Source organism: Streptomyces sp. NPDC052910 (assembly GCF_055585605.1).
The window spans coordinates 55215-110876 of the sequence record NZ_JBVJJR010000003.1 but is presented as its reverse complement, the minus strand read 5'-3'; the positions used below and the strand labels follow the sequence as shown (position 1 = coordinate 110876).

General features: G+C 73.9%; 51 protein-coding genes, 2 pseudogenes and 1 riboswitch (2 of these 54 running past the window's edge). Of the genes and pseudogenes, 25 read left to right on the top strand and 28 right to left on the bottom strand.

The genetic code is table 11. From position 1 onward, the window contains the following. The 3 genes from ACZ6X9_RS11510 to ACZ6X9_RS11500 form a co-directional block, all read left to right on the top strand. Nucleotides 1-258, top strand: partial view of a TetR/AcrR family transcriptional regulator gene (locus ACZ6X9_RS11510; protein WP_469777786.1) — the end only. It extends 282 nt beyond the left edge of the window; only the last 258 of its 540 coding nucleotides appear in the window; its start codon lies beyond the left edge, outside the window; it ends in the stop codon at nt 256-258. A 324-nt stretch (nt 259-582) separates the two neighbouring features. Next, a complete protein-coding gene (gene dapD, locus ACZ6X9_RS11505) occupies nt 583-1572 on the top strand; it encodes a 2,3,4,5-tetrahydropyridine-2,6-dicarboxylate N-succinyltransferase (RefSeq protein WP_469777785.1) in 990 nt (329 codons plus the stop codon). 416 nt (nt 1573-1988) lie between these two features. After that, complete coding sequence (locus tag ACZ6X9_RS11500; protein WP_469777784.1) at nt 1989-2741, top strand: hypothetical protein; 753 nt, start codon at nt 1989-1991, stop codon at nt 2739-2741. A 259-nt stretch (nt 2742-3000) separates the two neighbouring features. Here ACZ6X9_RS11500 and ACZ6X9_RS11495 read toward each other — a convergent pair whose 3' ends face one another. From ACZ6X9_RS11495 to ACZ6X9_RS11485, 3 genes are all read right to left on the bottom strand, one after another. Further along, entirely contained in the window at nt 3001-3447 is a 447-nt protein-coding gene (locus ACZ6X9_RS11495) for an RICIN domain-containing protein (RefSeq protein WP_469777783.1), read from the bottom strand. Between the two features lie 488 nt (nt 3448-3935). After that, on the bottom strand, nt 3936-4910 hold the full coding sequence (dapA, locus tag ACZ6X9_RS11490; RefSeq protein ID WP_469777782.1) for a 4-hydroxy-tetrahydrodipicolinate synthase: 975 nt from the start codon (nt 4908-4910) through the stop codon (nt 3936-3938). 227 nt (nt 4911-5137) lie between these two features. Then, nucleotides 5138-7048 carry an endonuclease/exonuclease/phosphatase family protein gene (locus tag ACZ6X9_RS11485; RefSeq protein WP_469778629.1) on the bottom strand — a complete coding sequence of 637 codons (1911 nt, stop codon included), beginning with the start codon at nt 7046-7048 and terminating at the stop codon, nt 5138-5140. A gap of 360 nt (nt 7049-7408) precedes the next feature. Between ACZ6X9_RS11485 and ACZ6X9_RS11480 the strand changes: the two genes are divergently transcribed. Then, the gene (locus tag ACZ6X9_RS11480) at nt 7409-8905 is read left to right on the top strand and encodes a hypothetical protein (protein ID WP_469777781.1); all 1497 of its coding nucleotides are present in this window, start codon (nt 7409-7411) and stop codon (nt 8903-8905) included. 153 nt (nt 8906-9058) lie between these two features. Here ACZ6X9_RS11480 and ACZ6X9_RS11475 read toward each other — a convergent pair whose 3' ends face one another. After that, the gene (locus ACZ6X9_RS11475) at nt 9059-9442 is read right to left on the bottom strand and encodes a VOC family protein (RefSeq protein ID WP_469777780.1); all 384 of its coding nucleotides are present in this window, start codon (nt 9440-9442) and stop codon (nt 9059-9061) included. A gap of 232 nt (nt 9443-9674) precedes the next feature. Here ACZ6X9_RS11475 and ACZ6X9_RS11470 point away from each other — a divergent pair, with 232 nt between their 5' ends. After that, nucleotides 9675-10379 carry a DUF4097 family beta strand repeat-containing protein gene (locus ACZ6X9_RS11470; protein ID WP_469777779.1) on the top strand — a complete coding sequence of 235 codons (705 nt, stop codon included), beginning with the start codon at nt 9675-9677 and terminating at the stop codon, nt 10377-10379. A gap of 166 nt (nt 10380-10545) precedes the next feature. Here ACZ6X9_RS11470 and ACZ6X9_RS11465 read toward each other — a convergent pair whose 3' ends face one another. Together ACZ6X9_RS11465 and ACZ6X9_RS11460 are read right to left on the bottom strand one after the other, a co-directional pair. After that, on the bottom strand, nt 10546-11280 hold the full coding sequence (locus ACZ6X9_RS11465; protein WP_469777778.1) for a VOC family protein: 735 nt from the start codon (nt 11278-11280) through the stop codon (nt 10546-10548). Nucleotides 11281-11689: 409 nt separating this feature from the next. Beyond that, nucleotides 11690-12115, bottom strand: a complete 426-nt coding sequence (locus ACZ6X9_RS11460; RefSeq protein WP_469777777.1) for a pyridoxamine 5'-phosphate oxidase family protein — start codon at nt 12113-12115, stop codon at nt 11690-11692. Nucleotides 12116-12336: 221 nt separating this feature from the next. Here ACZ6X9_RS11460 and ACZ6X9_RS11455 point away from each other — a divergent pair, with 221 nt between their 5' ends. Then, nucleotides 12337-12846 carry a DUF6624 domain-containing protein gene (locus ACZ6X9_RS11455; RefSeq protein ID WP_469777776.1) on the top strand — a complete coding sequence of 170 codons (510 nt, stop codon included), beginning with the start codon at nt 12337-12339 and terminating at the stop codon, nt 12844-12846. Between the two features lie 26 nt (nt 12847-12872). Here ACZ6X9_RS11455 and ACZ6X9_RS11450 read toward each other — a convergent pair whose 3' ends face one another. Both ACZ6X9_RS11450 and ACZ6X9_RS11445 read right to left on the bottom strand, forming a co-directional pair. Further along, complete coding sequence (locus ACZ6X9_RS11450; protein WP_469777775.1) at nt 12873-14144, bottom strand: M48 family metalloprotease; 1272 nt, start codon at nt 14142-14144, stop codon at nt 12873-12875. A gap of 2 nt (nt 14145-14146) precedes the next feature. After that, nucleotides 14147-14698, bottom strand: coding sequence for a hypothetical protein (locus tag ACZ6X9_RS11445; RefSeq protein ID WP_469777774.1), 552 nt, complete (start codon nt 14696-14698; stop codon nt 14147-14149). 890 nt (nt 14699-15588) lie between these two features. Between ACZ6X9_RS11445 and ACZ6X9_RS11440 the strand changes: the two genes are divergently transcribed. Next, entirely contained in the window at nt 15589-16338 is a 750-nt protein-coding gene (locus ACZ6X9_RS11440) for a hypothetical protein (protein WP_469777773.1), read from the top strand. Between the two features lie 15 nt (nt 16339-16353). On the opposite strand, the pseudogene ACZ6X9_RS11435 reads toward ACZ6X9_RS11440, so the two are convergent. Continuing rightward, nucleotides 16354-16497 (bottom strand): annotated as a pseudogene (locus ACZ6X9_RS11435) (IS5/IS1182 family transposase); the annotation flags it as partial. Between the two features lie 201 nt (nt 16498-16698). Here ACZ6X9_RS11435 and ACZ6X9_RS11430 point away from each other — a divergent pair. Then, nucleotides 16699-17343 (top strand): annotated as a pseudogene (locus ACZ6X9_RS11430) (IS5 family transposase); the annotation flags it as partial. 223 nt (nt 17344-17566) lie between these two features. Here ACZ6X9_RS11430 and ACZ6X9_RS11425 read toward each other — a convergent pair. From ACZ6X9_RS11425 to ACZ6X9_RS11415, 3 genes are all read right to left on the bottom strand, one after another. Next, nucleotides 17567-18145, bottom strand: coding sequence for a sugar O-acetyltransferase (locus ACZ6X9_RS11425; RefSeq protein ID WP_469777772.1), 579 nt, complete (start codon nt 18143-18145; stop codon nt 17567-17569). Nucleotides 18146-18349: 204 nt separating this feature from the next. Next, nucleotides 18350-18508 (bottom strand): hypothetical protein, encoded by a 159-nt coding sequence (locus tag ACZ6X9_RS11420; protein ID WP_469777771.1) that lies wholly within the window; start codon nt 18506-18508, stop codon nt 18350-18352. Then, entirely contained in the window at nt 18505-18795 is a 291-nt protein-coding gene (locus tag ACZ6X9_RS11415) for a hypothetical protein (RefSeq protein WP_469777770.1), read from the bottom strand. Before ACZ6X9_RS11415 ends, ACZ6X9_RS11420 begins: the two co-directional genes overlap by 4 nt. A 116-nt stretch (nt 18796-18911) precedes the next feature. Here ACZ6X9_RS11415 and ACZ6X9_RS11410 point away from each other — a divergent pair, with 116 nt between their 5' ends. Together ACZ6X9_RS11410 and ACZ6X9_RS11405 are read left to right on the top strand one after the other, a co-directional pair. Continuing rightward, nucleotides 18912-19748, top strand: a complete 837-nt coding sequence (locus ACZ6X9_RS11410; protein WP_469777769.1) for a helix-turn-helix domain-containing protein — start codon at nt 18912-18914, stop codon at nt 19746-19748. After that, complete coding sequence (locus ACZ6X9_RS11405; RefSeq protein ID WP_469777768.1) at nt 19736-19969, top strand: DUF397 domain-containing protein; 234 nt, start codon at nt 19736-19738, stop codon at nt 19967-19969. Before ACZ6X9_RS11410 ends, ACZ6X9_RS11405 begins: the two co-directional genes overlap by 13 nt. Here ACZ6X9_RS11405 and ACZ6X9_RS11400 read toward each other — a convergent pair. The 3 genes from ACZ6X9_RS11400 to ACZ6X9_RS11390 all read right to left on the bottom strand — a co-directional run bounded on the left by ACZ6X9_RS11400 (nt 19951) and on the right by ACZ6X9_RS11390 (nt 23824). Then, entirely contained in the window at nt 19951-21429 is a 1479-nt protein-coding gene (locus ACZ6X9_RS11400; RefSeq protein ID WP_469777767.1) for a hypothetical protein, read from the bottom strand. The genes ACZ6X9_RS11405 and ACZ6X9_RS11400 overlap by 19 nt on opposite strands. 77 nt (nt 21430-21506) lie before the next feature. Then, a complete protein-coding gene (locus ACZ6X9_RS11395; RefSeq protein ID WP_469777766.1) occupies nt 21507-22652 on the bottom strand; it encodes a glycosyltransferase family 4 protein in 1146 nt (381 codons plus the stop codon). 23 nt (nt 22653-22675) lie between these two features. Continuing rightward, the gene (locus ACZ6X9_RS11390; protein ID WP_469777765.1) at nt 22676-23824 is read right to left on the bottom strand and encodes a hypothetical protein; all 1149 of its coding nucleotides are present in this window, start codon (nt 23822-23824) and stop codon (nt 22676-22678) included. A 76-nt stretch (nt 23825-23900) separates the two neighbouring features. Between ACZ6X9_RS11390 and ACZ6X9_RS11385 the strand changes: the two genes are divergently transcribed. The 4 genes from ACZ6X9_RS11385 to ACZ6X9_RS11370 all read left to right on the top strand — a co-directional run bounded on the left by ACZ6X9_RS11385 (nt 23901) and on the right by ACZ6X9_RS11370 (nt 27574). After that, nucleotides 23901-24047, top strand: a complete 147-nt coding sequence (locus tag ACZ6X9_RS11385; RefSeq protein ID WP_469777764.1) for a hypothetical protein — start codon at nt 23901-23903, stop codon at nt 24045-24047. A gap of 762 nt (nt 24048-24809) precedes the next feature. Beyond that, on the top strand, nt 24810-25019 hold the full coding sequence (locus ACZ6X9_RS11380) for a hypothetical protein (RefSeq protein ID WP_469777763.1): 210 nt from the start codon (nt 24810-24812) through the stop codon (nt 25017-25019). 131 nt (nt 25020-25150) lie between these two features. Beyond that, nucleotides 25151-25765: a restriction endonuclease gene (locus ACZ6X9_RS11375; RefSeq protein ID WP_469777762.1), complete on the top strand. Its 615-nt coding sequence runs from the start codon at nt 25151-25153 to the stop codon at nt 25763-25765. 702 nt (nt 25766-26467) lie between these two features. Beyond that, the gene (locus ACZ6X9_RS11370; RefSeq protein WP_469777761.1) at nt 26468-27574 is read left to right on the top strand and encodes an MsnO8 family LLM class oxidoreductase; all 1107 of its coding nucleotides are present in this window, start codon (nt 26468-26470) and stop codon (nt 27572-27574) included. A gap of 133 nt (nt 27575-27707) precedes the next feature. Here ACZ6X9_RS11370 and ACZ6X9_RS11365 read toward each other — a convergent pair whose 3' ends face one another. Continuing rightward, the gene (locus ACZ6X9_RS11365; RefSeq protein WP_469777760.1) at nt 27708-28031 is read right to left on the bottom strand and encodes a hypothetical protein; all 324 of its coding nucleotides are present in this window, start codon (nt 28029-28031) and stop codon (nt 27708-27710) included. Nucleotides 28032-28195: 164 nt separating this feature from the next. On the opposite strand from ACZ6X9_RS11365, the gene ACZ6X9_RS11360 reads away from it, so the two are divergent. Then, nucleotides 28196-28657, top strand: a complete 462-nt coding sequence (locus ACZ6X9_RS11360; RefSeq protein ID WP_469777759.1) for an SgcJ/EcaC family oxidoreductase — start codon at nt 28196-28198, stop codon at nt 28655-28657. Between the two features lie 54 nt (nt 28658-28711). On the opposite strand, the gene ACZ6X9_RS11355 is transcribed toward ACZ6X9_RS11360, so the two are convergent. Beyond that, complete coding sequence (locus ACZ6X9_RS11355; RefSeq protein WP_469777758.1) at nt 28712-29989, bottom strand: TerD family protein; 1278 nt, start codon at nt 29987-29989, stop codon at nt 28712-28714. Between the two features lie 240 nt (nt 29990-30229). On the opposite strand from ACZ6X9_RS11355, the gene ACZ6X9_RS11350 reads away from it, so the two are divergent. Beyond that, the gene (locus ACZ6X9_RS11350; protein ID WP_469777757.1) at nt 30230-31381 is read left to right on the top strand and encodes a serine hydrolase domain-containing protein; all 1152 of its coding nucleotides are present in this window, start codon (nt 30230-30232) and stop codon (nt 31379-31381) included. An 85-nt stretch (nt 31382-31466) separates the two neighbouring features. Here ACZ6X9_RS11350 and ACZ6X9_RS11345 read toward each other — a convergent pair whose 3' ends face one another. After that, entirely contained in the window at nt 31467-32120 is a 654-nt protein-coding gene (locus ACZ6X9_RS11345; RefSeq protein ID WP_469778628.1) for a response regulator transcription factor, read from the bottom strand. Nucleotides 32121-32326: 206 nt separating this feature from the next. Next, the gene (locus ACZ6X9_RS11340; protein ID WP_469777756.1) at nt 32327-33901 is read right to left on the bottom strand and encodes a sensor histidine kinase; all 1575 of its coding nucleotides are present in this window, start codon (nt 33899-33901) and stop codon (nt 32327-32329) included. 231 nt (nt 33902-34132) lie between these two features. Between ACZ6X9_RS11340 and ACZ6X9_RS11335 the strand changes: the two genes are divergently transcribed. The 3 genes from ACZ6X9_RS11335 to ACZ6X9_RS11325 all read left to right on the top strand — a co-directional run bounded on the left by ACZ6X9_RS11335 (nt 34133) and on the right by ACZ6X9_RS11325 (nt 37838). Then, complete coding sequence (locus ACZ6X9_RS11335; RefSeq protein WP_469777755.1) at nt 34133-35182, top strand: methyltransferase; 1050 nt, start codon at nt 34133-34135, stop codon at nt 35180-35182. 346 nt (nt 35183-35528) lie between these two features. Then, a complete protein-coding gene (locus tag ACZ6X9_RS11330; RefSeq protein ID WP_469777754.1) occupies nt 35529-36632 on the top strand; it encodes an amidohydrolase family protein in 1104 nt (367 codons plus the stop codon). A gap of 207 nt (nt 36633-36839) precedes the next feature. After that, nucleotides 36840-37838 carry an SCO1860 family LAETG-anchored protein gene (locus tag ACZ6X9_RS11325; protein WP_469777753.1) on the top strand — a complete coding sequence of 333 codons (999 nt, stop codon included), beginning with the start codon at nt 36840-36842 and terminating at the stop codon, nt 37836-37838. A 146-nt stretch (nt 37839-37984) separates the two neighbouring features. Here the strand turns inward: ACZ6X9_RS11325 and cobC are convergent, their stop codons facing one another. Next, nucleotides 37985-39037 carry an Rv2231c family pyridoxal phosphate-dependent protein CobC gene (gene cobC / locus ACZ6X9_RS11320; protein WP_469777752.1) on the bottom strand — a complete coding sequence of 351 codons (1053 nt, stop codon included), beginning with the start codon at nt 39035-39037 and terminating at the stop codon, nt 37985-37987. Nucleotides 39038-39407: 370 nt separating this feature from the next. On the opposite strand from cobC, the gene ACZ6X9_RS11315 reads away from it, so the two are divergent. From ACZ6X9_RS11315 to ACZ6X9_RS11300, 4 genes are all read left to right on the top strand, one after another. Next, on the top strand, nt 39408-39932 hold the full coding sequence (locus ACZ6X9_RS11315; RefSeq protein ID WP_469777751.1) for a (2Fe-2S)-binding protein: 525 nt from the start codon (nt 39408-39410) through the stop codon (nt 39930-39932). Then, on the top strand, nt 39925-40983 hold the full coding sequence (locus ACZ6X9_RS11310) for an FAD binding domain-containing protein (protein ID WP_469777750.1): 1059 nt from the start codon (nt 39925-39927) through the stop codon (nt 40981-40983). The genes ACZ6X9_RS11315 and ACZ6X9_RS11310 overlap by 8 nt, the downstream gene beginning before the upstream one ends. A 256-nt stretch (nt 40984-41239) precedes the next feature. After that, on the top strand, nt 41240-43426 hold the full coding sequence (locus ACZ6X9_RS11305; protein ID WP_469777749.1) for a xanthine dehydrogenase family protein molybdopterin-binding subunit: 2187 nt from the start codon (nt 41240-41242) through the stop codon (nt 43424-43426). 61 nt (nt 43427-43487) lie between these two features. Continuing rightward, nucleotides 43488-44606: an XdhC family protein gene (locus tag ACZ6X9_RS11300; protein ID WP_469777748.1), complete on the top strand. Its 1119-nt coding sequence runs from the start codon at nt 43488-43490 to the stop codon at nt 44604-44606. Nucleotides 44607-44728: 122 nt separating this feature from the next. Here the strand turns inward: ACZ6X9_RS11300 and ACZ6X9_RS11295 are convergent, their stop codons facing one another. From ACZ6X9_RS11295 to ACZ6X9_RS11260, 8 genes are all read right to left on the bottom strand, one after another. Further along, nucleotides 44729-45100: a cobalamin biosynthesis protein gene (locus ACZ6X9_RS11295; protein WP_469777747.1), complete on the bottom strand. Its 372-nt coding sequence runs from the start codon at nt 45098-45100 to the stop codon at nt 44729-44731. After that, nucleotides 45093-46451 (bottom strand): cobyrinate a,c-diamide synthase, encoded by a 1359-nt coding sequence (locus ACZ6X9_RS11290; protein WP_469777746.1) that lies wholly within the window; start codon nt 46449-46451, stop codon nt 45093-45095. The genes ACZ6X9_RS11295 and ACZ6X9_RS11290 overlap by 8 nt, the downstream gene beginning before the upstream one ends. After that, nucleotides 46445-47053 (bottom strand): cob(I)yrinic acid a,c-diamide adenosyltransferase, encoded by a 609-nt coding sequence (cobO, locus tag ACZ6X9_RS11285; protein WP_469777745.1) that lies wholly within the window; start codon nt 47051-47053, stop codon nt 46445-46447. Before cobO ends, ACZ6X9_RS11290 begins: the two co-directional genes overlap by 7 nt. Further along, nucleotides 47053-49170: a putative cobaltochelatase gene (locus ACZ6X9_RS11280; RefSeq protein WP_469777744.1), complete on the bottom strand. Its 2118-nt coding sequence runs from the start codon at nt 49168-49170 to the stop codon at nt 47053-47055. Before ACZ6X9_RS11280 ends, cobO begins: the two co-directional genes overlap by 1 nt. After that, entirely contained in the window at nt 49167-50942 is a 1776-nt protein-coding gene (locus ACZ6X9_RS11275; RefSeq protein WP_469777743.1) for a cobyric acid synthase, read from the bottom strand. The genes ACZ6X9_RS11280 and ACZ6X9_RS11275 overlap by 4 nt, the downstream gene beginning before the upstream one ends. Beyond that, the gene (locus ACZ6X9_RS11270) at nt 50935-51933 is read right to left on the bottom strand and encodes a cobalamin biosynthesis protein (protein WP_469777742.1); all 999 of its coding nucleotides are present in this window, start codon (nt 51931-51933) and stop codon (nt 50935-50937) included. Before ACZ6X9_RS11270 ends, ACZ6X9_RS11275 begins: the two co-directional genes overlap by 8 nt. Before the next feature lie 129 nt (nt 51934-52062). Then, a riboswitch (cobalamin riboswitch) is annotated at nt 52063-52155 on the bottom strand. Between the two features lie 114 nt (nt 52156-52269). Continuing rightward, on the bottom strand, nt 52270-52482 hold the full coding sequence (locus ACZ6X9_RS11265; protein WP_469777741.1) for a hypothetical protein: 213 nt from the start codon (nt 52480-52482) through the stop codon (nt 52270-52272). A gap of 11 nt (nt 52483-52493) precedes the next feature. After that, nucleotides 52494-53738: an inorganic phosphate transporter gene (locus ACZ6X9_RS11260; RefSeq protein ID WP_469777740.1), complete on the bottom strand. Its 1245-nt coding sequence runs from the start codon at nt 53736-53738 to the stop codon at nt 52494-52496. A gap of 112 nt (nt 53739-53850) precedes the next feature. Here ACZ6X9_RS11260 and ACZ6X9_RS11255 point away from each other — a divergent pair, with 112 nt between their 5' ends. Then, the gene (locus ACZ6X9_RS11255) at nt 53851-54624 is read left to right on the top strand and encodes a class II aldolase/adducin family protein (protein ID WP_469777739.1); all 774 of its coding nucleotides are present in this window, start codon (nt 53851-53853) and stop codon (nt 54622-54624) included. A 665-nt stretch (nt 54625-55289) separates the two neighbouring features. Beyond that, nucleotides 55290-55662 carry the 5' end (the start) of an alpha/beta hydrolase family protein gene (locus ACZ6X9_RS11250; RefSeq protein WP_469777738.1) on the top strand. Its footprint extends 764 nt past the window's final position, so 373 of the gene's 1137 nt are visible here — the first part of the coding sequence; it begins with the start codon at nt 55290-55292; the stop codon falls past the right edge of the window.

Below are 55662 nucleotides of genomic sequence, written 5' to 3'. Positions count from 1 at the left end.
GCCTTGACCGGTGACCGCTCCCGCCTGGAACTGGAGTACGAGCTCTACGCCGCCGCCCTGCGCCGCCCGGCCCTCCGTCCGGTGGCCGCCGAGTGCGTCACCGAAATGGCCACCGTCCTCGGCCGCCGCACCCCCGACACCGCCACGGCCCGCGCCCTCACCGCCCTCCTCGACGGCCTTCTGCTCCAGTACCTGGTGAGCGGGTGGCCCTTCGAGCGGGCGGAGGTACGGGACGCGGTGGCGCGGCTGGTGGGGTGAGCGGCCCGGCGGGTCCCGGACCCGCCGGGGGCGGCGCACGGTGGCCGAGCCGGCGCCGAGGAACGACCGGAGCGAACCGGTGCACATGTCGCACTGCGCGTCGCACGTCGCCCTGCGCGTCGCACGTCGCACGTCGCACGTCGCACGGTGAGCATCAGCCGTCTCGCATCCCGAGCGCGGACGCGTCACAGGGTACGGATGCCGTTGCCGCCGGGTCCGGCGCGCGTCCGTCTCCGTCGGTGGTTCGGTTCCGGCGCGTCCGCCTCGGCGGGGTGATGGAGTCCGGTTCGCCTTGAGCGGGCCCCTCCGGTTAGGTTTTCGGACATGACCGATGCTGCTGTCCCCTCCACCACCGGTGCCGTCGCCGCCGGCCTCGCCACGATCGCCGCCGACGGCACCGTTCTCGACACCTGGTTCCCGGCCCCCGCGCTGGCCGACGCGCCCGGCCCCGCCGGGACCGAGGAGCTGACCGCCGAGCGCGCCGCCGAGCTGCTGGGCGAGGCCGCCCTGAAGGCGGTCGGTCCGGACGCCCGCCGTGACGTCACCGTCGTGGCGGTCCGCACGGTCATCGCCTCGCTCGACGACAAGCCGCTCGACGCGCACGACGTCTACCTCCGGCTGCACCTGCTGTCGTCCCGGCTGATCCGGCCGCACGGCGCGAACCTGGACGGCATGTTCGGCCTGCTGGCCAACGTCGCCTGGACCTCGCTCGGCCCGGTCGCCGTCGACCGGATCGAGACCGTGCGGCTGAACGCCCGCGCCGAGGGCCTGCACCTCCAGGTCACCAGCATCGACAAGTTCCCGCGCATGACCGACTACGTCGTCCCGTCCGGCGTCCGCATCGGCGACGCCGACCGTGTGCGCCTCGGCGCCCACCTGGGCAAGGGCACGACCGTCATGCACGAGGGCTTCGTCAACTTCAACGCCGGCACGCTGGGCACCTCCATGGTCGAGGGGCGCATCAGCGCGGGTGTCGTCGTCGGCGACGGCAGCGACATCGGCGGCGGCGCGTCCACCATGGGCACGCTCTCCGGCGGCGGCAAGCAGATCATCTCCGTCGGCGCGAACTGCCTGCTCGGCGCCGAGTCGGGCATCGGCATCGCGCTCGGCGACGAGTGCGTGGTCGAGGCCGGTCTGTACGTGACGGCCGGAACCCGGGTCACCCTGCCGGACGGGGAGATCGTCAAGGCGCTGGAGCTCTCCGGGGCCAACAACATCCTCTTCCGCCGCAACTCCACCACGGGCGCCGTCGAGGCCCGCCCGTACAAGAGCACGTGGGGCGGGCTCAACGAGGCGCTGCACAGCCACAACTGACGCGTGTCGCGTACGAGCGGCCGTACGGCGGGTCCCCGTTCCGGGTGGACTCCGGCGTGCGGCCGCTCTGGCGTGTCCGGGACGGGCTGCGCCACCATGGGAGCCGGTCCGGTCCACCCGGGCCACCCGGTCCGTCCGGCCTGTCCGGTCCGTCCGGGCCGTCCGGTCCACGGGAAGTCCCGCTGAGCCACGGGAGGCGCCATGCAGCTCGGCAAACGTCTGGCCGTCGGATTCGCCGAGGAGACGGAGAGGAGCCCTGCCGTCGAGGAGACATCGGCGGCCTGGTCGGTTGTGACGGCCCCGGCGGCTCCGGCGGCTCCGGCGGCTGCGTCGGTCGTGGAGGCGGACGAGGTGTGTGGGGCCGTAGCCGCTCACCGCTCCGAGCCCTTGCACCGGGAAGCCGTCCCGGCCGGACGATGAGGCTGCGGCTGCCGCGGGAACGCCCCGACCGGCCGCCCACCGGTTACAAGATCGCCTACCCGGTGGTCTCCCGGGACGGCACCCGCGCCGGTTTCACCGGTGTCTCCCTGGGCGGCGGGGCGCCGTACGGCGTCCTGGACGACGCCCGGTGCGTCTACGGCCGCCGCCACAGCGCCCCCGCCCGGCGGTGCGACTGCGGTTTCCACTGTCTGCACTCGGCCGCCGAGGCGCTGGACCTCACCTGCGCGGGGGAGCACCGCCGGGCGGTCGTCCTGGAAGTGGCCGTGCTGGGCGCCTACATCCGCTACGAGCGCGGGATGCGCTACGCGCGCCAGCGTGTGCGCCGGGTGCGGGTCGGGCCGTGCGCCTGCGGGCGCACGGCCACGCGGCTCGCCGACGCGGAGTGGGGGCTGCCCGGGTGGCGGGTGTTCGCGGCGGACTGCGGCGGCTGTGTGCCGATGCGCGGCGGTGTGACGCTCGCGCAGTTCGGGCGGCTGGCGGGGGAGGGCGTCGTGGTCGTCTCCGAGCCGGAGCACGCGGAGGACGCGACGGGTGCCGAGGGCGCGGAGGACGCGACGGGTGCCGTGGACGCGGTGGGAACGGCGGTACGGGACGGGGGCGGTGCGTCCGTGCACGAACTCATCGCCGAGGCGGCGTTGCTCCAGGCTCGCCTCGACTGGTTCCAGGGAGAGGTGCGGGGCGGCTCGGCGCGGCGCGACGGAGGAACCGACGGCGGCCCGCTTCCCTGAGTCCGCTTTCTCCCCTGAGCGGGGCTTATTGCCGTGCGATGCGGGTTTTATCCGGGAAGTCCTCCGAAAACCTGCCGAGAAATGCCTAGAGCATGCCGTTTCATCGGGTGGAAAGGCAAAGCCCTCCTCCACTGGGGGGGTTGGAGGAGGGCCGGTAAGCGGTCTTCGACGCCGCGTCCGAGCGGTCTTCGGCGCCGCGTCATTTCGCCGGGGGCGCGTCACGCGCCCGCGGGGTACGCGGGCCCGGCGTCGTCGGTGATCAGCTCCAGCGCTGGTGCTTGATGCCGCCGTCGAAGTTGGTGTAGACGGAACCGTCGGGGCGCGAGCCGAGGGTCAGCCCGGTCGCCTTGTCCACCAGCTTCCAGCCCATGGAGTCCTTGGACTCGCGCCACTTCTGGTTGTTGCCGCCGTTGCACACGTGCGCGGAGACGGCGCCGTCCTTGTTGCTGTCGAGGCAGAACTTGTGGTCCCGCGTCTTCAGAAGGAACGTTCCGTCGGACTGCTTGGTCTCCTCCCACTTCGCGGTGGGCGCGTTGCAGTCGCCCGTGCCGACCCAGAAGCCGTTGGCGACCAGGCACTTGTGGTTGCCCACGTTCTTCCAACTGACGGTCTGGGTGGCGGCGGACGCCTGGCCCGAGGCGCTGAACATCAGGGCCGGCGCGAGGACCGCGGAGGCCGCGAACGTGCCTATCAGGCGCTTGTTCATGGTGGTTGTTCCTTTCGATGGCCGATGACGACCGCGGCAGCGGTGGCCGCCTTGACGGCGGACGGGCGGACGGCGGTCGCACGATTCCGCCGGCGAGCACGTGGTCAAGGGGCGCGGCCGGATCCGTACGCGTCGTAGTCGTACGTCGGCGGGCGAGGAGCCGTCGGAGCCGTCGAAGCCGTCGGAGCCGTTTCGGGCATTCCTCCCCGGCCTCCTCGCCTGTTCCCCCGCTTCACGTTTCCGTGAAGTCCGTTCTCGTACCCGTCCGATGGCTCTGCTGCCGTGGTCCCGGTACTGGTGTCGCACCTTATCCCTACGTGATCATGGTGGCAAAGGGCTTTCCGGGATGCCGGAAAGGGCCGATTTCCGTGGGCGTCCCGGCATTCGGCGGGCGATATCGCGGGGGCGGGCGGAGGACGGGAGGGAACGGCGGGGGAGCGGATTCCCGAACGGAAAGCGACGCGGACCGGCCCCGGGGGCGGGCGGTTTCAGCGCGCGGGTGTCTCCACCCCTTCCCCGGCCGGTGTCTCCGTCCCCTCCCCGGCCGGTACCTCCGTCCCTTCCCCGGCCGGTACCTCCATCCCTTCCGCATAGGCCGCGCGGAGCCGCCGGACCTGTGCGGCGGAAGCCGCCCGCAAGGGCGCCCGGACCGGTCCGCCCGGCAGGCCGACCACGCCGAGCAGCGCCTTCGCCGTCACCGTGCCCGGCAGGCCGTCCGCCATCATCGCCTCGATCAGCGGCAGGGCGCGGGCGTGCAGCCGCGTCGCCTCCCCGACGTCGCCCGCCTCGAACGCGTCCAGCGCCGCGGCCAACAGCGGCCCGGCCACGTTCGCGACGGTGCTGACGTAACCGACCGCGCCGACCGAGCGCAGCGGCAGGTTGAGTTCCTCGCTGCCGGAGTAGTAGGCGAGTCCGGTGGCGGCGATGACCCTGGCGCTGCCGAGGAGGTCGTACGCGCAGTCCTTGACGCCTTCGACGCGGGGGTGTTCGGCCAGCCGCAGCATGGTGTCCACCTCGATGCGGGTGCCGGTGCGGCCGGGGATGTCGTAAAGCATCACGGGGATCCCGACCGCGTCCGCGACCGTCAGGAAGTGCTCCTCGACGGCGTCCTGCGGGGGCCGGCTGTAGTACGGCGTGACGACCAGGACCCCGTCCGCCCCCGCCGCCTCGGCGGCGCGGGCGAGGGTGACGGTGTGGCGGGTGTCGTTGGAGCCGACGCCCGCCGTGATGCGGGCGCGGCCGGCCACGGCCTCGGTGACGGCCCGGACGAGCGCGGTCTTCTCCTCGTCGGTGGTGGTCGGCGACTCGCCGGTGGTGCCGCTGAGGACCAGCCCGTCGCAGCGGCCCGCTCCGACGAGGTGGTCCGCCAGGCGTTGGGCGCCGTCGAGATCGAGCCGGCCGTCGGGAGTGAAAGGGGTCACCATCGCACAGACCGTACGGCCGAAGGGGCTGGTGGGCGGCATCGCGTCACGCTCCGGGATCGGGGAACTCGCCCCGATTCTGGGCCACTTCGACCGTAAGGGTCCATGGAAAGTTGCTACCGCGACGATTCAGCGGTGCTTAAACGCCAGCGGGTGCTTAAACGCCAGCGGCGCTCACACGCCTGCGGCGCTCACACGCCAGAGGTGCTCAAGCGCCAGCGGCGCTCAAGCGCCACGGCTGCCGAAGCGCCACGGTGCTCAGGCGGACGTCACGGCGTCCAGCGCAGCACCTGCGGGTCGTGGTCGCTCGCCTGGTCGGCGAACTCCGCGTTGACGTGGACGATGTCGTAGTCCGTCCGGCCGCCGCGCTTCCCGCCGGTCCCGCGCTTGCCGCCCTCCTTGACCTTCCCGCTCATGGCCGGGCTGGTCAGGATGTGGTCGAGCACCTGCGAGTTGCCCTGGAAGACATAGCCGTAGCGTTCCTTCGCCGGGAGCAGGTTCACCTGGTCGGTGAGCACCCCGCCGGAGGTGAGGGTCCGGAGCGCGGGGGAGAACTGGTAGTCGTTGAGGTCGCCCGCCACGATGACGTCGGCCTTCCGGTCCGCGGCGAGGATCCGCTTGACGAAGGCGTTCACCACCGCGGCCTGCTTGCCGCGCTGCACCTCGGAGGTGCGGGCGGGCGGCTGGAAGCGGCTGTCGAGGCCCTGGTCGCCGCCCTTGGAGTTGAAGTGGTTCGCGATCACGAAGACCCGCTCGCCGCGGAAGGTGAACTGGCCCGCCAGCGGCTTGCGGCTGTTCTCCCACGCCGGGTTCGCCGGGTCGACGCGGCCGGGGGAGGCGGTCAGGGTGGCCTGCCCGTGGTCGCGGGTGACGCCCACCGGGGTGGTGGAGTCGCCGCCCGCGATGTCCGTGAAACTCACGCGGGCGGGGTTGAAGAGGAAAGCGGTGCGTATGTTGCCGCCGGGCTGGCCGCCGTCCTTGCCGTCCACGGGATCGATCTGCCGCCACTCGTACCGCGGCCCGCCCGCGTTCACCACGGCGTCGGTGAGCTTCTTCAGCGTCGCGCCCGCGCCGACCGTGCCGTCGTTCTTGACGCCGCTGTCGTCCTGGACCTCCTCCAGGGCGACGATGTCGGGCGAGGCCAGGTTGGTGACCAGGGCGGAGGCCAGCCGGTCGAACTTCGCCTGCGGGTTCTGCGGTGCGAGGTTCTCGACGTTGTACGTGGCGACGGCGAGCTCGCCGTCGCGCTGCCGGCGGGTGGTCTCGCGCTTGAGCCCCCGGTCGGTGAGCGTGCCGAGCTCGGTGGCCTGGAGCGTGTAGCCGCCGTAGTTGTCGTAGTCCAGCGGGCCGGCGGTGGTGCCGGTGAGCTCGTCGCCCACGTTCGCGACCGGGAACGGGTGCTGTGCGAACGGGATCAGCGAGGAGACCTTCACGCGGGCCGCGTTGGGGTCGGCGTACGCGCCGTAGAGGACGCCGCCGCGCGCGGTGCGGTGGTGGCGGGGGTCGGCGGTGACCCAGAGGTCCTTGTGGCTGCTGGTGGCGCCGGTGACCGGCGCGTCCTTGACCGCGACCCGCATGCCCTCCAGTGACTCGAACCGGTCGAGCGCGTACCGGCGCGGGTCGAGCCGCAGCTTCTCGATCGAGCCCTCGCGGGACGTCGGTGCGTAACGGTCCGGCAGAGTACGGGCGTTGAGCTCGACGGCGGCGGGCAGGGCGTTGCCCGAGGAGGTGACGGTCCAGGTCGCCTTGGTGAGCTGGGTGACCGACTGGAGGCCGGCCGCCTCGCCGCCCGGGTAGTACTCGCCGACCGTGGCCGAGACGAGCACCGCGTCGCCGACCGTGACGGACGGGGTCGTCGCACCCGTGAAGACGAAAACGGCCTCGCTGGTGGCCGCGTCCCGGTCCGGGTGCGGGTCCTGGAACCAGAAACCGCGGGCGGAGCCGAAGGCGCGGACCGCCGTCACCACGCCCGGGACATCGGTCACCTGCTTCCCGACGAGGGGGGAGAGGCGCGTGGTGCCCTGGATGTCGTGGATGCGGGTGCCGGTGGTGTCGGTGGCGGCGCCGCCGGCCGCGCCCGCGGTGGGCGCGGTGAGCAGGCCGGCCGCGAGGGCGGCGGCGACGAGGGTGCCGGTGGTGACGTACCTACGACCGAAGAGACCGAAGGGGCCGGTAGGCAGGGCGGGGCTGGTGCGGTGCCGACTGCTGGGCACGAGAAGCCTCCGGAGGCTTGTGTGAGGGGTGGGAGAGGAGCCGGCGGGCCGCGACGGAGGCGGAACCGACTTCTACGCGCGTCAATTTCGGGCGTGAACACGTCAGTTGTCAAGGTCGTGCGGGTGTACGCGCCCCGACGGGCAGGTGAACCGGGCGGCGGGCCGGGAAAGCCGTCTACGCTGGGGCGGTACGTGTGCCGCCGGTGATCCCCGCGCGCTCGCCGCCGTGGGCGGGTGGCCGAGGCCACGTCGTTTCCGGCCATGACCTTCGTCACGCCCGCACCCCGGCACGCCCCGTGCCGTCACCCCGAGGAGATGACCCCCCTGATGCCCGCAGACCGCCCGACCATGCCGCCGGTGCGGCTCCTCCCCGACGCGGAGCTCGCGCGCGACGCGCTCTCCGCGCCGCTGTTCGCCCGCGCCGCCCGACTGGCCCGCTGGGCCGGTGAGGGCACCCCGGTCGGCGCGGGCGGCGAACTGCTCGCCGACCAGTTGCGCACCGCCACCGGACTGCTGGGCCTCGACGGCGAGGAGGACGGCCCGGCCCACACGGCCGAGGCGTGGCAGCTCGCGCTGGACACCGGGCTGGTCGAGTTCACCGAGGACGAGAAGGCGGGGGACGACGCCGGGCGCTCGTCCGACGAGCCCTGCGGCACCGCCGTCGCGGGCGAGGAGCTGGCCACGCTCACCTCCGGCAGCCCCCAGGACGTCCTCGACCTGTGGCTCGGCGGCCTCGAGACGGTCCTCGCCGACGCGGCGGCACCGGACCTCGGCGACATCGTCGACCAGCTCTCCGACGGCGGCGACCTGGACCTCGACGCCATCGACTGGAACCCCGAGGAGGAGGCCGACTTCCTCGACGGGGTCCTCGGCAACCTCTACCTGCTGACCGCGCTCGACGAGGATGCCGCCCGGCGGCCCGTCCCGCTGCCCGCGCTGGCCGCCTCCCTGATCGTCCCCGACGACATGGACGAGCCCACCGACGACGTCCTCGAAGAGGTCTCCGACGCGATGATGCGCCTGGACGACCAGTTCCGGCTGCTCGCCCCGACCGGCCTCATCGAGTACCAGCCCGTCGACGAGGCGCTGATCGAGGAGGTCGACGGGGAGGGCCACATCCGCGAGTCCGTCGACGGCGTGACGTCCGACGCGCCCGAGGAGGAGGACGTCACCCGGTACGGCATGGTCTCCCTCACCCCGCTCGGGATCTTCGCCGTCCGCACCCGGATGCTGGAGGCGGGCGTCGACGCCCCGGCCGTCGGCGACCTGGCCGAGAAGGACGCCGCCGCGCTCCTCGCCGCCCTCCCGCACCACCCCCGGCCCGCCGCCCGCGCCGAGACCGAGCTCTGGCTCGCCCGCCGCGACCCGCTGACCGCCGCCCGCGAACTGCTCGCCGCCGCCCGCGGCGACGACGCGGACGCGCCGCTGCGCCGGCTCGCCAGCCAGCAGGCCCTTTCCCTCGTGCCCTTCGACGCCGAGCCCGCCTTCCGCGAGGTCCTCGACGATCCGCGGCTCGGCGGACTCGCCCGCGTCTGGCTCGCCGAACGCGGCGCGCCGGACATCCCGGAGCCGGGGGAGACGATGGTGTTCTGGCTCACCATCGATACGATCGCCGCTCAGCTCGCCTCGGAGGGGGACTCCGAGGAACTGCGGGAGCTCGTGGTGGGGCTGGTGGGGCAGCACAGCGGGTTCTTCGACTCGGCCTGGCGGGTGGAGCATCCCGCCACCGCGGACGTGCTGGAGGCGATGGGGCGGTTGCACCCGGAGAAGAGGGTGGCCAAGGCGGCTCGGAAGGCGGCCTTCAAGGCGCGGTCCCGGGGGTAGGGGGCTGCGCTTGTCCCTGCGGAGGGGGGCGCCCGCGGCGTGCCGGTGCCTCCTCTGGGGGGCAGGGGCACGGGACGCCCGAACCCGGCACCGTACGGAGCGGGGCCGCCGACCGCCCGGCATTCCCGTGCGCCGGCGGCTTGGCCGGCGGGGTCAGACGGGCCGGATCCGGGTGCGCAGAAGGCAGAACTCGTTGCCTTCCGGGTCGGCCAGGACGTGCCAGCTCTCGGAGCCGCTCTGGCCGACGTCGGCGCGCTGTGCGCCGAGGGCGAGCAGCCGTTCCAGCTCGGCGTCCTGGTCGCGGTCGGTGGGACTGACGTCGAGGTGCAGACGGAGTTTCCCGGGGCGTGGGTCGCCGGTGGGACTGATGACGAGAGTGGGCTGCGGGCCGCCGAAGCCGGTGCCGGGCGGCCCGATCATGATGGATCCGTCGTCCTCCCGGTCGATCTCGGCGTACCCGAGGACCTCGCTCCAGAAGGCGGCGAGCCGCTCGGGGTCGACGGCGTCGAGGACCAGTTCGCTGATGCGGGATGCCATGTCCGGCAGCGTACGCACGAGACGGGTCTCAACTCCGTGCGTCTGAGCGGCGATCCGCGCCCGGCCCTCGCAGGGCGCCGGCCCCGAGCACGCGCGTCCCCTAGGGAATCGACCGGCGAGGATCATCCCCCGTGCCGACGACCCGTCACCCCCCGGCCAGGGAGGATGACAGAGCACCTCCCCCACCGTCCGCCCGCCCCACCCGTCCGTCCGCAACTGGAGCCCATACCGCATGTCCCGGAACCGCACCTCCCTCCTCGCCCTCTCCGGCGCCGCCCTGAGCGCCGCCCTCCTGGTGACCGGCTGTTCGCTGAGCGACGGTCCGACGAAGAAGGCGGAACGCACCTACTCCGTGCGCGGCAAGGTCACGGTGATCGAGGCCCGGAGCCTCGGCGGCGACATCACCGTGCGCCCGCTCGCCGAGGGCACGGACACGGTGCGCGTGACCGAGCGCTACGAGTACAGCGGCTCCAAGCCGAACCCGGAACACAGCCTGAACGACGGCCGTTTCTCCATCGGCAAGGCGGACTGCGGCGGGTCGGCGAGGCGGTGCACGGTCCACCTCACCGTGCTGGCACCGCCCTCGGTGGCCGTCGACCTCGAGACCACGGGCGGCGACGTCACCGTCAAGGGGACGTCCGGCGCCGTCGAGGCCGAGACCAAGGGCGGGGACGTCCGCGTGGAGGACTCCGCGTCCCGCTCGGTCCGCGCGCACACCCGGGGCGGGGACGTCACGACGACCTTCACCACCGTCCCCGACTCGGTGGACGGCCGGACGCAGGGCGGCGACGTCAAGGTGCGGGTGCCCAAGGGGCGTTACACCGTGGACGCGACCACGCAGGGCGGCAAGCGCGAGGTGGCCATCCCCTCGGCCGCCGGCGCCCCGCACCGGATCACGGCACACACGCAGGGCGGGAACGTCTCCGTCACCTCGTAGGGCCGGGCCCGGCGTGCCTCGTAGGGCCGGGCCCCGCGGCACGTCGTAGGGCCGAGCACGGCGGCACTTCGCACGGCCGGGCCCGGCGGCACTTTGCAGGGCCGGGCCCGGCGGGCGGGACGCCCGGGGCGCCGGAGGGCGTCTGCCGCGACGCCCTGGTGCGCGCTCAGCTCCGGGGGAGCCATTCCCGGAGTCCGTCGAGGTACCCGAGCTCCGACTCGACGCGCCGCCGCTCGTCGGCGGTCAGCTCCAGGCCGCGCAGGTCGGCGAGCCAGGGGTCGGCGGGTTCGCCGAGGGTGGTGGCGAGGTCGGTGAGGTGACACAGGGCGATGGCCCGTTCGACCGCCGGGGCGTCCGTCCCGTGCCTGCGCATCGCGGACTTGAGCGCGCGGAAGGCCTGGAGGTCGTCGTTTTTGAACTCGCGCAGGATCCGGGCGTTGTCGAGAGCCTTGGCGAGACCCGTCAGGCTCGCGGAGCCGCCGTATTCCAGTTCCATGGGCTCGTCGCGCTGGATGAACAGGAGCGAGTTCCCGGACGGATCGATCAGCGTGAACCGGGACGCGCCGGGCCGGTAACGGGTGATCCGGGGAAGGCCGGAGGAGAGCACCTTCCCGTAGGCCCGCCGCATCGCCGCAGTGAACTCCGCGTGGTACGGCGCCACGGCGTCGACCATGACCAGGGAATACCCGGATTCCTCCCGGGCCGGGTCCAGACCCTTGGGCGCCGGGCCGAAGCACAGGTGGAATCCGCTCCACCGCAGCATCAGGGACACGTAGGGCTTGCTTTGTCTGTGGATGACCTCGAATCCCAGCGCCTCGTAGAACGTCAGCGTCTCCTCCACTGACGCACACGGCAGCAACGGCACCGTCGTCTCGTTCGGCCGGACCGCGGGCTCACTCACGTGGCTCTCCTTCCATCGGCGGCTCGGCGATGCTTGCACCTTTGGACGGGATCCGCACATGAGTATCGTTCCGGAAAGCTTCCCTCCGCACCGGCAACAGCCGTACACCATCTACTCGTTGACCGGAGACCACCGTCCCGGTCTCCCGCGGAACGGTTGCCCGCGTCGGGGCGCGCGGTGACCCGCCCGGTCGCCTGACCGCCCGCCCGTCCCTGTCGTCCTTCGGCGGGCCGGCGGGCGAGCGGGACGGGCAGGGGCAGGGGGCGGGGATGTGCGTGACGCGCCGGGCCGCCGGGCCCGGCCGCCGGGCCGGCCCGCCGCCCAATGCCCGTTGAGCCCACACTGCCCGTTGAGCCGTCCCGCACTGACCCGACCCGCGGCGGTCCGGTCGGAGGGCGGAAGCGGAAGGTCAGAAGCCGCCCAGGTCGGCCGAGATCCAGTGCTCCGGGCGCATGAAGATCAGGATGTGTCCGCCGAGCTGCGTCCGGTCGTACTCGACGAAGCCGTCGACCTTGTCCGCGGGCAGATACCGGGCGGCCATCTCGCGGGCGCGCTCGGGGCTGTCCTCCTCCGTCCTGGTCACCGGGCCTTCGACGGACACGTAGCGCACCGTCGGGTCGGTCCGCTGGACCATCAGGCTGAACCGCCCCGCCGCCCGGATCGCCCGCGCCTTCCTGGAGTCGGGCCCGGTCCGCACCCACAGCTCGCCGCCCGGCGCGTACTGGTACCAGAGGGGGACGGTCAGCGGCGCGCGCCCCGGCCGTTCGACCACCGACAGCGCACCGATGTGAGGCTCCGCCAGAAACAGTTCTCGTTCCCGCATCGTCAGTGTCATACGTCCGACCCTAGCGACGGTCACTGACATCCGGCGGTGGCTTCGCGGCGCGTTGTGCGGGAGTGGCGGCCATGCGGGGGAAGGGGCCGGAGGAGGGAGTGAATCCATTATCGCCGTGCGCGGGCCGCCCTGTCACCGTCCGTGTGGACGATCTTTGTGCCGATTCGCCCCTCTAGGGTCGGGAAGCGTCCCACGGAACCGATGTCCCGAAGGAGTTGACGATGGCCGCCTCCCTGGCACCCCTCGCCGCGGAGCTCGAACGCATGGCTGCCGACGATCACCGGGCCGCCGCCCACGCGCACAGCGACGATCCGGCCGCGCGGTTGGCCTGGCGGCGCCTGACCGCCCGGCACGGCGACCGGCTGAACGAGATCATGGACGAACACGGCTGGCCCGCCGCCGACCTGGTCGGCGCGGACGCGGCCCGGGCGGCCTGGCTGATCGCCCAGCACGCCGACCGTCAACTGGACGTGCAGCGCCGGGCCCTGCGCCTGCTGGAACAGGCGGTGGCCGCCGGGCGGGCCACGCCCCGCGAACTGGCCTTCCTCCGCGACCGCACCCTCGTCAACGAGGGGCGCGAGCAGGTCTACGGCACCCAGATCGCCGGCGTACGGGACGGGGCCCCCGTTCCGTGGCCCTGCGAGGACCCGGAGCGGATGGATGAACGGCGCGCGGAGGCCGGCATCGAGCCGTTCGCCGATTATGTCGCCAAGTTTCCGGCCCCTGCTTAGTCTTCCGCGTCCTGAGCAGGGGACCTTCAGCCCTCCGGCGGGTACGGGGGCGGACCGAGGAACGGCCGGAGGCGGGACAGGCGGGTGGTGCTGGAGGGGTGGGGTGACAGCAGCTCCGTGAGGCGGGTGTCGTGGGGGGTGGGGGAAGTGCGGCGCGTCCTCGTGATGAGGAGGGCGAGCCGGGGCGCGAGACCGAGTTCGGCGGCGAACCGGTCCGCGCGCAGCTCGGCGCGCCGGTCGCGGGCGGCCAGCAGCGGAGGCACCGCCGACAGCAGGCAGGGCAGCCCGTACAGCCACGGACGCGTCGCGTAGGCCAGGACGCCGATGCCCAGCGGGAGGACGGCCGTGGCCAGGTGGGACACGGGCCGGGGCAGGTGCGACACCCCCCGCGCCGCCCCCCGGGCGAGCCATCCGACGGCGCGGGCGGGCAGCGCGTACCAGTACGCCGGGAGCGGGGTCGACCGCGCGCGGCTCAGCTCGCGGGCCAGCACCACGGCCCGTTCCGCGTGCGGCAGTCGGGACAACGTGCAGTGGGTGAGGCCGACGACGCGGCCGGCGGGCGCGCGGGTCGACAGTTGGTCGGAGTCCTCGACCCACAGGTCGTAGGCGCCGGTGGCGGAGAGGCCGGCGCGCGCCCGCACCTCCCGCCACACCGGGTCCGCCGCGTCGCTCTCCTCCCGGGTGGGCGGGCGGAGTCCGCGGAGGCGGCGGGCCGTGTGGCGCTCCACGAATCCCAGCAGGAAGAGGGGGCCGACCGCCAGCCACAGGAGCAGGGCGGTCAGGCCCGCGATCCCGAAGGGGAGCGTGAGCAGCACGACGACCAGGAGGCCGCAGAGGAAGCCCGGCAGGGCCGACGGGCCCGGCAGGAGCGAGAGCGGCCTGCCGGTGGGGGCGGCGGGCCGGCCCGTGTTCCGTCGGCGTGCGGGCATGCCGGGGCCGGGGACGGCGCTCCGAGGGACGGGCGAGGGGAGGAGCGGTTCCGGCAGTCCCACGGACGTCCGTTGGGCGCCGAACACCTCCGACTTTCCCGTACCGCTCGCCTGCCGCCGGGACTCGCGGACGGTCTCGGCCCGGCGGACGACCACCGTTCCCTGGACGTCGTAGGCGAACCGCGGCGCGTACCCGGCGGTTTCGCCGTTCTCGTCTTCTTCTTCCTCGTCCGCGCGCACCCGCGACAGACCGCTGTCGACGGCGTGTGCCCAGGTGGGCGAGACGGCCGCTCCGGACGCACTCCGGAACGCCGGCGCGCGCCGCGAAACGACCGCGACCACCCGGCCCGTGAAGGATTCGGCCCGCACGGTCACACCCCTCCCTCGTGCGGGGCGGCGCCCGTACCGTCCCGGAGCGGAACGGTCCCCGGGGCGCCGCCGCCCACGGCCGGGGCGGGAACCCCGTTCGCGGGCGGCGGCTGATCGTTCCCCGGCGGGCGGCCCGTGCCGGACTGCCGCGCCTGCTGGAGCGTCGCCGCGATGCCCTCTTTGCCCACGTGCACGACGAGCGGCACGAACATCGTGACCTTCTCCAGGACCACGGGCGCGGTCGCCCCGACGAGGACGGCCAGCCAGGCCGACACGGCGCCCGGCGACGTACGGGTGATCGCCGCGGCCACCCCGCAGCCGACCGCCACCCGCAGCACGCCCGCGACGGCGTACGCGAGGAAGCCCGGGGCGGGGAGCTCGTTCCCCGCCGGCCGGACACCCTGCGGGGAAGGGGGCCGGTGCTCGTTCCCGAGGCTGCTCGCCCCGACGTTCCAGGGCAGTTCGCGCCACCGTCGCACCGCGACGATGTAGTCGAGGGCCTCCATGGCGAAACCGCCGAAAGCGCCCCACAGCGCACCTTCCAGCCACCGCATGCATACGAGCTTAGGGAAGTGGGGGCCTCACGGGCAGGTGGTTTCTCGTGTGAGAGGGGGTGGGTGCGGGCCGGGTACGGAGAGGGGGGCGCAGGCCGGACCCGGCCGCGCTCCATGATGGGGCCATGGCGAACGAACCTCTGCTCATCCCCGTCGATCGGCTCCGTCGCGCTTTCGACGTGGCACTCCGGCACATCGAAGCGACGGCCGGGACCACCGTGACGCTCAAGGAGGACTACTTCTGGTCGGTCCCGGGTGATGAGGCCTACGACGTCCACACGGAACCCGGAGCGCTGACGATCGGGCAGCTTTCGGACTCATGGCAGCATCTCGAGGATCTCCTCGCTCACGAGGACCAGGCCGTGGGGCACCACTTGGTGTGGCTCGCCGACGTGCTCCGGGCGATCGGCCGGGACACCCCTGAGCGCTGCCCGCGGGTGACAGGCGGAACCGCGGTCCAGAGGCTGTCCGAAGGGCCCGGCGATCGGCCTCGGGTGGCCCTGCCGCCGCGCGGTGCCCATTCCCGCATACTGCGCACCACCGGCCCCAATGCTGCCCGGCCTTGCGCCGTGAGTGCGTGGCGGACGCGTGGAGGCCGGCCCCCGGCGCGGCCACAGACGGATCGCGGCGAGGGGCACCGTGCGTCGGACACTGCCCAGGGAGTGTCCGACGGGTCGGTACGGGCCCTGCGACCGACCGGCGTAAGCCGGTATCGGGTTGCGCGTGCGCGGCAGTGCGCAAGGTTGGTCGACACGTCGCTGGATGGGGTGATTATTACGTTCGTCCCATTACCTGCGGCGGGTGTCGGTGGTCTCCTGGCGTAGTTCCGTCGCGGGCCTGGGCGCCCGCGACGAGCGGACCTTGGGGAGGACCCGGCGATGATGCGATCGATGATCAGACGCGCGTGGAGGCCGGCAGTCGCCGCCGCGATGGGCGTATGTGCCTTCGTGGGGATGACGGCGCCCGCGCCTGCCGCACCGGAGCGGCAGCCTCAGGCTGGGGCTGCCGCTTCGGGCTACCTGAACCTGCACCAGTGCGTGTACTACTCGTCCTCGGCGACGAACCACTTCACGACGGTGGTGCCGAGCGGTGACGGCCGGTTCGCTGCGGGGACGAACGTCTCCGGCACTGCGGACTCGCAGGTGTCCTGCGGTGCGGGCGACGGGAACTACCAGCTCGTCCCACTCCTGTCGGGCGTCAAGGCGTTGAACCTCGCCTCCGGGCGCTACTTGAACGTCCACCAGTGCGTGTACTACTCGTCCTCGGCGACGAACCACTTCACGACGGTCGTGGCGAGCGGTGACGGCCGGTTCGCAGCGGGGACGAACGTCTCCGGCACCGCGGACTCGCAGGTGTCCTGCGGCGCGGGTGACGGCAACTACCAGCTCGTCCCACTCCTGTCGGGCGTCAAGGCGCTGGACCTGACCTCGGGGAGGTACGTGAACCTGCACCAGTGCATGTACTACTCGTCCTCGGCGACGGACCACTTCACGACGGTGGTGCCGAGTGGTGACGGCCGGTTCGCTGCGGGGACGAACGTTTCCGGCACCGCGGCCTCACAGGTGTCCTGCGGCGCGGGCGACGGCAACTACCAGCTCGTCCCACTCCTGTCGGGCGTCAAGGCGCTCTCCGTGGCCTGAGGACTGTCCGGCGGATCAGGAGCGAAGCCAGAGGCGGATGACAACGACGGTCGCCGTGCCGTGGAAGACGTACGCCCGCTTGTCGAAGCGGGTGGCCACGGCACGGAAGCCCTTGAGGGTGCCGATCGTTCGCTCGACTTCGTCGCGGCGCGGGTGGATCGTCCGATCGCGGCGGTCGGGCCCATCCCCGACCTGCGGAAACACTTCAACGCGGTGATGTGGCGCTTCCGCACCGGCAGCTCCTTGCGCGACCTGCCCAGCGAGTTCAGGCCCTGCACCTACGACCGCTTCCGCATCTGGGTGGGGCAAGTTGCCTTCCAACAGCGGATGGAGGCGACGATCGCCGCGGCAGCCGCCCGCGGCGAGATCGACATGGGCCTGGTCAACGTGGACTCCGCGACGTCCCGGGCCCACCACCATGCCGCCGGGATGATCCTCAATGTGGAGCAGTTGACGGCCCTGGAGGCGGCCGTCGAGTCCGAAAAGGGGGAGCCTCGACGGAACAAGAGCCGCACAAGGGACACCCCGATGACGGCGAGCGAGCCGAACGGCGCCGGACCCGCCGTCGGCACCGCGCCCGCTTGAAGGCCGCTGAAATGGGGCGTTCCCGGGGTGGGTTGACCAGCGAGATCCACCTTGCGACCGACCGGCGCTGCCCCCCGCTGGCGTTCGTCCTCACGCCCGGACAGGCCGGCGACAGCCCGCAGTTTCCCGGTCCTGGAGCGGATCAAGGTGCGCGGGCCGGTCGGGCGCCCGAGGACCCGGCCGGACGCCGTGGCCGCCGACCAGGCGTACTCCTCCCGCCGCAACCGCCGCTACCTGCGGAAACGAGGGATCCGCGGGGTGATCCCTGAGAAGTCGGACCAGGCCGCCCACCGCAAGAAGCGCGGCTCGCGCGGCGGCCGTCCCGTCAGCCACGACGCGGACTTGTACACCGAGCGCAACACTGTGGAGCGCTGCATCAACCGCCTGCGGAACTGGCGCGGCATAGCGACCCGCTTCGACAATGCGATGCTCCGGCTCCGCAGCATCGCACCGCATCCCTGATCAAAGTCCAGACGGCGCCTTCTCCGTCCAGAAGCCGCCGGCGGGTGTTGATTTTCTGCGAGCAGAAGCCGGGCTTGCGTCCGCAGCGGTCGCCGCTGCCGTGCTTGTAGCGGGGCCGCAGCCGGTTGCGCTGGACGGTCACAACACGCAGCTCGAAGTCGGTATCGGTCCAGACGGACAGTCAGCGTTCGGAACCGCGGACGGCTTCGGACGGTGCCTTCAGCCGTCGGCGTTCGACCACGCTCGTGCCCGTCACCACGCTCATCGCTGGTACGTCTTTCGCCACCACGGAGCCGGCTCCGACCACGGAGCCCCGACCGATCGTCACTCCAGGCGTGATCGTGGCGGCAGCCCCGATCCAGACCTCGTCCTCGATCACGATGGGGGCGTGGGTGATGCCGTCGTAGCGCTCATCGAGCTCGACCGGGTGACCGGCGGTGCTCAGGGTCACCCCGGGGCCGATCAGGACCCGATCACCGATCGTGATGCCGCCGAGGTCGAGGAAGTAGCAACCCTGGTTGATGAACACCTTCTCGCCGAAGGTGGCTCCGAGGCCGTAGTCACAGTAGAAGGGCGGCAGGATCGACAGAGAGTCGGGGAGGGGTCTGCCGAAGATCTCTCCGAGCAGCGTCCTCCTCGCGCCGAGGTCGTCGAAGGGGAGGGCGTTGAGACGCGCCGTCAGTGTCATGACGAGCTGCACGCGTTCCGCGAAGGCCCGGGACTCGGGCGTTCGACTGCGGATGCGTTGTTCGTTGCGCATGGGGCCGGTGCTCCAGATGCTGAGCCGTCGGGACAGGATCTTCCGTGAGTGATACGTGTCGCCCCCGGTGATCCCTTGGAAACCAGTGGGTGTGCAGGTAGGCATTACAGCTTCGCGGTCTCCGCCACGCAAACAACCCCCTGCGCGATGGAAACAACCATCTGTTGTGCTGATCAGGTCCTGTGTGGGAACTCCAGACAGGACCTAGTGTGCCCGGCGGAGGTGGCGGCCCATCTCCGCCGTCAGCTCCACCGCCGTCTCCCGGTCGCCCGCCCGCCAAGCGCGGTAGTACGACTCCTTGATCCGCCGGCACTCCGCGCAGGCCCCGCCCGGCCGGTACCCGCCGGCCGCCTCCCCGCTCACCGGAGGCCGTCCCGGCGGCGGCTGAGGGCGTTCACCGCCGCGACGCGCGGGCTCAGCGTCTCCGGCCGCGCCGCCTTGTACACGCGCAACGCGGCGGCCAGCGTCTTCGCCTCCGCACCGCCGAGCGGGTCCAGAATCGACACGAACACCGCGCCGTTCAACGGCGGTTCAGGTGCCACCCGGACGTCCATGCCGGCCGCCGCGAACGCGTCGTGCAGCTCGGCCGCCAGACGGGCGGTGGCCTCCCGGAGGGCGGGGAGGTCGGGGCAGCGGTGGTCACTGGGCATGCGGGGGCACTCCGTGGGGTGGGGTTGTTCCGATTCCGTTCTCAGCATCGCGGAGTGGCGCTACGCTCACCAGCGGTAACGTTTTCGGCTCCGCTACGCGTAAACGGACGGCAACCGTGCCCGCACTCAAGGAACTTGACCCCTCGGCTTCCCTTCCGTGCCTGTACGGGGCGAAGGTGCGGAGACTCCGTGTCAAGGCGGGGTGGTCCCAGAGGGAGCTGGGCGACAGGATTCCCATTGCCCACAGCCGGATTGCCCAGTTCGAACTGGGCAAGGAAATCCCGACCAAAAAGGTTTCGGACCGGCTTGACGAGGTGTTGGGAGCGGATGGTGACCTGATCGAGCTGTGGGAACACGTCACGAAGGCGCCGCCTTTTGACCCCTTCGCCAAGTTCGTGGAATGCGAGGCGAAGGCTGTCGCCATGTACAAGTACCTGGCACACAGTGTTCCGGGTCTGTTGCAAACGGCTGATTACGCGCGAGAAAGCATGCGGTTGGCACTTCCTTGGCTTTCCCGCGAAGAGATCGAAGAAAGGGTGCGGTATCGCATCCGTCGACAGCGAGTCCTCAGGCGGTCCGAACCTCCTCTCCTTTGGGTGGTCATGGACGAGGCGGTGTTGCGGCGACCGGTGGGTGGACCAGCGGTCATGGGTGACCAACTGATCCGAATTCTGGAAGCCGCGACGGTTTCCAATGTGGAGATTCAGGTTCTCCCTTTCCAGGTGGGAAGCCATGCCGCGATGGGAGGGTCGCTGACTCTGCTGTCATTCAGGAACGCCCCGGATATCGCCTACCTTGAGGGAGGCTCGGTCAAGGAGCTTGTGCGAGACAGGACGGCTGTGGCCAGGCACTCTCACCGCTATCATCTGGTCCACGCTTCCGCGCTGCCTCCCGGACCGTCCGTCGCCATGATCGAGGAAATGGCGAAGGAGTACAGGGCGTGCGTGCGCTGAGCAGTTCCGGGTGGTGGAAATCCGCCTACAGCGGGGGTGAAGGCGACTGCGTCGAAGCGTCGGTTGGCGTACAGGTCTGCATCGGCATAAGGGACAGTAAGCGTCCGCACACAGCTACCCTTCGATTCCCCGCACCCGCCTGGCGCGCCTTCACGCAGGGGCTCTGCCGCGCCCACGAGGGCGAGGCAGAGCCCCTGTTCCGTCACGCCGCCCGGACCTGAACAAGCGTCGACGGTGACGTCCGGTTGCCCACCTGGAAGGTCAGGGCCGTGTCCGCCGGGACCGGTGCGTCCGGGAGGGCTTTGACGGCGACCCAGGCGGCGGAGGTCGCGCTCCTGCCGCGGAGGGCCAGGTCGACGCCCTCGAAGGTGAGGGCCTGCTCGTCGGACTGGAGGGTGCCGGGGAAGGTGCGGGTCGTGAACTGGGCGTCCATGACCGTCAGTTGGTACCCGCCTTCGGCGACGAAGCGCAGCCCCCGGCCCGGGGGAAGGGTGACGCGGACCTTCTGGGGCGGGACGGTGCCGTCCGCGTCGGCGCGCAGTTGGATGCCGGGGTAGCGGGTCTCGCCGGCGCGGGTGAGGGTGATGGGTGAGCCGCCGGGGGCGAGGGAGAACGGGGCGGTGGCGGCGCCGACGCGGAGGTGTACCTGGCCGTCGAGGTCCGTGCCGCGCAGCCGGGCGGTGATTTGCAGGGGGCCTTCCTGTGGGCCGGCCTGGAGGGTGCCGGCGGGGACGGTCAGCCGGCCGCTGCCGTCGGTCCTGGCCGTGAAGGTCAGCGGTGCCTGGCCGCCGTAGGAGAAGTGGGAGCCGGTGGAGTGGGGTTCGAGGAGGAGCGTCACCTCCTGGGCGGCCAGTGGCTGGTTGGTCTCGTCGAGTAAGCGGATGCGGAAGGCGTCGAACGGGGTGTCCTTCGGGGCCGAGAGGGGGGCCTCGGCGGAGCTCTCCGGTTCCGTGCCGGCGATGCGGTAGTCGTGGGCGGGTGCCGAGAGGCGTACGGAGACGCAGGCGAGCATGGTGCCGGTCCAGTAGCCGTCGGCGGTGTCGTCCGCGAAGGAGAGGTAGGCGTCCGGCGACTGGGCGATGAAGGACTTCCGGTACCGCTTCCACTGCCGGCGCCAACTGCCGCCGGGGATCGGGTCGCGCCGGGCCTGGGGGACGGCGATGTAGTCGTTGTCGAGGGGCTTGCCGGCGTCGCGGAGGCGGCCGTCCACGACGCTGTAGTACATGGTCGTGTCGTGTGGGTTCTCGTTGTACCAGGGGGAACTGGCCCAGAAGGTGACGTCGTACTGGGCGCCGGGGATCAGGCCGGAGAGGTGCTGTCCGACGTAGCCGTGACGGCTGTTGCCGCGGCCGACGAGGTCGACCGAGTTGCTGCCGTCGACCTCGCCGTAGGCGTCGCTCTGGGCGAACGAGTACTCGTGGTTGTCGACGTCGATGTAGTCGCCGGGGTTGGCGCCGGGCCGGCCGTTGCTGCTGCCGTTGCCGCCGTAGTCCCAGTACACGAGCCGTACGTTGTCCCCGCCGGCGGCGACCGCCCGGCTGAAGCCGCATTCGTCGGCGTTGAAGCGCGGTCCGGCTTTGAAGCCCCCGTCTTTGACCAGGTTGGGGTTCTGGTCGGCCGGGGCGGGGCCGGGCGCCGGAGCGGCGGCGGGTTCAGGTTGCGGAGGTGTGGTCGACGGCATGTGGATTCTCCTTCGCTGGTGCCGGAGTCGAGTTACCTGGTGGGCCGGAGAGGGTGTCCGGGGCGCGGTGGCCCCGCTCAGCCCGTGGAGAGGGGCCCGGCCGCGACCGGACTCGCGGAGACGGGAAGGGGCGCGGGCTGCGGGCCGCCCGCGACGCGGAAGGAGCGCCGGCGCCGGGCGTCGTACAGCGACTCGACCGCCTCGCACCAGAGGTCGAGGTCGGGGGTGGCGGCGAGCGCGTCGGAACGGGCCCGGGCGCGACGCGAGGCACGCTCCCAGTTCGCCGGGTCCTTGAGCGACTTCAGCGCGTGCAGCCACGCGTGGAGGTCGTCCCGGTAGGCGAAGATGCCCGCGTCGCCGAGGGATTCGACGAGACCGGGCGTCGGATGGGCGATCACCGGGATGCCGGAGGCCATCGCCTCGACGGCGACGCGCCCCCACGACTCGTACAGGCTGGGCATCAGCATGACCCGGGAACGCCGGTAGACGTGGGTGCGCATGTCGTTGCCGGGGACGCTTTCCGCGACTTCGCAGTGGGGAAGGCGCGTCGGCGGCAGGATCTGGGTCCCGTAGGAGCCCTTGACGCCGAGGAAGCGCCAGTCGGGCGACCAGGCGGCGATCTGCCAGAAGACGTCGCCGCCCTTGTCCGGGTTGAGGTTGACGAGGGTGGCGTGGTCGCCGGGTTCGGTGCGGTAGTCCTCCGCGATGACCGGTGGGCGGACGACGATCGTCCGGCCGGGCAGGAACTCGGCCGGGTAGCGCGCGTAGTGGATCTCGCCGTCGCGCCGGATCCACTCGCTGTTGTAGACGACGAGGTCGGCGCCGGCCGCGTTGTGGTAGCTCGTGGCGAAGTTGTCGTGGCAGATGACGATCACGGGGATCCGGCGGGCGCGGGCGAGTCCGGACACCAGCGGGACGTTCTCGAAGTGGGACAGCAGGACGTCCGCGCGCTGCGCCTCGGCGGCGAAATCGGCGCCTTCCTGGAACGGGACGACGCGGACGCCGTCGATCTCGTAACTCTCCTCGACGGTGCCGGGGTGCGAGAGCCAGACCGTGACGCGGTGGCCGCGCGCGGCCAGGGGGCGGAGCATCGAGTGCAGCATCCATTCGGACCCCGCGTTGTGGGCCGGCGGGTATCCGTACACCCGGGCCGCGAGGGACATGCCGCGCGGCTTCCCGGGGCGGGCGGGCCTGGGCGGGCGGTTGGCCTTCACCGAGTCCACGGGCTGGGGCTCCTTCCGTACGCTCACCAGGTCCGCGCGTCCGCGACGACGGGCGTGGAACGGGCGGCGCGGACGCCGACGCAGAAGGTGAGGGCGGCCGGTTCCATGGAGGGGGCGGGCGCGGCCGGGGAGTCGGCGGGCCCGGCGGGGGAGCCGGTGGGCGAGGGCGGGTTGTCCGGGGGTGCGGCCGGGGAGCCGGTGGACGACGGCGGGGTGTCGGCGGGCCGGGCTGGGGGATCGGCGGGTGAGGGCGGGGAGTCGGCGGGTGCGGGCAGGAACCCGGCAGGTGCGGTGGAGGAGCCGGCGGGTGGGGCGGGGGTGTCGGCGGGCTGGGCCGGGGGCCCGGTGGGCGTCGCCTCCACCGCGACCCAGACCGTCGATTCCGTTCCCCGGCCGGAGAGGAACAGGTCGACCCCGGGGAAGAGGAGCGCCTGTCCGTCCGCCGAGGCGTGCCCGGGGAAGAGGTGCCGGGTCCCGTGCCGGTCCTGCACGGTGATCGTGTGGTGGGGACCGCCCTCGGCGGAGAAGCGCAGGCCCCTGTCCCGAGGGAGGGCGACGTGGACGTCCTGCGGGGAGACCGTGCCGTCCTCGTCCGCCCGGACCCGGACGCCCGGGTAGCCGACCGGGTGGTCGCGGTCGAGAGTGACGTCGGGCGGGCCGCCGGGGGAGACGGCGAAGGGGATGTCGTCGACGATCCTGACGGGGGTGGACGGGGAGGCCGCCCCGCCCAGGCAGAAGAGGAGCCCGGTGGTTCCGGGGCGGGCGTCGTCGGCGGCCGTGACGGCGACCCAGGCCGTCGACTCCGCTCCCTTTCCGGGCAGCGCCGGGTCGACTCCCTGGAAGGTGAGGGAGCGGCCGTCGGGGGAGGGATGGCCGGGGTACGCGGTCGTCCTTCCGTCGGCGTTCCGCACGGTGAGCAGGCAGTTCGCGCCGCCTTCCGCGTGGAAGCGGAGGCCCTTGCCCCGGGGGAGGGCCACGTAGACGTCCAGGGGTAAGACCGGTTCGGCGGCGGCCGCCGTTATCCGTACACCGGGATAGCCGGTCTCACCGGCGACGGCCAGCACTACGTCGGGGGGTCCGCCGGGGGTCACGGTGAAGGGGGCGGCGGGGAGCGGGGTTTCGGCCGGGGGCCGGGGTCCCGTGGACTGCGGTGGAGGCTGGTTTTCCGGCACGGAGGTTTCCCTTCGTCGCTTCGTCGCTTCGTCGCTGTGCGGACGGCATGGCGCGGCTCGGCTCCGCTCCGCGCGCATGCCGGGGCGGTCGGCCGGGCGGTGGTACGACGTACGGGTCGGTGATCCGCAACGTGAGCCGGGCGGCGGGGAGTTCGCCCGGGCGGTGCGGATGCCACGGTGTGGCGTGCTGCGGTACGGCGTGCTGCGGTACGGCGTGCTGTGATGTGGCGTGCTGCGATGTGGCGTGTCGTGGTGCACGGCATGTGCGCCGGGACGTGCCACGCCTGACGTGCCGTGAACGGCGTGGTGCGGACGGCGTGGTGCGCGGAGGCCCGGGAGGAAGGCGCCGTGGACGACGCGCCGGCGCCCGACGCGGCGCCGCCCTCCCCGGGCCCGGGGCCCTCGCCTGTGCCGCCCCGGCCCTGCCGCGACGCGCGGGGCGGGTTGCCCGACTGCGGAGTACGGCGGGACACGGGACGAGGATTGACGGGAACCTCCGCCGTGTCCGACAAGGTTGGCGCGGGAGGGACGTTCGCGAAAGAGGGGGAGACGGGACAAAAGAACGTCCCTGCCACGATCCCTTCCCGCCACCTCCGGGCCCCGCCCACCCCAGCCGCCTCCCCGGCCGCGTCGCCCCTCAGCGGCCCCTCCCCGTCGGCCCCACCGGCCACCCGCGCTCCACCGTTGACCAAGGCGTCACGGCCCGAAGCGCCTCATGATGGCCGGGACCGGCGGGGAGGAAACAGGCCGCCCGTGCAGCCCGTTCGCGACCGGGACCGCCGACCGGTTCCCGTCCCCCCGCCTCACCGGCCGCGCGATATCCGGACACAAGTCCGCTTGCTTTGTGCCAACCGCCGGTGATCCGGCATCGGTCCCGGCCGGGCACGGCTACACAGAAGTGCCGGGCGGCGCTTCGCCGTCCGCGTGCCGGGTGGAGCTTCGCGTCCACGTGCCGACGAGCGGTGGCCGGGGGAGGTGGGGACGGGTGCTGACGATCGACGTGACGGTGCTGCTCGCCGTCATCGTCGTCCTGCGGCTGGCGCGGCGTACGGAGGCCCGCAGCCGCAACGACGAGAAACTGACCGTCGTGATCGTCCTGGCGCTGGGGATCTTGATCGCACCCACTCCGGTGGGCCGGGCGATCCACGACATCGTGGGACAGCTCGCCGACAGCGTCACCAAGGCGGGTCGGTGAGTCCCCGCGCGCGCGGGTCGCGGGCCGCGAGGACCAAGCGGGTGCCGGGGCGGGCGGTGCCGCGCCGACGTCCCCCGAAGCCGGGTGGGCGCGGGCGGCGGCGGGCGGGTAGTCGGCCGGCCGGGCTTCTCGTGGCCGCGGTCGCGGCCGCCGCGCTGGTGACGGCCGTCGTCGAGTGGCTGTCGGCCCACTGGTGGGTCGTGGTCGTGCTCGGGATCCTCGCGCTGACGGTAGGCGGCGTCCTGCTGTACCGGAAGCGGGAACGGACGCGGTGGGAGGCGGTCCGGGCCCGGGGGCTGCGGTACGGGCTGGGCGAACTGGACGCCCTGCACCACGCCCGGTTCGAGGAGGCCGTACGCGACCTGATGCGCCGCGACGGCTACCGGAACGCGGTCCGCGTCGGGGGCGGCGGTGACCTGGGCGCCGACGTGAAGGCCGTCGACCCCTACGGGCGGCGGTGGGTGGTCCAGTGCAAACACCGGCGCAGTGGTCCGGCTGGTTCCGCCGTGGGCACGCCCGACCTTCAAGTCCTCAACGGCACCGCCCGTCCCGTCCACGGCGCGGACGTCGCGGTGATCGTCACGAACGGGCGGGTCACGAGGCCGGCCGTCGCCTTCGCCCGGCAGCAACGGCTGCACGTCGTGGACCGCCAGACGCTCGGAGTGTGGGCCTCCGGTTCGCGTCCCCTGTGGGAACTGCTCACTGCTCTGCCGCCCTCCCCGCGGAAGCCGGCCGGCCTCTCGTGACGGTGGTCGAGGCGGTGGGCGGCCGGGGCTCGGCTTCCGGGCCCCGATCGGCCGGCCCTCCGGGCCCAGGCTCCCGGACCGCAGGCCCCACGGACCAGGCTCCCAGGCCCCACGGACCAGGCTCCCAGGCCCCTCGGGCCAGGCCCTCAGGCCCTCGGACCAGGCCCCCCGGGCCCTCGGAGCAGGCTTTTAAGCTCCCGGACCGGGCTCCCAGGTTCCCGGACCAGGCCTTTAAACCCTCGGACCAGGCCCCTCGGCCCCCCGCACCAGGCTTGTAGGCTCCCGGACCAAACTTCCAGGTTCCCGGACCGGGCTCCCAGGCCCTTGGACCAGGCCTCTCGGAACCCTGCACCAGGCTCCCCGGACCAGGCTTTCAGGCTCCCGGACCAGATTCCCAGGCTCCTGGACCAAGCCCTCAGGCCCTTGGGCCAGGCCCCTCGGAACCCCGCACGAGGCTCCCCGGACCAGGCTTTCGGGCTCCCGGACCAAACTTCCAGGCTCCCGGACCAGGCTCCCCGGGACCCAAGACCCCAGAACCTCAAGCTCCCAAGCGCCTCAGGGCCCCGGCGCCTCAGGTCCCCAAGCACCTCAGGGCCCCAAGCACCTCAGGACCCCAGCGCCCCCGGGCCCCGACCCGGGGATCCGGCACCCCGGGCCTCGGCCTGGGAATCCGGCGCCACGCCCCGCGCGTTGCAGCGGAGCGTGAGCCTTGCGCGTATTCCCTTCTCCGTCCTCGACCGCTCCCGTACGCGGCGCGGGCGTGAGCCCGGTGAGGCGCTGCGGGACACCGTCCGGTTCGCGCGGGAGGCGGAGGCGCTCGGTTACCACCGGTTCTGGGTCTCGGAGCACCACAGTGTGCCCGGTGTGGCCGGATCCGCTCCCACCGTGCTCGCGAGCGCCGTCGCCGCCGCCACGTCGCGGATCCGTGTCGGCACCGGCGGGGTCATGCTGCCCAACCACCGGCCGATGATCGTCGCCGAACAGTTCGGGGTGCTGGAGTCGCTGTTCCCTGGGCGGATCGACCTGGGGGTCGGGCGGTCCGTCGGGTTCACGGACGGCATCCGGCGGGCGCTCGGGACCGGGAAGGAGGCGGTGGACGACTTCGAGGAACGGCTCGCCGAACTGGCCGAGTGGTTCGACGGCGGCGCGGTCGCGTACCCGCAGGTGCACGCGCGTCCGGCCGAGGGGCTGCGGGTGCCGATGTTCGTCCTGGCCAACGACGCGGGGGCCGACATCGCGGCCCGCGCGGGCGCCGCCCTGGTGATCGGCGGGCTGCGTGGCGAGGACCGGCTGGTCGAGGCCGTCGAGCGGTACCGCAAGGGGTTCCGGCCGTCGGCCGGGCGCGCCGAGCCGTACGTCGTGCTCGCCGGTGACATCGCCGTCGCGGCGACGGAGGAGGACGCGCGGCGGCTGCTCGTCCCGGAGGCGTGGGCCCTCGCCCACTCCCGCACGCGCGGCGTCTTCCCGCCCCTGGAGCCGGCCGAGGAGATCGAGGCCCGGCCGATGACCGACCGCGAGCGCGGCCATTTCGAGAACGCGCTGCGCGGGCACGTCCACGGGACGGCGGAGCAGGTCGCCGGCCGGCTGTCCGCCCTGGTCGAGCGGACGGGCGCGGACGAGGTGCTCGTCACGGCCAGCAGTCACGACCGCGCCGCCCTGCTCGACTCCTACCGGCGGCTGGCGGGACTGGCGGGACTGGCGGGACCGGCAGGGGGGACGGGACCGGTGGGGTCGGCCGGGCCGGAAGGGGCGGCCGGGCTGGAAAGGGCGGCTGGGCCGGAGGCGGCGGCGGGGACGGCGGGCGTCTGACCCGGTTCCGCCGCCCACGACGATTCAGCCACCGCAGCACAACTCAGCCGGCTCAGGCACCTCAGGCACCTCAGCCGACTCGGGCACCTCAATCGGCTCGGGCAACTCGATCAGTTCAGGCGACTCGATCGACTCAGGCGAACATGACACTGTGCGGAAGAGCTCCGCCGAAGTCCACCGAGACGCCCGGCTGCACGGTCTGGCGCGTTCCCTCACAGCCCCGCTCGGCGAACACCGTCGCCCTGGTGGTGGTGCGGTTGGCGGCGCTCTTCGCCCCGCCGACCAACAGGAAGCACTCGCCGTCCACGGGATCGTGCAGCGCGAGGTCCTCCCCGTCGGCGTTCACATAGGTGAAGTCCCCCGTGGCCGCCTGGGCGTTGGCGGGCACTCCGCCGAACAGCGCGACGGCGGCGCCGACGGACACGGCCGTCCGTACGACGTTCCTGAATGGCCGCATGGCGATTCCCCCCGGACGTCAGTGGGGGCGTGGCCCCCTGGTTCGGCTCCAGGGTCGTCGCTTCCACCCCTGTCTTGAAGGGGGTGGGTGCCTTTGCCATCCGAATGGATGACGGGCCGCCCGGCCTGATCGCGGTTGACCTGAAGCGCACTTGAGGAGGCAGAGTGATCCACATGAGCAGCGAAACCGCCGGGACGACCGGCATCGTCGAACCCGCCGCAGCCACCGGGTGGGCCGCCTCGGCCGAGGACGTCAAGGCGATCGAGGACGTGGTGGCCGAGGTCGAGCGCACCCAGCGCGCCAAGGACGTGGAGGGATTCCTCGCCCTCTTCCACCCCGAGGCGCTGTGGACGACCGCGCACGGCAAGGTCCTCATCGGCTTGGACGCGATAGCCGAGTTCACGCGGGCCGTGCTGCCCGCGGCGAGCTGGGACGGAGACGTCGGCTACCAGCCGGTGCACGTGCAGTTGCTCCGGCCCGATGTGGCGGCGGTCAAGGTGCGGCAGGTGTACCACTCGGCGGAGGGGGATTCGGAGGGCGCGCCCCTGTACGTCATGACCAGGCACGGCGACGGGCGCTGGCTGTTGCACGCCTGCCAGAACACCCAGGTGCACACGGGGGAGTGACCGGCGCCCCCGCCGGGCGCCCTCCGGGAGGGGAGAGGGCGCCCGAGGCGGCCGTCAGAGCGCCTGCGCCCCCGGGTTGACCAGGTCGCGGACGGTCTTGGACTTCACGAACTCGCCGATGGCCGTCATCTCCCACTCGCCCGAGAACTGGCGGATGAACTTGCACATCAGCACGCCCGTCTTGGCCTCCGACCCGGTGAGGTCGAAGCGGACGAGTTCCTCTCCGGTCTGGCCGTCGAGCAGGCGGCAGTACGCCTTGGCGACGTTGGTGAACTTCTGGCCGCTGTAGGAGCTGACGGTGAAGACCAGGCCGGTGACCTCCGGCGGCAGGCCGCCGAGGTGGACGGTGATCGTCTCGTCGTCGCCCGAGCCCGCGCCCGTCAGGTTGTCACCGGAGTGCTGGACCGCGCCGCCCAGGATCATCAGCTTGCCGAAGTAGCAGGCGTCGATCATGTTGCGCTGGGGGCCGTAGGCGATGACGGAGGCGTCCAGGTCGATGGCCCGGCCGCCGAACGCCGGCTCCCAGCCGAGACCCATCCGGACCGACTGGGTCAGCGGCCGGCCGCCCTTGACCAGGGAGACGGTCTGGTTCTTCCGGAGGCTCACCCGGCCCTTGTCCAGGTTGACCTTTCCCGTGCCCGGCGCGGGGGCCGGGGGCATCGGCGGGGCCGGGGGCGCGGGCGGGAGGGGCGCGCCGAACGCGCCGGCCGGGGGCTGCGGGGCGGCGGTTACGGGCGGAGCGGCGGTTACGGGCGGGGCGGCGGGGGCCGCCGGCGGAGCGGGAGCCGCGGCCGGAGCCACCGGGGGTGCCGCCGGGGGCGTGGGGGCCGCGGGGGCCGGTTCCTCCACGCTCACGCCGAAGTCGGTGGCGATGCCGGCCAGACCGTCGGCGTAGCCCTGGCCGACCGCCCGCACCTTCCAGGCGTCGTTGCGCCGGTAGACCTCGACGACGATCAGCGCGGTCTCGGTGCCGAGCCTCGGCGGGGTGAAAGTGGCCAGCGGGGCGCCGGAGGCGGCGTCCCGGACGGTCGCGGTCGGTTCGGTGCCGGCGAAGGTGGTGCCGGGGGCGTCCAGGCTCGCCGTGACGACGACCTTCTCGATGCCGGCGGGCACGGCGGCCGTGTCGACGGTGATCGAGTCGGGCGCGCCGCCCGTCCCGGCGCTGTGGGTCACGCCGGGGCCCGTGGGCTGGTTGTAGAAGACGAAGTCGTCGTCGGAGCGCACCTTGCCATCGGCGGTGAGCAGCAGGCCCGAGACGTCGAGCCGCACGGGCGCGGCGACGTCCACCGTCACGCGGGTGACGGAGAGAGGGATGTTCGAGCCGGGGGTCATAGCGGTCATGATCCGTTCAACGCGTGATCGGCCTTTGCGGTTCCATGACCCGGCCGCCGGTTCGCGGGCGGTGGGCGGACCGTGGCACCGGCGGGCGGAATATCATGATCGACTTTGCTGCTGTGTATCGTGCCCTTCTTTTGATCACGACGCGGGAACGCGGAAACGGGGGACACGATGGCGGGCGCGACCGGCATGACCGGCACAACGGACACAGCGAACACAACGGGCGCAACGGGCATGGCGGACACCCTCGTCCACGGGACGGTGGCCGAGGGCTTCGAGCGGGTGCGCGAGGTGTTCGCCGCGACGCTCGCCGAAGAGCGGGCCGGGCACTCCGCCCAGTTGGCCGCGTATGTCCACGGACGGCGGGTGGTCGACCTCTGGGGCGGCCCGGAGATGAACGGCGACTCGCTCACCGGCGTCTTCTCGTCCACCAAGGGCGCCGCCCACCTCGTCGTCGCGCTGCTCGTCCAGGACGGGACGCTCGACCTGGACCGCGAAGTGCGGCACTACTGGCCCGAGTTCGCGGCGGCCGGCAAGGAACACGTCACCCTGCGCGATCTGATCTCCCACCGGGCGGGCCTGGTCGGCGCGGACGGCGGGTTCACCCCCGAGGAACTGGCCGACGACCGTGCGATCGCCGAGCGGCTGGCCGCCCAGCGTCCGTACTGGCGGCCGGGCGCCGCCTTCGGCTACCACGCGCTCGTCATCGGCGCGCTGACCGGCGAGGTCGTCCGCCGCGTCACCGGCCTGACCCTGCAGGAGGTGTACGAGACGCGCGTCCGCGCGCCGTACGGCATCGACTTCTTCATGGGGCTCCCCGAGGAGCACGAGCCCCGCCGGCTCACCACCCAGCCGATGGACCCGACACCCGAGCAGAAGCGGCAGCGGGCGGCGGCGGCCCACGGGCCGGACAGCCTCCCGGGCATCGCCTTCAACCGCAACCACCCCAAGACCCCGACGGACCTGGAAGCGCTGCCCAACACGGAGGTGATCCGCGCGGGCGGACCCGCCTCGGTCGGCGGTTTCGCCTCGGCCCGGGGGCTGGCCCGACTGTACGCCGCCGCCGTCAGCGGGGTGGACGGCCGGGACCCGCTGCTGACGCCCGACATGGCGGCGCGGGTCGCCGAGATCCAGTCGGCGGGGCACGACCTGGTCAACGGCGCCTACCAGGCGTACGGGCTGGGCTTCGTCGTGGTGTCCGAGCACTACCCCTTCCTGGGCGCCCGCTCCTTCGGCCACAGCGGCGCGGCCGGCTCGCTGGGCTTCGCCGACCCGGGGGCGGGCCTCGCCTTCGGCTACAACCGGCGGCGGTGCGCGTTCCCGGGCGGGGCGGCGCCGGAGACGCTCCCCCTCGCCAAGGTCGTGCGGGAGTGCGCGGTGGGGTGAGGCTGGCCCCTGCCCCCCCCTGCCCCCCTGCCCGCCCTTCGCCGGGGGGCGCCGCCGGTCCCCGGGCACCGGACGCTCGGGCGGGTCACCGCGGCGAGACGAACCCCGTCTCGTACGCCGCCACCACCGCCTGCGTCCGGTCGCGGACGCCCAGCTTGGCGAGGACCCCCGCCACGTACGTCTTCACCGTCGCCGCGCCCAGGAACAGCCGTTCCGCGATCTCCGCGTTGGACAGGCCCTCGGCCATCAGTCGCAGGACCTCCGCCTCCCGGTCGGAGAGCCGGGCGCGCAGTCGGTCGGCCTCGGCGCGGGTGGCGCGTCCGGCGGCGTGGACGGCGGCCAGGGAGCGGACGGCGGCGGGGAAGAGGAGCGAGTCGCTGCGGGCCACCAGGCGTACGGCGTCCACGAGTTCGTCGGCCCCGGCCCGCTTGAGGAGGAAGCCGGACGCGCCGGCGCGCAGGGCGTCGTACACGTAGCTGTCGTTCTCGAAGGTGGTGACGACGATGACGCGCGGCGGCTCGGCCATCGACGCCAGGATCCGTTCGGTGGCGCGGATCCCGTCGGCCTCCGGCATCCGCACGTCCATCAGCACGATGTCCGGGCACAGGGCCCTGGTGACGGTCAGGGCCTCGGCGCCGGTCGTGGCCTCGCCGACGACCTCCATATCCGGTTCGGCGCCCAGGATGGCGCAGAGGGCGGTGCGGACCATGTTCTCGTCGTCGGCGACGACGATGCGCAGGGGGCTTCGTTCGCCGGTGGCGGAGGTGGCGGAGGTGGCGGAGGTGGCGGAGGTCGGCGAGGCGGTAGCGGTAACGCTGGCGGTGTTGGCGTCCGTCGCGGACGTCGGGTGTGTCACCGGTGCCTGGTGTGCAGCGGACGTCGGGTGTGCCGCAGGTGCCTGGTGTGCAGCGGGCATCGGGTGCGTCGCGGGCGTCGGAAGGGTGCTCACCGGGCGCCACCGCCCAGCGGCAGGCGTACGGACAGCCGCCACACGCCGTCCCGCGCCCCCGCGGTGCTGGTACCGCGCAGCAGGCGGGCGCGCTCGGCGATGCCGGTCAGCCCGCGACCGCCGCCGCCGCGGGTACGGGCGGGGGTGCGCCCGACGGGGTTCTCCACGGTGACCTCCAGGGTCTCGGTGTCGGTGGTGACGCTGAGCCGCACGGGCACCGGGCCCGCGTGGCGCAGGGCGTTGGTCAGGCCCTCCTGGACGATCCGGTAGGCCTCGCGGGAGACGACGGGCGGCAGGGCCCCCAGCCCCTCCGGTGCGGTCACGTCGACCGTGCCGCCGGCGGCGCGGGTGCGTTCCACGAGCGCGTCGAGGTCCGCCAGGGTCGGCGCGGGCACGGCGGAGGCCGGGCCGTCCTCGCGCAACAGGCCGCGTACGGTGTCCAGTTCGCCGACCGCCTCGCGCGTCGTCTCCTCGATCGAGGCGAGCGCCCGGCGGGCGAAGGCGGGATCGCGGTCGAGGACCCGGCGGGCGGCGCCGGCCTGGAGGAGGACCGCGCTCAGCGCATGCCCGACGGAGTCGTGCAGTTCGCGGGCGAGCCGGTTGCGCAGGGCCAGTTCGTGGGCCCGCCGTTCGGCCGCCGTCAGCCGGTCGGCCGGTGTCGGGCCGAGGAGGACGGGCGCGCAGCGCGCCAGCAGGGCGCCGGCCGCCCGGGACACGGCCGTGAGCAGCACCAGCAGCCCCAGCCCGGCCAGGGGCGCCAGCAGTGGCAGCAACGGGCCGCCGAACAACCGGAACCAGGGCAGTCGGCCGGGCGCGTCCGGATCCAGCAGCGGCAGCAGTCCCAGTGCGACGGCGCCGGGCGGCGTGGCCAGGGACATGCCGCTGACGACGCCGCCCAGCGCGAGGTGCAGGGTGAAGTAGGCGGCGGGGCGCACGCGTTCGGACCAGGTACGGGCCGGGCCGGTGGCCAGTTCGGCCTCCCCGATGTCGCACAGGACGCGCGCGGTCGCGCTCTCCAGCGGGCGGATCAGGGGGAAGAGCAGCGCCGAGAGGGCGGCGAGGGGCAGCGCCGTGACGAAGGTGGTGACCTGCGTGACGGGGGAGAGGAACGCGGTGACGCCGTCGCCGTGGCGGACGAGCGACAGGAGCACGTTCGCCGCCAGGAAGTACGGCATCACCAGGGCGCCGCCCATCAGCAGGTGCACCCAGCGCAACCGCGCGCGGCGGCCGAGGAGGGCGGTGAGCGGGCGGGTCGGCAGGTGCACCGGCGGGAGCACCGGCAGCAGTCTCGGCAGGCGCGTCGGCAGGAGCTTCGGCAAGGGATTCGACGAGTGGTTCGGGCGGCGCTTCGGCCGGCGGCCCTCCGGCTCCGGCCCGTGGTCCGGCTTGGTGCGGTGGTCTTCCGGCTTGAGGCAGTGGACCTCCGGCTTGGTGCGGGCGTCCGGGTCCCCGTCGCCCGGAACCGGAGCTTTCCGTTCCGTCTCAAAAGCCGGAGCGGGTACGGACGGTGCGGGGGCGCGCGTCTCCGGGCGCGAGCCGTTCGTCACGGCGCCGCGCGGACGTACGAGCACGCGTGCGCGGGTGGCCGTGCGCCGGCCGGCGGTCTGTCGATCACGGGCACAGCGTAGGCGAAGGGCACACGCCCGACGGGGGGCGAGCCCGCTCCCCGCCGGTCCGCCGTCCCGCTCGGTGTCAGAACGGCCACAGCACCGCCCCGATGAGGGGCCGGGACTGGACGCGGCAGCACGACATGGTCCACTTTCGACACCACACGCGACCGCCCGATCATCCGAGGAGTGCATGTGAACGATCTCGACGCCGCCCGACAGGGCGGCCCCGGCGCGCTGGACTCGATATTGCGCATCGCCTTCGGCTTCCAGGCTTCGAAGGTGCTGTTCGCCGCGGTCCGCTTCGGAGTCTTCACGGAACTTGCGCGGGCCGAAGCACCGCTGACCGCCGAGGAACTGCGGGACCGGACCGGCCTGCACCCCCGCGCCGCCCGGGACTTCTTCGACGCGCTGGTGGCCCTCAACCTGCTGGATCGCGGGCCGGGACCCGACGGCCGGTATGCCAACACCCCCGTGACCGCCCGTTATCTGGACCGCGACAGTTCCACCTATGTGGGCTCCGCCCTGGAGATGTACGACAACCGGCTCTACGGGTTCTGGGGCAGCCTCGCCGACGGGCTGCGGACCGGCGAACCGCAGAACGAGATCAAGGACGGCGGTGAACTCTTCGGCACGCTCTACAAGGACCCCGAGCGCCTGGCCTCCTTCCAGCAGGCGATGACCGGGCTCACCATGCGCTCCGCGGACGCCCTCGCCGAGGCCGTGGACTGGTCCGCCCACCGCACCGTCGCCGACATCGGCTGCGCCGAGGGCGCCATGCTCAGCCACATCCTCAACCGCCACCCGCACCTGCGCGGCACCGGGTTCGACCTGGCGGCCGTCCGCGGCAACTTCGAGCGGTACCGCGAGCGTTGCGGCCCCGCCGACCGGCTCGCGTTCACGGCCGGGAACTTCTTCGCCGACCCGCTGCCCCGCGCCGACGTCCTGCTCTTCGGCCACATCCTGCACGACTGGGACCTGCCGACGAAGCGGATGCTGCTGCGCAAGGCGTACGAGGCCCTGCCGGAGGGCGGCCTCGTCGTCGTCCACGAGAGCTTCATCGACGACGACCGGCGGGAGAACCTGGTCGGACTGCTCGGCAGCCTCAACATGCTCATCGAGACCCCGGGCGGCTTCGACTGCACCGCCGCCGACTGCCGGGGCTGGCTCGCGGAGGCGGGCTTCCGGGAGACGTGGTCGCGGCACCTGGCGGGCGCGGAGACGATGGTCGCCGGCCGCAAGTGACCGCCGCCCGCGTCGGACCGCCGCGGCGGACGGCCGTGACAGCGGACGAGTGCGACGCCGGACGAATGCGACGGCGGACGGGCGCGACGGCGGTCGGGCACGGTGACCGACGGGCGCGGCGGCGGGCGGGCGCGACGGCTGCCGGGGACGGTGACCAACGGGCGCGGCAGTGAACGGGTACGGCGACGAACGGATCCGGCCACCTGACCTGACGCCCGAGGTGACACGCGTGACACTTGCGGAGACGCGTCCGGGCGGGAGACTGGCGGGGATCGACCGCCGCCCGCGGGACCGGACGCGTCCGTACCGCCGGTGGCGCGATGACGCCTGCCGGACGGGAGAGGACATGACGCACGACAGCACGGTGCTGCACATCAAGGGACGGGTGCTCACCGGCCCGGACCCCGACGGCGGGGTGCGCGACGAGATGTGGGTGACCGGCGGGCGGATCACCTTCGACCGTCCGGCGGGCGCCCGGGACGTCACCACCGTCGAGGGCTGGGCGCTGCCGGGCCTGGTGGACGCCCACTGCCACGTGGGCCTCGACGCGCACGGCGCGGTCGACGCGGCGACGGCCGAGAAGCAGGCGCTGACCGAACGGGAGGCGGGCGCCCTGCTGCTGCGCGACGCCGGTTCCCCGTCCGACACCCGCTGGGTCGACGACCGGGAGGACCTGCCGCGCATCATCCGCGCCGGGCGCCACATCGCCCGTACCCGCCGCTACATCCGCAACTACGCCCACGAGATCGAGCCCGAGGACCTGGTGGCGTACGTGGCGCGGGAGGCGCGGCGCGGCGACGGGTGGGTCAAGCTGGTGGGCGACTGGATCGACCGGGAGACCGGTGACCTGGCCGCCTGCTGGCCGCGCGGCGAGGTCGAGGCGGCCATCGCCGAGGCGCACCGGCTGGGCGCCCGGGTGACGGCGCACTGCTTCGCCGAGGAGTCGCTGGCGCCGCTGGTGGAGGCCGGGATCGACTGCGTCGAGCACGCGACCGGGCTGACCGAGGAGACGATCCCGCTGTTCGCGGAGCGCGGGGTCGCGATCGTGCCGACGCTCGTCAACATCGCCACGTTCCCGCGGCTCGCGGAGGGCGGGGAGAAGAAGTTCCCGCGCTGGGCGGACCACATGCGGCGGCTGCACGAGCGGCGCTACCGGACGGTGGGCGCCGCGTACGACGCCGGCATCCCCGTCTACGTCGGGACGGACGCGGGCGGTTCGCTCGCCCACGGCCTGGTGGCCCAGGAGGTCGCCGAGCTGGTGAAGGCCGGGCTGCCGGCCCGGGCCGCGCTCGCCGCGGCGACCTGGGGAGCGCGCGCGTGGCTGGGGCGCCCGGGGCTGGAGGAGGGCGCGTCGGCGGACGTCGTGGTGTACGAGGCGGACCCGCGGGAGGACGTCCGGGTGCTGGCGGCACCGCGCCGGGTGATCCTGCGGGGACGTGTGGTGGGCTGAGGCGCCGAGGAGCCCGGGACGGGACCTCACTCCTGGTGCGCCTGCTTCGAACTGGCAGCCGGAAACCACCCGTTGGAGTGAACTCCCTCTAGAACACTCGCTGTTCACCCGTCCGGGAACGACCATGACGTGGTCGATGCCGACGGCGCGCGATGTCCCCCATCGGCGCGCCGTCGGCTCCTTTCTCTCGTGGGGAGTTCCACACCCGTGTCCAGCACCACCAGCTCTTCCTTCGGCATGCCCGTTTCCCGGCGGACGGGCGTCCGTTACGCGGCCGTCCTGACGGCGTTCTCGGCGCTCTCCGGGGCCGCGGCCGGCGTCACCCCCGCCCACGCCACCCCCGCCGCCCCCGTCACCGGCGACCACCGCACGGGCAAGGCCGACGCCGTCGTCCTCCGCGCCGGCCTCGACGTCTCGCTGCTCGACAAAACCGTCCGGGTGCCGGTCAACGCGTCCCTCAACGACGTCCACGCCCCCGGGAACGCCGCGCGCACCGCCCTCTCCGTACAGGTCGGCGGCGCCGAGCGCGGCCGGCCGGTGGAATTGCTCCGCGCCGACGCGGCCACCGCCCGCGCCACGGCCGACGCCCGCGCGGCGACGGCCCGCGCCGAACTCCTCCACGCCAAGCTGCACGTCCCCGGCCTGCCGCTGCTCTCCCTGATCGAGACCCGGCAGGTCACCTCGGAGGCGGTCTGCCGGGCCGGGCAGCGCCCCACGGCCACGTCCGACGTGCTGGGCCCGGTGACCGTCCTCGGCAAGAAGGTCACCCTGCGCGCCGGCGGCACGACCGCCGTCGACGTGCCGGGCGTCGGCCGCGTCCGCCTCGACCTGTCGAAGACCGTCACCACGTCGCGCACCGGGGCGGCGACCGCCCTCGAACTGGCCGTCGACGTCAACCCGTTGAAGCTCAACGTCGCCGAGGTGCACGGCCGCGTCACCCTCGTCAAGGCCGCCTGCGAGACCCCGGACGCAACCAAGCCCGCCAAGCAGCCCCCGGTCCCCGCCGGCCAGACCCCCGGCAAGAAGCCCACCCAGGCCCCCGGCACCGACGTCAAGCCGCAGACGGTCGCCGACAAACGCGACCTCGCCGAGACCGGCGGCTCCTCGGCCACCCCCTGGATCGCCGGCGCGGCCGCCCTCCTCGTCGCCGGAGGCGGCGGCACCTACCTCGCGGCCCGCCGCCGGACAGCGGGGCGACGCGGCTGAGAGGGACGGCGCAGGGCGGGGGCCGGGCGGCCGGACACGGTGAACGGCCACCGGGGCTCCGCCCGCAGCCGGTCACCGGTGCCGAAGTGCACACCCCCGCCCCCGGCCGCCCGGGGCTTCCCGCGCGCCGGACCTCACCCGCCCTCTCAGCCCTCCGCCAACGTCTTTTCCAGTGCCTCCGCGAAGCGGTCCGTCGTCGTGCGGTCGCGGACGGCCAGGCGGAGGTAGTCGGGGCCGAGGCCCGGGAAGGTGTCGCCGCGGCGGACGGCGAAGCCGAGGCCGCGGAGGCGGGTGCGGACGGCGGTGGCGTGGGGGAGGCGGATCAGGAGGAAGGGGCCGGCCGCCGGGGAACAGACCGTTATCGACGGGAACATGGAGAGGCGGTACTCCAGGTGCGCCCGGTCCGAGGCGATGCGGTGGGCCGCGTGGGCGGCCTCCGCGAGGGCCGGGGGCGCGCTGCATGCCTCGGCCGCCACCAGGGCCGGGGAGGACACCGGCCAGAGCGGCTGGGCGCGTTCGAGGCGGGCGACCGTGCCCGGTGACGCGAGGACGTAGCCGACCCGCAGTCCGGCCAGACCCCACGTCTTGGTGAGGCTGCGGAGGACGACCAGCCCGGGCAGGTCCGTACGGGACGCCAGGGACTCGCCCTCGCCCGGCACCGCGTCCATGAACGCCTCGTCCACCACCAGCGTCCGGCCCGGGCGGGCCAGCCGGGCCAGGGTCGTGGCCGGGTGCAGGACGGACGTGGGGTTGGTGGGGTTGCCGACGACGACCAGGTCCGCGTCGGAGGGCACCGCGCGCGGGTCCAGCCGGAAGCCGTCGGCCGCGTCCAGCACCACCCGCTCCACGCTGTGCCCGGCGTCCCGCAGCGCCGCCTCCGGCTCGGTGAACTGCGGGTGCACCACCACCGGGCGACGCGCCGGCAGGGCCCGGGCGATCAGCACGAACGCCTCCGCCGCGCCGGCCGTCAGCAGGACGCGTTCCTCCGGCAGCCCGTGGCGGGCCGCGACCGCCCGGCGGGCCGCCCGGCCGTCCGGGTAGGCGGCGAGGGCGTCGACGGAGGCGGCGATGCGCTCGCGCAGCCAGCGCGGCGGCGTGCCCGCCCGGACGTTGACCGCCAGGTCCGTCAACTCGTCGCCCATGCCGCGCACTTCGGCGTCCCCGTGATGGCGCAGGTCGGGCTCGGGGGATATGTGCATGAGCGGGGATACCTTCTCGCTGTGCGGCGGCGTACCGGCGGTGTTCCGGTGCCGCTCCGGCGGTTTTCCGGTGGGGGAAACGTTACCGGGTTCAGGGGGTGCCGTTCCGTGCGGTCCTCCCCGCCCGCGCGCGGCCCCGGCCGTCATCCGTCCCCCGTTGTCCGCCGTCCGCCGTCCGCCGTCCGCCGTCCGCCGTCCGCCGTCCGCCGTCCGCCGTCCGCCGTCCGTCATCCGTGGTCCGCCGCCGTGTCGCCGGTCCTCCGCGTCGTCCCGGTCTTAGGATCACCCCGTTGCGTCCGCAATGTCGGATTATGTGCACGTATCTTCGGTGGTACTCGGCAGTGCTCGGCAGTGTTCAGCGTGGAGGGTGATGGTCGTGAACGGTTCCGCTGCGGCGGCCGACGGGACGGCCGGGCCCGTCGTCCGGGTGCCGGTGAGCCTGCGGGTGAACGGTTCCGAACGGCGGATCGAGGTGGACACCCGGACCTCGCTGCTGGACGCCCTCCGCGACGCCCTCGCCCTGACCGGTACGAAGAAGGGCTGCGACCAGGGCCAGTGCGGTGCCTGCACGGTGCACCTCGACGGCAAGCGGGTGCTGTCCTGCCTCACCCTCGCGGCGAGCGCCGACGGACGTGAGGTCCGGACGATCGAGGGGCTGGAGCGGGACGGCGCACCGCATCCGATGCAGGAGGCGTTCGCCCGCCACGACGCCCTCCAGTGCGGCTACTGCACCCCGGGCCAGATCATGTCGGCCGTCGCCCTGATCGAGGAGGGCCGGGCCGGCTCGGACGACGACGTCCGCGAATTCATGAGCGGCAACCTCTGCCGCTGCGGCGCCTACCCGCACATCGTCGCCGCGATCCGCGAGGTGGCCGCCGGAGGCCCGCGTGCGTAGCTTCGCGTACGTCCGGGCCGGGACCGTCGAGGAGGCGGTCGCCGAGGTCGCCGCCGATCCGGAGGCCGCCTTCCTCGCCGGCGGGACGACCCAGGTGGATTTGATGCGGGACGAGGTGTTCCGGCCCGCCCGGCTGGTGGACGTCACCCGGCTGCCCCTGCGGGGCGTGCGACGCGGCGACGGCGTCCTCGTCGCCGGCGCGCTGACCACCATGGAGGAGCTGGCCGCGCACGAGGACGTGGCCGCCCGACTGCCGCTGGTCCGCGAGGCGCTGCTGCGCGGGGCCTCGCCGCAGCTCCGGCACATGGCCACCCTCGGCGGCAACCTCCTGCAACGCACCCGCTGCCGCTACTACCGCGACCCGAGCCAGGCCTGCAACAAGCGCGCGCCCGGCACCGGCTGCGCCGCCCTCGACGGCCACCACCGCACGCACGCCGTCCTCGGCACCAGCCCGCACTGCATCGCCACCCACCCGTCCGACCTGGCCGTCGCCCTGCTCGCGCTGGACACCTCGGTACGCGTCCACGGGCCGGACGGCGAACGGGCGGTGCCGCTGACGGAGTTCTACCGGACGCCCGGCGCCACCCCGCACGTCGAGAACGCCCTCGGGCACGGGGAGCTGATCACCCACCTGGAGATCCCGCTGCTGCCGCCGGAGGCGCGGTCGGGCTATCTGAAGGTCCGGGACCGGGCCAGTTACGAGTTCGCGCTCGCCTCCGTCGCCGCCGCGCTGGTCCTCGACGACGGGCGGATCCGCTCCGCGCGGCTCGCCCTCGGCGGCGTCGGCACCGTCCCCTGGCGCGTGCTCCGCGCCGAGGAACTGCTGTGCGGAGCCCGGCCCGAGCGGGACGTCTTCGAGGCGGCGGCGGAGGCCGCGCTGGACGGCGCCGAGGGCAGGCCCGACAACGGCTTCAAGATCGAGCTCGGCCGGCGGGCGGTCGTCCGGACGCTGGACGCTCTGGCGCGCGGCGAGAACCCCGGCGGGGTGGCGCCGGATGAACGCCCCGGCGGGGCGGGACCGTCGCCCCTCGACCGGGAGATCACGTCGTGACCGGGAGACCACGTCATGGCCGGGAGATCACGTCATGGCCAGGGAGACCGCGTCGTGACCAGGGAGACCACGTCATGACCCATGACCGAGGAAGGCCGGCCCGGGCTCGGGAGGACCGGCCCACGGCCGGGAGGGCCGGGACGTGACCACGGGGGGCCGGGGCCCGAGGAAGCGAGCCGTGGCCGGAGGAACCGGGCCATGAGCAGAGGAACCGAGCCGTGACCGGGGGACCGACCGTGACCGGAAGGGCTGACCCATGACAGCGACCCAGCTCGGCGAGGGCATCGACCGCGTCGACGCGCGGGCGAAGACCGGCGGCCGGGCCGCGTACGCGACGGACGCCGCGTACCCCGGCCTCGCCCACGCCGTCCTCGTCCAGAGCACGATCGCCGCCGGCCGGATCACCGCCCTCGACACGGCGGCGGCCGGGGCCGCGCCCGGTGTGCTGACGGTGCTCACCCACGAGAACGTCCCCCCGCTGCACGAGGTGCCGGACCGGTCCTCGTCGCTGCCGCCGCCCCCGCTGCGGGAGGACCGGATCCGGCACCACGGCCAGACCGTCGCGGTGGTGGTGGCCGACACCTTCGAGCAGGCGACCGAGGCCGCCCGGCTGGTCCGTGTGACGTACGCGGCGGACACGCCGGTCGCCGACCTCGACCACCCCGACGCCGAGCACCTCCACGACCCGTTCGGATCCGACGGCGGGACCGGTGACGTCGAGAAGGCCCTGGAGGCCGCGCCCGTCCGCGTCGAGCGGACGTACCGGACGGCGGCGAACACCAACAACCCCATGGGCCCGTTCGCCACGGTCGCCCACTGGGAGGGGGACCGACTCACCGTCCACGACTGCACCCAGGGCCCCTCCCGCACCCGCGCCGACCTCGCGGCGACGCTCGGTGTGCCGCCGGAAACCGTCCGCGTCCTCGCCCCCTACCTCGGCGGCGGCTTCGGCGCCGGGCTGCGGACCTGGGGCCACACCGTCCTGGCCGCCGTCGCGGCACGGCAGGTGGGACGGCCGGTGAAGCTGGTGCTGTCGCGCAAGCAGATGTTCACGTCGGTCGGCCACCGTCCCGACACGAAGCAGACCGTACGGCTCGGCGCCACCCGGGACGGCAGGATCACCGCCCTCGACCACCGGGCGTGGCAGTCGCTGTCGATGACCGACGAGAACTACGAGCCGGTGGCCGGCCATTCGCAGTCCTCCTACGCGAGTCCCAACATCGCCACCCGGGACGTCCAGGTCCGGCTGCACGTCCCCGCGCCCGGCTCCATGCGCGCGCCCGGCGACGCCCAGGGCAACCACGCGCTGGAGTGCGCGCTGGACGAACTCGCCTGTGAGCTGGGCATGGACCCGCTCGAACTCCGGCTGCGCAACCACGCCGACGAGCATCCCGTCACCGGACAGCAGTGGTCCGCCAACGACCTGCGCCTCTGCTACCGGGTCGGCGCCGAGGCGTTCGGCTGGTCGCGTCGCGACCCCGAGCCGCGCTCCATGCGCCGGGGCCGGACGCTGATCGGCTACGGGATGGCCGGCACGTCGTTCTTCTTCTACCAGGCCGACTGCGCGGCCCGCGTCACCGTCCGGGCGGACGGCGGCGCGGTGGTCGAGAGCGCGGGCATGGACCTCGGTACCGGTACCTACACGGTGATGACCCAACTCGCGGCGGAACTTCTGGGGTTGCCGGTACGCGCCGTGCGCATGGTGATGGGCGACAGCTCCCTTCCCGCGGCGCCCTCCGCCGGCGGCTCCGGACTCACCGGCGCCATGGGCACCGCCGTCCACACCGCCTCCCGGCACCTGCTCGGGGCCTTCCTCGACCTCGTCCGCGACGACGCCGGCTCGCCCCTGCGCGGTGTCCCCGTCGACGGCGTCCGCGCCGAGGACGGCCGTATCGTGCGCCTCGACGACGGGCGCGGCGAAAGCTACACGGACGTCCTCGCCCGGCACGGGCGGGACGCGCTGTCCGCCGAGGGCTCGTCCGAAGCGCCCGGGCAGGACGGCGGGGTGGTTCCCACCGGGCCGTACGCCGCCAAGTTCGCGGAAGTCCACGTGGACCGGGACCTCGGCGTCATCCGGGTCGCCCGCCTGGTGACCGCCGCGCACTGCGGGCGCGTCCTCAACGAGAAGACCGCCCGCAGCCAGCTCGTCGGCGGCACGGTCGGCGGCATCGGCATGGCCCTGCTGGAGGAGACCGTCACCGAACCGCACACCGGGCGCATCGCCAACCCCACCCTCGGCGACTACCTCGTCGCCGTCAACGCCGACATCCCGCGCCTGGACGTGCACTTCGTCGGCGGCCCCGACCCCACCAACCCCAACGGCACCAAAGGCTGCGGGGAACTGGGCATCCCCGGCACGTCCGCCGCCATCGCCAACGCCGTCTTCCACGCGACGGGGGTGCGGGTGCGGCGGCTGCCGATCAGGATCGAGGACGTGCTGTGAGCGCGCGTCCCCCGGCCGTGCGTCCCCCGGCCACCGCCCGTCGACCACCGGAGCGTCCACGATGCTGGGCCTTGCCCCCGAGCTGAGCCGCTGGTGCGCCCAGGGGCGCGACTTCGCCGTGGCCACCGTCGTCGCCACGCGGGGGAGCACGCCCCGGCGGCCCGGCGCCGCCCTGGCCGTCGCCGCCGACGGCACGGCCGCCGGGTCGGTCTCCGGCGGCTGCGTCGAAGCCACGGTGTACGAACTGTGCCGCCGCGCGCTGGCCACCGGAGAGTCGCTGCTCGAACGCTTCGAAGGCGACCCGGACGACCCGTTCGCCATCGGGCTCACCTGCGGCGGCACCCTCGACGTCCTCGTCACACCGGTCCCGACCGGCGGCCCCGCCGCCTCGGCGCTGGCCGCCGCAGGGCGGGGCGAGACGGTGGCGCTCGCCCGCGCCCTGGGCGGGCCCTCCGGGCCCGGCCTGCTCGTCCGCCCCGACGGCCCGCCGTACGGCACCCTCGGCGGCGGCCGGCCCCTGGACCGCGCCGCCGCCGAGGCCGCCCGGGCCCTGCTCGACGCCGGCCGCAGCGGCGTCACCGACGTCGGAACACGCCACGGGGAGCGGATTTCCCTCTGGGTGGAGACCACCGCGCCCCCGCCCCGCCTCCTCGTCTTCGGCGCCATCGACCACGCGGCCGCGCTCGTCCGCGTCGGCTCCCTCCTCGGCTACCACGTGACCGTCTGCGACGCACGGCCCGTCTTCGCCACCGAGGAACGCTTCCCCGAAGCCGACGAGGTCGTGGTCGACTGGCCCCACCGCTACCTCGACACCCAGCGGCTCGATCCGCGCGCGGTGCTGTGCGTGCTCACGCACGACGCCCGGTTCGACGTGCCCTTGCTGGTACGGGCGTTGCGGCTGCCCGTCGCGTACGTGGGGGCGATGGGGTCGCACCGGACGCATCGGGAGCGGGTGCGGCGGCTGCGGGAGGCGGGGGTGAGCGAGGGGGAGCTTTCCCGGTTGCGGTCGCCGATCGGGCTCGACCTCGGCGCCCGGACGCCCGAGGAGACCGCGCTGTCGATCGCGGCGGAGATCGTCGCTCATCGGCATGGGGGGAGCGGGGTGCCGCTCACGGGGAGCGAGGAGCCCATTCACCGGGCGGTGGGAGGCCGGCGGACGGTGCGTGTGGGATGCCCCTGACCCGCCCCTTCGCCGTTTCCTGGGGGCGAGCCCCCGAGACCCCCGAAACCGCGCTCCGCGCGGTTGTCCTCAAACGCCGGACGGGCTGATACAGCGGCGAAGGGGAGGGACCGGGGCACACCTCACCCCGCCACCGCACACGTCACCCGCCCGGAAACCCGCTTCGGCACGAGCAGAACCGCCCCACGCCCCGCCGCCAGCAAAGCCGCCGCCTCCGCCACGGAAGCCGTGCCGACCGCCGTGCCGACAACGGCGGAAGGATGCGGCACGGCGACCCGCCCCAACTCGGCGGCCGAGTAACCCCGCACCGGAACACCGAGCCGGACCCCCGCCGCCACGACCCCCGGCTCGGAAGCCCGCGCCGCGACCGTGGCGAGCACGGCGGGCCGGGCGCCGGGCGGCAGGCAGCGGGTGACGAGGGCCAGCACCTCGTCCGCGCCGACGCCCGGGCGGGCGCCCACGCCCACGTACACCCGCCGGGCGGAATCAGGCACGCGCGGCCGCCACCAGCCGCTCGGCCACCCCCGGCACCCCGGCCCAGTGGACGTGCAGGTACGACGCGTGGACGCCACCCGTCGCGTACCCCTCGACGCGCCGTTCGGGGGTGGTGAAGCCCCAGGCGGGCGCCGGGCCCGCGCCCGGTTCCACCACCGTGCGGTGGAACTCGTGGCCGCGCGCCCGCGTCCCCGCCGCCGCCAGGGGGTTGTCCGCGAGGGCCACGGCCTCGCGGTAGCCCAGGGTGAGCCGGGGCGACATCCGGGCCTCGGCGGGGAGGACGCCGCACATCGGGCGGCCGTCCAGCGAGCGGGACAGGTACAGCAGGCCCGCGCACTCCGCCACCACCGGGGCGCCCGTCGCGGCGAAGGCCGACACCGCCGCGCGCAGCGGCTCGTTCGCGGACAGTTCGGGCGCGTACACCTCCGGGAAACCGCCGCCGATGACCAGGCCGGCGGTGCCCTCGGGCAGCTTCTCGTCCCGCAGGGGGTCGAAGGGGACGACGTCCGCGCCGGCCGCCGTCAGCAGTTCCGTGTGTTCCGCGTACGAGAAGGTGAACGCCGGTCCGCCGGCCATCGCGATCACCGGGCGGGAGGCCGCGGGGACCTCGGCCGCCGGCGACCACGCGGGCCCCGGCAGCGGCGGCGCGCTGCGGGCCAGGGCCAGCAGCGCGTCGAGGTCGCACCCCTCCCGTACCCGCGCCGCCTGCGCGGCCACCGCGTCCAGCGCCTCCGCGCGCCGTTCGGCCACCGGGACGAGCCCGAGGTGGCGGCTGGGCGTGTCCACGTCGGCCGCCCGGCGCAGCGCGCCCAGCACCGGCACGCCCGCGCCGCCGAGCGCCTCGCGGAGCAGCGCCTCGTGCCGGTCGGAGCCGACCTTGTTGAGGATGACGCCCGCGACCCGTACCTCCGGGTCCCAGGAGGCGAAACCGTGGACCAGCGCGGCCACCGACCGCGACTGCGAGGACGCGTCCACGACGAGGACCACCGGCGCCCGCAGCAGCTTCGCCACGTGGGCCGTCGAGGCGAGCTCACCCTGGCCGCTCGCGCCGTCGAAGAGGCCCATCACGCCCTCGATGACGGCCAGTCCGGCCCCGGCCGCGCCGTGCAGGAACAGCGGCGCGACGCGCTCCGGGCCGCACAGGAACGCGTCGAGGTTGCGGCCCGGGCGGCCGGTGGCGAGCGCGTGGTAGCCCGGGTCGATGTAGTCGGGGCCCACCTTGTGCGGGGACACGGCGAGGCCGGCGTCCGCGAACGCCCGCATCAGGCCGGTGGCCACCGTCGTCTTGCCGCTGCCGGACGCGGGCGCCGCGATGACGAGCCGGGGAACGGAGGTCGTGGACGTCACCACTCGATGCCCCGCTGGCCCTTCTGGCCGGTGTCCATCGGGTGCTTGACCTTCGACATGTCGGTGACCAGGTCCGCGAAGTCCACCAGCTCCTGCGGCGCGTTGCGGCCGGTGATCACCACGTGCTGCGTCCCGGGGCGGTCCTTGAGGACCGAGACGACCTCGGCCGTGTCGATCCAGCCCCAGTGCAGCGGGTACGCGAACTCGTCCAGCACGTACAGCTTGTAGCGCTCGTCGGCCAGGTCGCGCTTGACCTGCTCCCAGCCCTCGCGCGCCTTCTCCTCGTTGCTGAGCTCCCCGTCCTTGGGGTCGCGCTGGATCCAGCTCCACCCCTCGCCCATCTTGTGCCAGTCGACCGTGCCGCCCTCGCCGGAGGCGCCCAGCACCCGCAGCGCGTTCTCCTCGCCGACCTTCCACTTCGCCGACTTCACGAACTGGAACACCCCGATCGGCCAGCCCTGGTTCCAGGCCCGCAGGGCGAGCCCGAAGGCGGCCGTCGACTTGCCCTTGCCGATGCCGGTGTGGACGAAGACGAGCGGCCGGTTGCGGCGCTGGCGCGTCGTGAGGCCGTCGTCCGGAACGACGTTCGGCTGTCCCTTGGGCATTACGCGGCTCCCCTGGTCGTGGTGGTGGTGCGGACGGTACGGACGAGCGCGGTGACGGTGTCCGCGCGGAGTTCGTCGAGGGTGACGACCGGCGCCCGCAGCGAGTGACCCAACTCGCCCGCCAGGCCCAGTCGTACGGGCCCGGCCTCGCAGTCGACGACCACGGCCGCCGTGCCCTCGGCCGCCAGCAGGCCCGCCGCGCGGGCCGCCCGGGCCAGCGGCTCGGGGCCGCCCGTCGCCCGGCCGTCGGTCACCACGACCAGCAGCGGACGCCGTGACGGATCGCGCAGCCGCTCCACCCGCAGCACCTCGCGGGCCCGCAGCAGCCCGTCGGCCAGCGGCGTCCGGCCGCCCGTCGGTAGCTTCTCCAGCCGGGCCGCGCCCGCGTCCACCGACGAGGTGGGCGGCAGCGCCACATCCGCGCCGGAACCCCGGAACGTGATCATCCCGATCTTGTCCCGGCGCTGGTAGGCGTCCAGGAGGAGGGACAGGACGGCACCCTTGACCGCGCTCATGCGCTTGCGGGCCGCCATCGAGCCGGAGGCGTCCACGACGAACAGCACCAGGTTGCCCTCGCGCCCCTCGCGCACCGCCTCGCGCAGGTCGTCGCGGCGGACGACCAGACCGCGGCCGGACCGGCCACGGGCCCGCTGGTGCGGGGCGGCGGCCTGGAGCGTCGCGGCCAGGTGCAGCCGGGTCAGCGTGCCGCGCGGGCGGCGGGCGCCGGTCGTCCGGCCGTGCGCGGTACGGGCCCGGGAACGCCGGCCGTCCGCGCCCTCACCGAGGCCCGGGACGTCGAACTTCCGGGTGCGGAACGGGTCGGCGGCGGCCACGGGCGCGGCCTCCGGGCCGCCGTCACCGGCCTGGGGCGCCGAACTCTCCTGCGGAGAGGGGCCGTTCGAGGCCGGCGAGTCGGGGGCGGGCTGCTCGCGCTGCGGCGGCAGGTCGGCGGCTTCCGGCCCCGCCTCGGAGGTCTCCTGTGTCTCCTGCGTCCCCTGAGTCTCCCGTGGCGGCACGCCGTCGCCGGGGCCGTCGTCGTCCGGGCCGCCCTCGCCCGGTCCGTCGTCGTCCGGGCCCTCGGGCTCGTCGTCCCCGCCCTCGTTCTCGTCCTCGAACTGGCGCAGGATCTCGTCCAGTTTGTCCTCGTCGAGGCCGGGCGCGTCGAAGGGGTTGCGACGGCGGCGGTGCGGGAGGGCGAGCAGCGCCGCCTGCCGGACGTCCTCGGTGACGACGTCCGTCCGTCCGGCCCAGGCGGCGAGCGCGGACGCGGTGCGGGCCGTCACGATGTCGGCGCGCATGCCGTCCACCTCGAACCCCGCGCACACGGCCGCGATCCGGCGCAGGGCGCCGTCCCCGAGCCGCACGCCCGGCAGCAGGGCGCGCGCGGCGGCGATGCGCTCCCGCAGCGCGTCCTCCTCCGCCGCCCACTTGGCGGCGAACCCGGCCGGGTCCTCGTCGAAGGCGAGCCGCCGGCGGACGACCTCCACCCGCTCGTCGGTCTCCCGCGAGGCGGCCACCTCGACGGTCAGGCCGAAACGGTCCAGAAGCTGCGGACGGAGCTCACCCTCCTCGGGGTTCATGGTGCCGACGAGGAGGAAGCGGGAGGCGTGGCGGACGGAGACGCCTTCGCGCTCGATATGGGCGGCGCCCGTCGCCGCCGCGTCGAGCAGCGAGTCGACGAGGTGGTCACCCAGCAGATTGACCTCGTCCACGTACAGCACACCCCGGTGCGCGGCGGCCAGCAGGCCCGGCTCGAACGCCTTCACCCCGTCGGACAGGGCGCGCTCGATGTCCAGCGAGCCGACGAGCCGGTCCTCCGAGGCGCCCACGGGCAGCTCGACCATCCGCGCCGGGCGGACGAACCGGGTGCCGTCCTCGTGCGGGCCGTCGGGGCAGGCGGTGTCCGGGGCCGCCGGGTCGCAGGCGAAACGGCAATCGGTGTGGGTCTCGACCTCGGGGAGAAGGGTGGCGAGAGCGCGGACGGTCGTCGTCTTCGCCGTGCCCTTCTCACCGCGCACGAGCACACCGCCCACGGAGGGTGAGACGGCGTTGAGGAGCAGCGCCAGCCGCAGGCTGTCCATGCCGACGACGGCGGCGAAGGGGTACGGGGTGCTCATGCGGTGATCGCTCCTTCGGAGGGTGTCTCTGGGCGGGGCGAGGGGAGGGGGGACCCCCGTTTCACCGTTTCTTCGGGGGCCGCGTCCCCGGCCCCCGGGCTGGTGCGGCGAGCGGTGTCGCCGCCGCCGGCACCGGGGCGGCGGGTGGCCCCGGCTTCCGTGTCGCGGGCGTGGGCGGGGCCGCCCGCGGCCGCGTCCGAGTGGCGGGCCGGACCACCGGCTTCCGCGTCGGGCCTGCCGGCCGAGCCCCCCGCCGCCGGCGCCCCCGGCGGAATGAACGGCAGTCCCGCCGGGACCCCGTCCTCGATCAGACGCAGCAAGGCGTCCGTGTCGGCGTGCTCCTCGATCAGGTCGCCGAGACGGTCGAGTTGCTCCTCGCGCAGGGCGGCGAACGACGTGTCGGGGGCGGGGACGAACCGGCGGCCCGCCTGCGCGGCCACCCGGCGGAGGAACGCGCGGCGGAAACCGTCGCTCTCCAGGGAGCCGTGCCAGTGGGTGCCCCAGACCGCGCCGACACGGCAGCCGTCGAGGAACTCCTCGTCGCCGCCGGTCACTTCGGCGACGCCGTGGTGGATCTCGTAGCCGTCGACGTGCTCGTCGAGCGCCTTTCCCGTCGGGCGGGCGAGCGTCTTCTCCGCCGCGAAGCGGACCCGGACCGGGAGCAGCCCGAGACCGTCCACGACACCGGCCCGGGACTCGACGTCGTCCTCGATCCGTTCACCCAGCAACTGGAAGCCGCCGCAGATGCCGAGCACCGGGCGGCCCTCGGCGGCGCGCCGGGCGAGCGCGTCGGCGAGGCCGCGCTCGCGGAGCCAGGCGAGGGCGCGGACCGTGCCCCGGGTGCCGGGGACGACGACGAGGTCCGCGTCGGCCAGCTCCTCCGGGCGGTCCACGAACCGGACGACGACGCCCGGTTCGGCGGCCAGCGCGTCGACGTCCGTGAAGTTGGACATCAGCGGGATCGCGCAGACGGCGACCCGCAGCACGTCCTCGCCGTACGGCGGGGCGACGACCGACTCGCGGACCGCGCCGCGCAGCGACACCCGCAGGCCGTCCTCCTCGTCGATGCCGAGGCCGTGGGCGAACGGCAGGACGCCGTACGTCCGGCGGCCGGTGAGGCCGCGCAGCATCTCCAGGCCCGGCTCCAGGAGCGAGACGTCACCCCGGAACTTGTTGACGATATAGCCGGCGATGAGCTCCTGGTCCTCGGGGGAGAGGAGCGCGGTCGTGCCGAAGAACGACGCGAAGACGCCGCCGCGGTCGATGTCGCCGACCACGACGACCGGCAGCCGGGCGGCCCGCGCGATGCCCATGTTGACGATGTCGGTGCGGCGCAGGTTGATCTCGGCAGGGCTGCCGGCGCCCTCGCAGATCACCGCGTCGTGGGTGCGGCGCAGCTCCGCGAGACAGTCGGTGACCGTGCCGAACAACTGCTCCTGGCGGCCGGAGTGGTAGCCGCGGGCGCTCAGTTCGCCGACCGGCTTCCCCATCAGGACGATCTGGCTGCTGCGGTCGCCGCCGGGCTTCAGGAGCACCGGGTTCATCAGCGCGGACGGCTCGACGCGGGCCGCCGCGGCCTGCATGGCCTGGGCGCGGCCGATCTCGGCGCCCTCGCGGGTGACGAACGAGTTCAGCGACATGTTCTGCGCCTTGAAGGGCGCCACTCTGACGCCCTTGCGGACCAGCCACCGGCAGATGCCGGCCGTGACCACGCTCTTGCCCGCGTCGGAGGTCGTCCCCGCGACCAGCAGGCCCCCGCCCGACTCAGCCACTTTTCCTCCTCGTCACGGATCCCGCTCCCAATCTGCCCACGAGGCGGCCCCGGGAGACCGCCCAGCGGCCGGCGACCGCGGCGCCCAGCGCCAGCAGCGACACCCGGCGCGACAGCCGCACGGCCCGTTCGATGTCGCCCGTCGCGACCGGGCGGAGCTCCGCGCCCAGAACCGGACGGTGCTCGACGCGTCCGGCGTAGGCGAGGGTGCCGCCGAGGCGGACGCCCAGGGCACCGGCGAACGCGGCCTCCACCGGGCCGGCGTTAGGGCTCGGATGGCGGCCGGCGTCGCGGCGGGCAACCCGCAGGGCGCGCCGTGGGTCCGGGCCGGCGACGACCGCGAGGGCCGCGGTCAGCCGGGCACCGGGCCAGCCGACGACGTCGTCGAGCCGCGCGGAGGCCCAGCCGAAGCGGCGGTGGCGCGGCGACTTGTGGCCCACCATGGCGTCCAGCGTGTTGACGGCCCGGAAGCCGACCAGGCCCGGCACCCCGGCGAACGCGCCCCAGACGAGGGCGCCGACGACCGCGTCGGAGGTGTTCTCGGCGACGGACTCCACGACGGCGCGGGCGATCTGCTGCGCGTCGAGGGACTGCGGGTCGCGTCCGCACAGGTGGGGCAGCCGCTCCCGGGCGACGTCCAGGTCGCCGGCGGCCAGCGCGCCGCCGATGGCGCGGGCCTCGCGGCCCAGCGAAGTGCCGCCGAGGACGGCCCAGGTGGCGACGGCGGTCAGCGCGACGTCCGCGGCGCGGGACGTCCGTCCGGCGCGCGCCAGCAGGGTGGCGGCGGCCACGGCGCCGCCCGCGCAGACGGCCGTGTGCAGGGTGCCGCGGCCGCGGTGATCGGCCCACAGGCGGCGTTCGACGGCGTGCGCGGCTCGGCCGAAGGCGGCCACGGGGTGGCCCCGGCGGGGATCGGCGACCACGAGGTCGGCCAGGAAGCCGAGCGCGGCGCCGCACGCGAAACCGACGGGACCCGAAGTGCCCGTACGCATCGGCTCAGACCGCCGTCGCGCCTCGGGAGGACCGGCTCGGGAGGGCGTGGGGTGATCGGCGGCGGCCGCGCATGGTCTGTGTGTCCTCACTCAGGGTCCGCGCCCTGGTTCGACGTGACCGGCGACCCAGAGTCTCCTGGCTTCCGGACGGACGCTTTGCCGCTGCGCGGGCGTCGTTCGGTGACAGTGGCGGGACCGCGCCGGATTCTCACCGGCTTCCTCTGTGTGTCGCCGTTTGGCCTCGGCAGTTCACCATGGCCCGTGAGCGGCGTCAACTCGCGGTGGGTGGCCCCTGACCCTCCCCCAGAGGGGGCAGGGTCAGGGGCAACCCCAACGTCACGCGACGATCAGGTAAATCCCGTACCCGACAGCCGCCGCGCACACGGCGAACGCCGCATAAGCGCCCGCCCGCGCCCCCGCGGAAGCGGACCCGCCGCCCCGCGACGGCGACGTCCCCACGATCCCGAGGGTGAAGGCCCCCACCAGCCCCACCGTCATCACGAGACTGACGCCGAAGACCTGCCCCAGAGCTGCCCAGTCGATGTGCATAGCGAAGGTCCTCAGGTGGTCGCGGCCACGGCGGGCGCCGGGGCGGGCTCGGGGGTGACGGTCGGGGCGGCGGCCAACAGACCCGCCGGCGGCGGGGCGACGGCCTGGAGGGCGGCGGTGACGACACCGACCGGCTCGGCCGGAACGGCGGGCGCCGGCTCGTGGACGCTGTCGGGCGTCACGGGCTTGCGCCGCGACACCAGCCAGATCACGCCGCTCACGGCCAGGCCGAGGAGGGCCACCGCCGTCACACCCCAGGTCCCCTGGTCGGCGAGGAGCGCCGCGCCGGCCGCGACCAGACCGGCCGCCGGCAGCGTCAGGCACCAGGCGACGACCATGCGGCCGGCGGTGGACCAGCGGACGACGCCGCCCTTGCGGCCCAGGCCCGCGCCCATGATCGAGCCGGAGCAGACCTGCGTGGTGGAGAGCGCGAAGCCGATGTGCGAGGAGGCGAGGATGACGGTCGCGGCACCGGTCTGGGCGGCGAAGCCCTGCGCCGGGCGGATGTCGGTGAGGCCCTTGCCGAGGGTCTGGATGATGCGCCAGCCGCCGAGGTAGGTGCCGAGCGCGATGGCCAGGCCCGCCGAGACGACGACCCACAGCGGCGGGTCGGAGTGCGGGGCGACGACGCCGCCGGTGACCAGCGCGAGCGTGATCACGCCCATGGTCTTCTGCGCGTCGTTGGTGCCGTGCGCCAGCGAGACCAGCGCGGCGGAGGCGATCTGGCCGGCGCGGTAGCCCTTGGCGGTGTCGGCCTCGTCGCGGTCGCGGGTCAGGCGGTAGGTGAGCTTGGTCGCGGCCCAGGCGGAGACGCCGGCCACGATCGGGGCGGCCACCGCCGGGATCAGGACCTTCATGACGACCTTGTCGCCGTTGACCGCGTCGAAGCCGACCGAGGCGACGGTCGCGCCGATCAGGCCGCCGAAGAGGGCGTGCGAGGAGCTGGAGGGCAGGCCGGCCAGCCAGGTCAGCAGGTTCCAGACGATGGCGCCGACCAGACCGGCGAAAATCACCTCTGGTCGGATTCCGGCGGTCTCGTCGATGATGCCTCCGGAGATCGTCTTGGCGACCTCCACGGAGAGGAACGCACCGACGAGGTTGAGCACCGCCGACATCGCCACCGCTGCCTTGGGCTTGAGTGCCCCGGTGGAAATGGTGGTGGCCATCGCGTTGGCCGTGTCGTGGAAGCCGTTCGTAAAGTCGAACACCAAGGCCGTGACGATCACGATCCCGATGAGAAGCGTGATGTGTTCCATTCACCCAGGCAATCAGTCCGGTGGTCAGTACGCCGCGACGGTAAGGACTTCGGGTGAACGGAAGGTGAACTGGGACGGGATCCATGGTGACGCGAACCGGAGGGGGTCGTCGATGAAACAGCGGGCGGACGAGGGCACGATGTCCCGGATCCGGGCTGAGGTGCTGGCCACGGCCCGAAGGACGGTCGCGGACGGCCTGGTCGTGGGCACGTCGGGGAACGTCTCCGCCCGGGTGGGCGACGTGGTCCTCGTCACACCGAGCGGGGTGCCGTACGACCGGTTGCGCCCGGAGGACATCGTCGCCGTGGGCCTCGACGGACGCCCGGAGCCCGGGGGCATGGCCCGCGACTCCGGCGGGGCGGCGGCCCGAGAGCCCGGGGGCGTGGCCCGCGCTTCCGGCGGCTCGGCCCGGGAGCCCGGGAGCCCGGCCCCCGAACCCGGCGGCCTCGCCCCCACCAGCGAGCTCCCCCTCCACCTCGCCGTCTACCGGGCCACCGACGCCACGGCCATCGTCCATACGCACGCCGTCCACGCCACCGCCGTCTCCACCCTGGTGACGGAGTTGCCGCCGGTCCACTACATGACCGCGGCCCTCGGCGGACCCGTACGGGTCGCCCCCTACGCCCTCTACGGGAGCGACGAGCTCGCCCGGCACGCGCTCACCGCCCTGCGGGGCCGCACCGGCTGCCTCCTGCGCAACCACGGCACCCTCACCTACGGGACGACCCTGGACCAGGCGTACGACCGCACCGCCCAACTGGAGTGGATGTGCCGGGTCTGGCTCGCGGCCTCCGGCGTGCCCGGGCGGACGCCGTCCCTCCTCGACGCCGGGCAGCTCGCGGAGGCGGGGGAGAAGCTGCGCGGGTACGGGCCACGGCGGGGGTGACGGCACGCGCCGTCCGGGGCGTGCGGTGACGGGCCGCGGTGCGGGTGGTGACGGCCGGCGCCGCGCGGTGCCGGTCCGCCGCGGCGGAGGCGCACGACGGCTCCCGCCCGGCCGTCGCCGGATCCCGGACGGCCCGGCCGCCCACGGGCCCGGCGGGGGACGCCCCGGTGACACGGATGCACCGGCGACACGGATGCACTGGTGACACGGACGCACGAGCCACGCGGACGCACCGGTGGCGCGGACTCGCCGGTGTCATGGACGCGCCGGACGGGGGCGGACCCGGCCCCGACCGGATCGCCGGCCGTCCGGAGGCCACCGGAGACCGGCCGTCCGGAGGCCACCGGAGACTGGCCGTCGAGGAGCGGCCGAGCACGGGCCGGGCGGTGGTTACGCGCCGGCTTTTCGCGGGGGAGCGCCCGAGGCCCCCGCCGGCGGGACCACGCCGGCCGGCCGGCCCGTACCCCCGCCCGCCGGCCCGCACCCCCCGTCCCACCGGCCCGTACCCCCGTCCCACGGGCCCGCACCCCCGTCCCACCGGCCGGCCCGTACCCCCGTCCGCCCGGCCCGCACCGCGGCCCCGTACCCCCGGCCGTGTCCGCGATCACCCGCGCGCCCGCCCACGCCGACTGGCCCCGGCCCACCCCGGTGCGGACACTGGAGGGATGCATCTGGTCCGGACGACGGCGATGACAGCGGCGACCATGATCGGTGCCGGGGCGGCTGCCCTGGTCGCGGGGCGGTACGCGGGGGACGGCCTGCTGAGAAACGGCCCGGACCGGCCCCTTCCGGGTGAGCCCCGGCTCACCGTACGGGCCGTCGACCGGGCCACCGTCACGCTCGACCGCACCCCCGCCTCCTGCCGCCCCGGCACCTACGGGCTCACCGGAAGGGGCCTGCACGCCGTCGTCGGACCGCCCGTCGCCGACGTCTCGCACCCGCACGACCGCGTCGTCCGACGGCTCGAACGGATCACCCACGGGGACCTCCGGCCCGGCCTCGGGGTCCGGCTCACCCCGCAGGTCCACCGCGGCGACC

What these genes read in the sequence shown, in the direction of transcription:
- dapD (WP_469777785.1), top strand. Translation starts at nt 583, where the DNA reads ATGACCGATGCTGCTGTCCCCTCCACCACCGGTGCCGTCGCCGCCGGC.
- ACZ6X9_RS11500 (WP_469777784.1), top strand. Translation starts at nt 1,989, where the DNA reads ATGAGGCTGCGGCTGCCGCGGGAACGCCCCGACCGGCCGCCCACCGGT.
- ACZ6X9_RS11495 (WP_469777783.1), bottom strand. Translation starts at nt 3,447, where the DNA reads ATGAACAAGCGCCTGATAGGCACGTTCGCGGCCTCCGCGGTCCTCGCG.
- dapA (WP_469777782.1), bottom strand. Translation starts at nt 4,910, where the DNA reads ATGCCGCCCACCAGCCCCTTCGGCCGTACGGTCTGTGCGATGGTGACC.
- ACZ6X9_RS11480 (WP_469777781.1), top strand. Translation starts at nt 7,409, where the DNA reads ATGCCCGCAGACCGCCCGACCATGCCGCCGGTGCGGCTCCTCCCCGAC.
- ACZ6X9_RS11475 (WP_469777780.1), bottom strand. Translation starts at nt 9,442, where the DNA reads ATGGCATCCCGCATCAGCGAACTGGTCCTCGACGCCGTCGACCCCGAG.
- ACZ6X9_RS11470 (WP_469777779.1), top strand. Translation starts at nt 9,675, where the DNA reads ATGTCCCGGAACCGCACCTCCCTCCTCGCCCTCTCCGGCGCCGCCCTG.
- ACZ6X9_RS11460 (WP_469777777.1), bottom strand. Translation starts at nt 12,115, where the DNA reads ATGACACTGACGATGCGGGAACGAGAACTGTTTCTGGCGGAGCCTCAC.
- ACZ6X9_RS11455 (WP_469777776.1), top strand. Translation starts at nt 12,337, where the DNA reads ATGGCCGCCTCCCTGGCACCCCTCGCCGCGGAGCTCGAACGCATGGCT.
- ACZ6X9_RS11445 (WP_469777774.1), bottom strand. Translation starts at nt 14,698, where the DNA reads ATGCGGTGGCTGGAAGGTGCGCTGTGGGGCGCTTTCGGCGGTTTCGCC.
- ACZ6X9_RS11440 (WP_469777773.1), top strand. Translation starts at nt 15,589, where the DNA reads ATGATCAGACGCGCGTGGAGGCCGGCAGTCGCCGCCGCGATGGGCGTA.
- ACZ6X9_RS11425 (WP_469777772.1), bottom strand. Translation starts at nt 18,145, where the DNA reads ATGCGCAACGAACAACGCATCCGCAGTCGAACGCCCGAGTCCCGGGCC.
- ACZ6X9_RS11415 (WP_469777770.1), bottom strand. Translation starts at nt 18,795, where the DNA reads ATGCCCAGTGACCACCGCTGCCCCGACCTCCCCGCCCTCCGGGAGGCC.
- ACZ6X9_RS11400 (WP_469777767.1), bottom strand. Translation starts at nt 21,429, where the DNA reads ATGCCGTCGACCACACCTCCGCAACCTGAACCCGCCGCCGCTCCGGCG.
- ACZ6X9_RS11385 (WP_469777764.1), top strand. Translation starts at nt 23,901, where the DNA reads ATGCCGGGGCGGTCGGCCGGGCGGTGGTACGACGTACGGGTCGGTGAT.
- ACZ6X9_RS11365 (WP_469777760.1), bottom strand. Translation starts at nt 28,031, where the DNA reads ATGCGGCCATTCAGGAACGTCGTACGGACGGCCGTGTCCGTCGGCGCC.
- ACZ6X9_RS11355 (WP_469777758.1), bottom strand. Translation starts at nt 29,989, where the DNA reads ATGACCCCCGGCTCGAACATCCCTCTCTCCGTCACCCGCGTGACGGTG.
- ACZ6X9_RS11350 (WP_469777757.1), top strand. Translation starts at nt 30,230, where the DNA reads ATGGCGGACACCCTCGTCCACGGGACGGTGGCCGAGGGCTTCGAGCGG.
- ACZ6X9_RS11330 (WP_469777754.1), top strand. Translation starts at nt 35,529, where the DNA reads ATGACGCACGACAGCACGGTGCTGCACATCAAGGGACGGGTGCTCACC.
- cobC (WP_469777752.1), bottom strand. Translation starts at nt 39,037, where the DNA reads ATGCACATATCCCCCGAGCCCGACCTGCGCCATCACGGGGACGCCGAA.
- ACZ6X9_RS11315 (WP_469777751.1), top strand. Translation starts at nt 39,408, where the DNA reads ATGGTCGTGAACGGTTCCGCTGCGGCGGCCGACGGGACGGCCGGGCCC.
- ACZ6X9_RS11305 (WP_469777749.1), top strand. Translation starts at nt 41,240, where the DNA reads ATGACAGCGACCCAGCTCGGCGAGGGCATCGACCGCGTCGACGCGCGG.
- ACZ6X9_RS11300 (WP_469777748.1), top strand. Translation starts at nt 43,488, where the DNA reads ATGCTGGGCCTTGCCCCCGAGCTGAGCCGCTGGTGCGCCCAGGGGCGC.
- cobO (WP_469777745.1), bottom strand. Translation starts at nt 47,053, where the DNA reads ATGCCCAAGGGACAGCCGAACGTCGTTCCGGACGACGGCCTCACGACG.
- ACZ6X9_RS11280 (WP_469777744.1), bottom strand. Translation starts at nt 49,170, where the DNA reads ATGAGCACCCCGTACCCCTTCGCCGCCGTCGTCGGCATGGACAGCCTG.
- ACZ6X9_RS11270 (WP_469777742.1), bottom strand. Translation starts at nt 51,933, where the DNA reads ATGCGTACGGGCACTTCGGGTCCCGTCGGTTTCGCGTGCGGCGCCGCG.
- ACZ6X9_RS11265 (WP_469777741.1), bottom strand. Translation starts at nt 52,482, where the DNA reads ATGCACATCGACTGGGCAGCTCTGGGGCAGGTCTTCGGCGTCAGTCTC.
- ACZ6X9_RS11260 (WP_469777740.1), bottom strand. Translation starts at nt 53,738, where the DNA reads ATGGAACACATCACGCTTCTCATCGGGATCGTGATCGTCACGGCCTTG.
- ACZ6X9_RS11255 (WP_469777739.1), top strand. Translation starts at nt 53,851, where the DNA reads ATGAAACAGCGGGCGGACGAGGGCACGATGTCCCGGATCCGGGCTGAG.